Annotated in this window: 56 protein-coding genes (2 of these 56 only partly in view); 11 read left to right on the top strand and 45 right to left on the bottom strand. The window is 42.8% G+C overall.

Annotated features, from left to right (window positions below):
* Nucleotides 1-258, top strand: the 3' portion of a protein-coding gene (locus tag ACOAOT_RS01875; RefSeq protein WP_420215396.1) for an SLC13 family permease. 1,023 nt of this gene lie to the left of the window's left edge; 258 of the gene's 1,281 nt are visible here — the last part of the coding sequence; the start codon falls outside the window, past its left edge; its stop codon occupies nucleotides 256-258.
* Nucleotides 259-294: 36 nt separating this feature from the next.
* Complete coding sequence (locus tag ACOAOT_RS01870) at nucleotides 295-642, top strand: VOC family protein (protein ID WP_420215395.1); 348 nt, start codon at nucleotides 295-297, stop codon at nucleotides 640-642.
* Between the two features lie 65 nt (nucleotides 643-707).
* On the opposite strand, the gene eam is transcribed toward ACOAOT_RS01870, so the two are convergent.
* The 15 genes from eam to ACOAOT_RS01795 all read right to left on the bottom strand — a co-directional run bounded on the left by eam (nucleotide 708) and on the right by ACOAOT_RS01795 (nucleotide 15,410).
* Nucleotides 708-1,964, bottom strand: coding sequence for a glutamate 2,3-aminomutase (gene eam / locus ACOAOT_RS01865; RefSeq protein ID WP_420215394.1), 1,257 nt, complete (start codon nucleotides 1,962-1,964; stop codon nucleotides 708-710).
* Between the two features lie 131 nt (nucleotides 1,965-2,095).
* Complete coding sequence (hypE, locus tag ACOAOT_RS01860) at nucleotides 2,096-3,073, bottom strand: hydrogenase expression/formation protein HypE (protein WP_420215393.1); 978 nt, start codon at nucleotides 3,071-3,073, stop codon at nucleotides 2,096-2,098.
* A 45-nt stretch (nucleotides 3,074-3,118) separates the two neighbouring features.
* Nucleotides 3,119-4,159: a hydrogenase formation protein HypD gene (gene hypD, locus ACOAOT_RS01855; RefSeq protein ID WP_420215392.1), complete on the bottom strand. Its 1,041-nt coding sequence runs from the start codon at nucleotides 4,157-4,159 to the stop codon at nucleotides 3,119-3,121.
* Complete coding sequence (locus ACOAOT_RS01850; RefSeq protein WP_420215391.1) at nucleotides 4,137-4,373, bottom strand: HypC/HybG/HupF family hydrogenase formation chaperone; 237 nt, start codon at nucleotides 4,371-4,373, stop codon at nucleotides 4,137-4,139. The genes hypD and ACOAOT_RS01850 overlap by 23 nt, the downstream gene beginning before the upstream one ends.
* Nucleotides 4,374-4,395: 22 nt before the next feature.
* Nucleotides 4,396-6,684, bottom strand: a complete 2,289-nt coding sequence (gene hypF / locus ACOAOT_RS01845; RefSeq protein WP_420215390.1) for a carbamoyltransferase HypF — start codon at nucleotides 6,682-6,684, stop codon at nucleotides 4,396-4,398.
* Complete coding sequence (gene hypB / locus ACOAOT_RS01840) at nucleotides 6,651-7,310, bottom strand: hydrogenase nickel incorporation protein HypB (RefSeq protein ID WP_420215389.1); 660 nt, start codon at nucleotides 7,308-7,310, stop codon at nucleotides 6,651-6,653. Before hypB ends, hypF begins: the two co-directional genes overlap by 34 nt.
* 34 nt (nucleotides 7,311-7,344) lie before the next feature.
* On the bottom strand, nucleotides 7,345-7,701 hold the full coding sequence (locus ACOAOT_RS01835; protein WP_104434952.1) for a hydrogenase maturation nickel metallochaperone HypA/HybF: 357 nt from the start codon (nucleotides 7,699-7,701) through the stop codon (nucleotides 7,345-7,347).
* Nucleotides 7,668-8,033, bottom strand: coding sequence for a 4Fe-4S binding protein (locus ACOAOT_RS01830; RefSeq protein ID WP_104434950.1), 366 nt, complete (start codon nucleotides 8,031-8,033; stop codon nucleotides 7,668-7,670). The genes ACOAOT_RS01835 and ACOAOT_RS01830 overlap by 34 nt, the downstream gene beginning before the upstream one ends.
* A 74-nt stretch (nucleotides 8,034-8,107) precedes the next feature.
* A complete protein-coding gene (locus ACOAOT_RS01825) occupies nucleotides 8,108-9,187 on the bottom strand; it encodes a hydrogenase large subunit (RefSeq protein WP_420215388.1) in 1,080 nt (359 codons plus the stop codon).
* A 37-nt stretch (nucleotides 9,188-9,224) separates the two neighbouring features.
* Nucleotides 9,225-9,566 carry an NADH-quinone oxidoreductase subunit C gene (locus ACOAOT_RS01820; RefSeq protein ID WP_420215387.1) on the bottom strand — a complete coding sequence of 114 codons (342 nt, stop codon included), beginning with the start codon at nucleotides 9,564-9,566 and terminating at the stop codon, nucleotides 9,225-9,227.
* Nucleotides 9,563-10,015 (bottom strand): NADH-quinone oxidoreductase subunit B family protein, encoded by a 453-nt coding sequence (locus tag ACOAOT_RS01815; RefSeq protein WP_330590467.1) that lies wholly within the window; start codon nucleotides 10,013-10,015, stop codon nucleotides 9,563-9,565. Before ACOAOT_RS01815 ends, ACOAOT_RS01820 begins: the two co-directional genes overlap by 4 nt.
* Nucleotides 10,016-10,043: 28 nt before the next feature.
* Nucleotides 10,044-10,910 carry a respiratory chain complex I subunit 1 family protein gene (locus tag ACOAOT_RS01810; RefSeq protein WP_420215386.1) on the bottom strand — a complete coding sequence of 289 codons (867 nt, stop codon included), beginning with the start codon at nucleotides 10,908-10,910 and terminating at the stop codon, nucleotides 10,044-10,046.
* Complete coding sequence (locus ACOAOT_RS01805; protein WP_420215385.1) at nucleotides 10,907-12,817, bottom strand: proton-conducting transporter transmembrane domain-containing protein; 1,911 nt, start codon at nucleotides 12,815-12,817, stop codon at nucleotides 10,907-10,909. The genes ACOAOT_RS01810 and ACOAOT_RS01805 overlap by 4 nt, the downstream gene beginning before the upstream one ends.
* Before the next feature lie 530 nt (nucleotides 12,818-13,347).
* Nucleotides 13,348-13,647: a hypothetical protein gene (locus ACOAOT_RS01800; RefSeq protein ID WP_420215384.1), complete on the bottom strand. Its 300-nt coding sequence runs from the start codon at nucleotides 13,645-13,647 to the stop codon at nucleotides 13,348-13,350.
* 230 nt (nucleotides 13,648-13,877) lie between these two features.
* Entirely contained in the window at nucleotides 13,878-15,410 is a 1,533-nt protein-coding gene (locus ACOAOT_RS01795) for an SPFH domain-containing protein (RefSeq protein ID WP_420216636.1), read from the bottom strand.
* A gap of 273 nt (nucleotides 15,411-15,683) precedes the next feature.
* Here ACOAOT_RS01795 and ACOAOT_RS01790 point away from each other — a divergent pair, with 273 nt between their 5' ends.
* Together ACOAOT_RS01790 and ACOAOT_RS01785 are read left to right on the top strand one after the other, a co-directional pair.
* On the top strand, nucleotides 15,684-17,225 hold the full coding sequence (locus ACOAOT_RS01790) for a methyltransferase domain-containing protein (RefSeq protein ID WP_420215383.1): 1,542 nt from the start codon (nucleotides 15,684-15,686) through the stop codon (nucleotides 17,223-17,225).
* Nucleotides 17,226-17,331: 106 nt separating this feature from the next.
* Nucleotides 17,332-18,759, top strand: coding sequence for an amino acid permease (locus ACOAOT_RS01785; RefSeq protein WP_420215382.1), 1,428 nt, complete (start codon nucleotides 17,332-17,334; stop codon nucleotides 18,757-18,759).
* 80 nt (nucleotides 18,760-18,839) lie between these two features.
* Here the strand turns inward: ACOAOT_RS01785 and ACOAOT_RS01780 are convergent, their stop codons facing one another.
* The 3 genes from ACOAOT_RS01780 to ACOAOT_RS01770 form a co-directional block, all read right to left on the bottom strand.
* Nucleotides 18,840-19,691 (bottom strand): bifunctional 5,10-methylenetetrahydrofolate dehydrogenase/5,10-methenyltetrahydrofolate cyclohydrolase, encoded by an 852-nt coding sequence (locus tag ACOAOT_RS01780; RefSeq protein WP_420215381.1) that lies wholly within the window; start codon nucleotides 19,689-19,691, stop codon nucleotides 18,840-18,842.
* Nucleotides 19,692-19,712: 21 nt separating this feature from the next.
* A complete protein-coding gene (locus tag ACOAOT_RS01775) occupies nucleotides 19,713-20,339 on the bottom strand; it encodes a cyclodeaminase/cyclohydrolase family protein (RefSeq protein WP_420215380.1) in 627 nt (208 codons plus the stop codon).
* A gap of 109 nt (nucleotides 20,340-20,448) precedes the next feature.
* Nucleotides 20,449-21,453 carry an HD domain-containing protein gene (locus tag ACOAOT_RS01770; protein ID WP_420215379.1) on the bottom strand — a complete coding sequence of 335 codons (1,005 nt, stop codon included), beginning with the start codon at nucleotides 21,451-21,453 and terminating at the stop codon, nucleotides 20,449-20,451.
* Nucleotides 21,454-21,550: 97 nt separating this feature from the next.
* Between ACOAOT_RS01770 and ACOAOT_RS01765 the strand changes: the two genes are divergently transcribed.
* Nucleotides 21,551-22,210: a TetR/AcrR family transcriptional regulator gene (locus ACOAOT_RS01765; RefSeq protein ID WP_420215378.1), complete on the top strand. Its 660-nt coding sequence runs from the start codon at nucleotides 21,551-21,553 to the stop codon at nucleotides 22,208-22,210.
* 35 nt (nucleotides 22,211-22,245) lie between these two features.
* Nucleotides 22,246-23,382: an alpha/beta hydrolase gene (locus tag ACOAOT_RS01760; RefSeq protein WP_420215377.1), complete on the top strand. Its 1,137-nt coding sequence runs from the start codon at nucleotides 22,246-22,248 to the stop codon at nucleotides 23,380-23,382.
* Nucleotides 23,383-23,476: 94 nt separating this feature from the next.
* Here ACOAOT_RS01760 and ACOAOT_RS01755 read toward each other — a convergent pair whose 3' ends face one another.
* The 5 genes from ACOAOT_RS01755 to argC are packed head-to-tail and all read right to left on the bottom strand — an operon-like array spanning nucleotide 23,477 to nucleotide 28,392.
* Nucleotides 23,477-24,676 (bottom strand): aspartate aminotransferase family protein, encoded by a 1,200-nt coding sequence (locus ACOAOT_RS01755; protein WP_420216635.1) that lies wholly within the window; start codon nucleotides 24,674-24,676, stop codon nucleotides 23,477-23,479.
* Nucleotides 24,669-25,565 carry an acetylglutamate kinase gene (gene argB, locus ACOAOT_RS01750; protein WP_420215376.1) on the bottom strand — a complete coding sequence of 299 codons (897 nt, stop codon included), beginning with the start codon at nucleotides 25,563-25,565 and terminating at the stop codon, nucleotides 24,669-24,671. The genes ACOAOT_RS01755 and argB overlap by 8 nt, the downstream gene beginning before the upstream one ends.
* Before the next feature lie 40 nt (nucleotides 25,566-25,605).
* A complete protein-coding gene (gene argJ / locus ACOAOT_RS01745) occupies nucleotides 25,606-26,832 on the bottom strand; it encodes a bifunctional glutamate N-acetyltransferase/amino-acid acetyltransferase ArgJ (protein ID WP_420215375.1) in 1,227 nt (408 codons plus the stop codon).
* A 36-nt stretch (nucleotides 26,833-26,868) separates the two neighbouring features.
* On the bottom strand, nucleotides 26,869-27,315 hold the full coding sequence (locus ACOAOT_RS01740) for a GNAT family N-acetyltransferase (protein WP_420215374.1): 447 nt from the start codon (nucleotides 27,313-27,315) through the stop codon (nucleotides 26,869-26,871).
* A gap of 36 nt (nucleotides 27,316-27,351) precedes the next feature.
* Complete coding sequence (gene argC / locus ACOAOT_RS01735) at nucleotides 27,352-28,392, bottom strand: N-acetyl-gamma-glutamyl-phosphate reductase (protein ID WP_420215373.1); 1,041 nt, start codon at nucleotides 28,390-28,392, stop codon at nucleotides 27,352-27,354.
* A 224-nt stretch (nucleotides 28,393-28,616) separates the two neighbouring features.
* Here argC and ACOAOT_RS01730 point away from each other — a divergent pair, with 224 nt between their 5' ends.
* A complete protein-coding gene (locus ACOAOT_RS01730; RefSeq protein WP_420215372.1) occupies nucleotides 28,617-29,834 on the top strand; it encodes an argininosuccinate synthase in 1,218 nt (405 codons plus the stop codon).
* 9 nt (nucleotides 29,835-29,843) lie between these two features.
* On the opposite strand, the gene ACOAOT_RS01725 is transcribed toward ACOAOT_RS01730, so the two are convergent.
* A complete protein-coding gene (locus tag ACOAOT_RS01725; RefSeq protein WP_420215371.1) occupies nucleotides 29,844-30,005 on the bottom strand; it encodes a hypothetical protein in 162 nt (53 codons plus the stop codon).
* Nucleotides 30,006-30,092: 87 nt separating this feature from the next.
* On the opposite strand from ACOAOT_RS01725, the gene ACOAOT_RS01720 reads away from it, so the two are divergent.
* Entirely contained in the window at nucleotides 30,093-32,201 is a 2,109-nt protein-coding gene (locus ACOAOT_RS01720; protein WP_420215370.1) for a methyl-accepting chemotaxis protein, read from the top strand.
* A gap of 46 nt (nucleotides 32,202-32,247) precedes the next feature.
* Here the strand turns inward: ACOAOT_RS01720 and ACOAOT_RS01715 are convergent, their stop codons facing one another.
* From ACOAOT_RS01715 to nifS, 10 genes are all read right to left on the bottom strand, one after another.
* The gene (locus ACOAOT_RS01715) at nucleotides 32,248-33,633 is read right to left on the bottom strand and encodes a sensor histidine kinase (protein ID WP_420215369.1); all 1,386 of its coding nucleotides are present in this window, start codon (nucleotides 33,631-33,633) and stop codon (nucleotides 32,248-32,250) included.
* A gap of 4 nt (nucleotides 33,634-33,637) precedes the next feature.
* Nucleotides 33,638-34,324 carry a response regulator transcription factor gene (locus ACOAOT_RS01710; protein ID WP_420215368.1) on the bottom strand — a complete coding sequence of 229 codons (687 nt, stop codon included), beginning with the start codon at nucleotides 34,322-34,324 and terminating at the stop codon, nucleotides 33,638-33,640.
* Nucleotides 34,302-35,585, bottom strand: coding sequence for an FG-GAP repeat domain-containing protein (locus ACOAOT_RS01705; protein WP_420215367.1), 1,284 nt, complete (start codon nucleotides 35,583-35,585; stop codon nucleotides 34,302-34,304). Before ACOAOT_RS01705 ends, ACOAOT_RS01710 begins: the two co-directional genes overlap by 23 nt.
* Before the next feature lie 42 nt (nucleotides 35,586-35,627).
* Entirely contained in the window at nucleotides 35,628-36,197 is a 570-nt protein-coding gene (locus tag ACOAOT_RS01700; protein WP_420215366.1) for a hypothetical protein, read from the bottom strand.
* A 158-nt stretch (nucleotides 36,198-36,355) separates the two neighbouring features.
* Nucleotides 36,356-36,841, bottom strand: coding sequence for a GNAT family N-acetyltransferase (locus ACOAOT_RS01695; RefSeq protein ID WP_420215365.1), 486 nt, complete (start codon nucleotides 36,839-36,841; stop codon nucleotides 36,356-36,358).
* A gap of 45 nt (nucleotides 36,842-36,886) precedes the next feature.
* Complete coding sequence (locus tag ACOAOT_RS01690) at nucleotides 36,887-37,777, bottom strand: patatin-like phospholipase family protein (protein ID WP_420215364.1); 891 nt, start codon at nucleotides 37,775-37,777, stop codon at nucleotides 36,887-36,889.
* A 146-nt stretch (nucleotides 37,778-37,923) separates the two neighbouring features.
* Complete coding sequence (locus ACOAOT_RS01685; RefSeq protein WP_420215363.1) at nucleotides 37,924-39,045, bottom strand: N-acetylmuramoyl-L-alanine amidase family protein; 1,122 nt, start codon at nucleotides 39,043-39,045, stop codon at nucleotides 37,924-37,926.
* Nucleotides 39,042-40,121, bottom strand: coding sequence for a tRNA 2-thiouridine(34) synthase MnmA (gene mnmA, locus ACOAOT_RS01680; protein WP_420215362.1), 1,080 nt, complete (start codon nucleotides 40,119-40,121; stop codon nucleotides 39,042-39,044). Before mnmA ends, ACOAOT_RS01685 begins: the two co-directional genes overlap by 4 nt.
* A gap of 15 nt (nucleotides 40,122-40,136) precedes the next feature.
* Entirely contained in the window at nucleotides 40,137-40,574 is a 438-nt protein-coding gene (nifU, locus tag ACOAOT_RS01675) for a Fe-S cluster assembly scaffold protein NifU (protein WP_104434854.1), read from the bottom strand.
* 41 nt (nucleotides 40,575-40,615) lie between these two features.
* Nucleotides 40,616-41,800: a cysteine desulfurase NifS gene (nifS, locus tag ACOAOT_RS01670; protein ID WP_420215361.1), complete on the bottom strand. Its 1,185-nt coding sequence runs from the start codon at nucleotides 41,798-41,800 to the stop codon at nucleotides 40,616-40,618.
* Between the two features lie 169 nt (nucleotides 41,801-41,969).
* On the opposite strand from nifS, the gene ACOAOT_RS01665 reads away from it, so the two are divergent.
* Together ACOAOT_RS01665 and ACOAOT_RS01660 are read left to right on the top strand one after the other, a co-directional pair.
* On the top strand, nucleotides 41,970-43,511 hold the full coding sequence (locus ACOAOT_RS01665; RefSeq protein WP_420215359.1) for an oligosaccharide flippase family protein: 1,542 nt from the start codon (nucleotides 41,970-41,972) through the stop codon (nucleotides 43,509-43,511).
* A 93-nt stretch (nucleotides 43,512-43,604) separates the two neighbouring features.
* The gene (locus ACOAOT_RS01660) at nucleotides 43,605-44,297 is read left to right on the top strand and encodes a Crp/Fnr family transcriptional regulator (RefSeq protein WP_420215358.1); all 693 of its coding nucleotides are present in this window, start codon (nucleotides 43,605-43,607) and stop codon (nucleotides 44,295-44,297) included.
* Here ACOAOT_RS01660 and ACOAOT_RS01655 read toward each other — a convergent pair.
* From ACOAOT_RS01655 to ACOAOT_RS01605, 11 genes are all read right to left on the bottom strand, one after another.
* On the bottom strand, nucleotides 44,287-46,014 hold the full coding sequence (locus ACOAOT_RS01655; protein WP_420215357.1) for a phospho-sugar mutase: 1,728 nt from the start codon (nucleotides 46,012-46,014) through the stop codon (nucleotides 44,287-44,289). The two genes, ACOAOT_RS01660 and ACOAOT_RS01655, sit on opposite strands and share 11 nt — an antisense overlap.
* 29 nt (nucleotides 46,015-46,043) lie before the next feature.
* Nucleotides 46,044-47,240, bottom strand: coding sequence for an SGNH/GDSL hydrolase family protein (locus ACOAOT_RS01650; RefSeq protein WP_420215356.1), 1,197 nt, complete (start codon nucleotides 47,238-47,240; stop codon nucleotides 46,044-46,046).
* Nucleotides 47,237-48,280 carry an SGNH/GDSL hydrolase family protein gene (locus ACOAOT_RS01645; RefSeq protein WP_420215355.1) on the bottom strand — a complete coding sequence of 348 codons (1,044 nt, stop codon included), beginning with the start codon at nucleotides 48,278-48,280 and terminating at the stop codon, nucleotides 47,237-47,239. Before ACOAOT_RS01645 ends, ACOAOT_RS01650 begins: the two co-directional genes overlap by 4 nt.
* On the bottom strand, nucleotides 48,261-49,469 hold the full coding sequence (locus ACOAOT_RS01640) for a glycoside hydrolase family 130 protein (protein WP_420215354.1): 1,209 nt from the start codon (nucleotides 49,467-49,469) through the stop codon (nucleotides 48,261-48,263). The genes ACOAOT_RS01645 and ACOAOT_RS01640 overlap by 20 nt, the downstream gene beginning before the upstream one ends.
* Nucleotides 49,459-50,631 carry an AGE family epimerase/isomerase gene (locus ACOAOT_RS01635; protein WP_420215353.1) on the bottom strand — a complete coding sequence of 391 codons (1,173 nt, stop codon included), beginning with the start codon at nucleotides 50,629-50,631 and terminating at the stop codon, nucleotides 49,459-49,461. The genes ACOAOT_RS01640 and ACOAOT_RS01635 overlap by 11 nt, the downstream gene beginning before the upstream one ends.
* Nucleotides 50,632-50,644: 13 nt before the next feature.
* The gene (locus tag ACOAOT_RS01630; RefSeq protein ID WP_420215352.1) at nucleotides 50,645-51,673 is read right to left on the bottom strand and encodes a glycoside hydrolase family 130 protein; all 1,029 of its coding nucleotides are present in this window, start codon (nucleotides 51,671-51,673) and stop codon (nucleotides 50,645-50,647) included.
* 44 nt (nucleotides 51,674-51,717) lie between these two features.
* Entirely contained in the window at nucleotides 51,718-52,563 is an 846-nt protein-coding gene (locus tag ACOAOT_RS01625; protein WP_420215351.1) for a carbohydrate ABC transporter permease, read from the bottom strand.
* A complete protein-coding gene (locus ACOAOT_RS01620; RefSeq protein ID WP_420215350.1) occupies nucleotides 52,560-53,543 on the bottom strand; it encodes a carbohydrate ABC transporter permease in 984 nt (327 codons plus the stop codon). Before ACOAOT_RS01620 ends, ACOAOT_RS01625 begins: the two co-directional genes overlap by 4 nt.
* 23 nt (nucleotides 53,544-53,566) lie before the next feature.
* Complete coding sequence (locus ACOAOT_RS01615; RefSeq protein WP_420215349.1) at nucleotides 53,567-54,934, bottom strand: ABC transporter substrate-binding protein; 1,368 nt, start codon at nucleotides 54,932-54,934, stop codon at nucleotides 53,567-53,569.
* A 268-nt stretch (nucleotides 54,935-55,202) separates the two neighbouring features.
* The gene (locus ACOAOT_RS01610; protein ID WP_420215348.1) at nucleotides 55,203-56,210 is read right to left on the bottom strand and encodes a LacI family DNA-binding transcriptional regulator; all 1,008 of its coding nucleotides are present in this window, start codon (nucleotides 56,208-56,210) and stop codon (nucleotides 55,203-55,205) included.
* A gap of 4 nt (nucleotides 56,211-56,214) precedes the next feature.
* The gene (locus ACOAOT_RS01605; protein WP_420215347.1) at nucleotides 56,215-57,225 is read right to left on the bottom strand and encodes a LacI family DNA-binding transcriptional regulator; all 1,011 of its coding nucleotides are present in this window, start codon (nucleotides 57,223-57,225) and stop codon (nucleotides 56,215-56,217) included.
* A gap of 189 nt (nucleotides 57,226-57,414) precedes the next feature.
* On the opposite strand from ACOAOT_RS01605, the gene ACOAOT_RS01600 reads away from it, so the two are divergent.
* A protein-coding gene (locus ACOAOT_RS01600; RefSeq protein WP_420215346.1) for a formate/nitrite transporter family protein crosses the window boundary here: on the top strand, nucleotides 57,415-57,671 show its start. The gene runs 511 nt beyond the window's last position; 257 of the gene's 768 nt are visible here — the first part of the coding sequence; its start codon is at nucleotides 57,415-57,417; its stop codon lies beyond the right edge, outside the window.

Raw genomic sequence — 57,671 nt, 5'->3', positions numbered from 1 at the left:
ACAATCGGTACTGTATATGTATTTGCGCCTATGGCGATTGCTACCTGTATGAGTCTTGGACTGAATCCGACAGCTGCCGCTGCTGCAATTGTAATTTCAGGCTGGAATGGCCATTTCTTACCAATTGACGGTATGCCAGCTATGGTAATGGGAATTGGTAAATATAAACTGACAGAGTTTTGGAAATACACGATTCCAATGTACTTTATCCGACTGCTTGCTTTAACTGCCGGAGCTTTGCTATTGTTCCCAATGTAAAATGCTAATCTACTTAAATGAGAAAGAGGTACAGTTATGAATAATAAATATGAACTGGAGCATATTGGCATAAACACTCCAAATGCGGAAGAAGCAGAAAAACTGGCGCAGCTGCTGAGTATGATGTTTAACCTGGAGCCTCGCCACGGGCAAAAGTCTGAGTTTGGAGGTCCTTATTTTGAATGCATGAAAGCTCCTTTCCTGGGTTCAAACGGTCACATTGCCATGCGTACACCGGATTTAACCTCCGCCGTTCAGGAACTGAAAGAGAAAGGTTTTTCCTTTAATATGGAGACAGCCGCATATTTTGAAGATGGAACACTGAAAAATGTCTATTTAGACGGTGAGTTTGGAGGCTTTGCCATTCATATTATGCAAAAATAACGGTTAAAAACCGCTGATCCATTGGCGAATAAAACATCGCATCTGGATCAGCGGTTTTTTATGAATCAGAGAAGCTCATGAATGTCTTTTGTCTCATGATCCTCATATTTGACTACATTGCCTTCCCATGTTCTGAATTTTACATAACCCGGACCTCTGGAAATAATATAATTGGGGAATATGGGAGTTTTGCCCTGCCCCTTGGGCGCATTGACAATAAATGTGGGAATTGCCAAACCGGAGGTGTATCCTCTTAAATATTCCATAATCTCAATGCCATCCTCAATGGATGTGTTGAAATGGGTGGTTCCCTGAACGTGTTTTGCATGAAAAATATAATAAGGCCGCACCCTGCATTTTAACAGTTCATGATTGAGCACACGCATTACAAATTTGTCGTTGTTAATACCATTTAACAAAACTGCCTGATTTCCCAGTACAATTCCTGCATCTGCAAGCCGCTCACAGGCTGCTTTTGATTCGCTTGTAATCTCCATGGGGTGATTAAAATGAGTGTTTAAATAGATGGGATGGTATTTCTTTAACATATCGCAAAGCTCTTTGGTGATTCTCTGTGGCATGGTCACGGGAATTCTGCTGCCAAGCCTTATATAATCCACATGAGGAATCTCTTTTAACTGGCTGATAATCCATTCCAGCTGCTGATCTGACAGAGTGAGCGCATCTCCCCCTGTGATAAGAACATCCCTGATTTCTTCATTCTCTCTGATGTAATGAATGGATTCTGCAATCTTGTCACGGGAATTGTGAACATCCTGTTCTCCAATGTTGCGCCGTCTCTGGCAGTGCCTGCAGTACATGGCACATTCATTGGTTACATTGATAATCAGGCGGTCCGGGTACCGTCTGGTAATACAGCCGGCTGGATTGGTATACTCTTCAGCCATAGGATCTAAATCCGTACAGCTGTCTTCCAGCTCCTTATAATTTGGGACACTCATCAGACGTATGGGATCAAAGCTGTCGTCCGGATCTGCAAGACTTAGGTAATACGGGGAAACTGCCCACCGAAATTTTTCCCCCACTTCCTGTATCAGCTGTTTCTCTTTTTCGCTGACAGGAAGAATCCGGCTTAAGCTCTCAACATCTGTGATTCTGTTTTTCAATTGCCATCTGTAATCATTCCAGTCCTCTTCCGTTGCCGAATAAATATGAAGTATTCTGTTTTTCCGTTCCTTCAGCACATCTTCTTTGCTGATACCAGTGGAAATTGATTTCCTTGCCTCAAGAAAATCTTCAATCCTCCCCTTCAGTTCATCTGCCCGCTGTAGTGATATTTGACGTTTTTTTTCTTTTTCCATATATTTATTCTCCTTTTACTTCATAAGCAACAACTTCATTATATCAAATAAGTTGTTACTACGTCAATAAAATTTATTCTGGCAAAAGAAAAAAGAAGCCTGCTTTTTATAAGCTGACCTCTTTACTTACACTAACAGATTCTTGGAAGACCTTCTCCATATAAAAGATCAATGGTTCGAAGTCCATTAAGCCTGGTTTTCATTCTGACTCCGTTTCCCTCAAGAATTGTTCCAATTATTCTGGCATTAGTTCCGTATTTACTGTTCTGCATTGCTTTTAACGCCTTTTGGGCCTGATTTCCCGGGACAACGGCTATCATCTTTCCCTCATTGGCCATATAAAGAGGATCCAGCCCCAGAATACCGCAGAAGCCTTTCACCTGGGGACTGACAGGAAGAGCCTCCTCCCAGATCTCCACACTGCATGCAGACTGCTCTGCTGCTTCATTTAATACTGTGGCAAGACCGCCTCTGGTGACATCCCGCATGCAGTGAACCCTGATCTGGCTGTCCAATAAGTTCTGGACTATGGAATTAAGCGGCGCACAATCGCTGGCGATCTGATTTTCTATCCCCATGCGGTGGGAAAGAATCGCCGCATGATGCTCTCCTAAGTTTCCCGATAAAATAATGGCATCACCTGGTTTACAGTGAGAGATACTGATACCACCTTTCTTCACTTCCCCGATTCCTGACGTATTAATAAAAACACCGCCATTTCCATCCACTACCTTGGTATCGCCTGCTACAATCCGGACTCCTGCTTCTTTTGCAGTCAAAGCCATGGTGTGGGCGATCTCCTCTATGGTTTCCAGCTCAGTCCCTTCTTCTATAATAAAGCCTGCAGTGAGATATTTGGGAACTGCCCCCATCATGGATAAATCGTTAACGGTCCCGCACACTGCCAGCTTACCAATATTTCCTCCTCTAAAAAACAAAGGAGTAACAACAAAGGAATCTGTTGTGTAGGCAATCTTTCCCTCAACAGACAGCACTGCAGCATCTTCCAGTCGGTTTAACGTTTTGTTATTGAAATGCTTTAAAAAAACCTGATTAATCAGATCACCGGTCTGCTTACCACCGCTACCATAAGACATATCAATTTTCATAGTTTCTGTCCTGCTCCTTTCGTCTGCTATTGTGAAATGGATTTGTTAGGAATTCTGATACCATATCCCGCAGGCTCCTTCCGATGATACCATACAAGGACCAATCGCATGAAGCGGCGTGCAGACCGTCTTAAACAGCGGACATTCTGCTGGATTCTTACGCCCAAGAATTACGTCTGTACATTTGCACCCTTTGGGCATTTCCTCACTAATGCCCTCAATACGGCTGCCCCCGTCAAACATCTCATATTCCTTTTTCAGCCTTAAAGCGGAATTTTCAATGATACCGATCCCCCGCCAGAAATCATCTCCCTGTTCAAAATACTCTGTAAGCAGGGCACGGGCTTTTTCATTGCCTTTTTCCTTTACTGCAGTGGCGTACATATTTTTCACTTCATATCGACCTGTTTTTAACTGCCTCATGATTTCAAAGACAGCTGCCAGAATATGCTCTCCCTCAAAGCCTGCAATGACAAACGGCTTCTTGTATTTTTCTGCAAGTTCCCGGTAGCTGTCAGCCCCCGTAATCACGCTGACATGGCCAGGGCTTAAGAATGCATCGATATTTTTTTCTCTCTCACAGATATAAGAAAGGGCTGGTACGATTGTTTTTACAGAAGTTAAAAGTTTCAGATTGGTAATATTTTTTTGCTTCATTTCCTCCATCATGAGAGCATAGATGGGGGCGGTTGTCTCAAAGCCTACAGCTGCAAACAGATACTGGATATTTTTATGTTCTCTGGCCTCCGTTAAAGCCATTAATGGAGAATACAGGATTTTCACTTTTCCTCCTGCTGCCTTTGCTTCTGTTAAGGACATACTGCTGCCTTTTACTTTCATCATATCGCCAAAGGTCAAAACACAGTGATCTTCTTTTAAGGAAAATTCTGTCAGTCGGTCGATATAAGCAGCTGAGGTAACACAAACCGGACAGCCGGGGCCGGAGATCAGTTTAATTTTAGGAGATATCATACTTCGGATTCCATTTTTAAAAATGCTGGAAGTATGGGTTCCGCATACTTCCATAATTTTCACCGGTTTCCCGTCATAAGATTTCAGTTCATCAATCACTTCCTGGATCTTCATACCTGACCTCCTGAAGTTCTGAAAAAAGGCTCAAGATATCCTCAGCCATTTCCCCGCTTATTACTTCTATGGCACAGCCTGCGTGGATCAGAACATAATCTCCGATTCCAGCATCCACAAGCTTTATATTCACATCGGTGATATTATCCATTACATTCACTCTTGCATAATCTCCCCGTATTTCTATGACTTTTCCTGGTATTGCAACGCACATGAGATTCTCTCCTTTCTTCCAGTTACGTGTTGCCTTCCTTACAATATTCCCTGCCTAAGTAGATCTGTCCAAGACTCAGTCCGCCGTCCCCCGGAGGAACAAGGCGGTTTACGTATACACGAAAACCTCTTTTCTTTAAAAGAGTAATCGTCAGTTCTGTAAGTACCGTGTTCTGAAATACGCCTCCGCTCAGTGCCACATCACTGGTATGGTGACAGCTTCTCAGCATTTCACAGATTTCTGCAATTCCTTCTGCTGCTGCATGGTGAAAGCCCAGAGCCAGCGCGCCGGTTTTCGTTCTGCCTTTGCAGTTTACTGCTGCTTCGAAAAATGGCCTGGGATCCAGTTTTAAAACACCGTCCTCTTTTGTTATCAGAAATGGCAGGGACGGAGGGTTTATATGTTCTCTTCTGGCAATTTCAGCCTCCCGTTCAAGCAGTATGGCGCATTCTCCCTCATACCTGTTCTCATGGGCAATCTGTAGGACAGATGCCGCTGCATCAAAGAGCCTGCCCATACTGGAAGTTAAAACCGTATTAATTTTTTGATCTAATGCAGCCGTTATCAGCTGCTTTCTTTCATCGGGAAAAGAACTGTCCAGACCTGCATGATGGAGATAACAGACTGCAGTCTTTTTCCCATTCCGCATGGACTGATCACCTCCAAGAATCGGGAACGGGCGCAAATGAGCAGCCCGCACAAATTCCGTTCCTTCACAAATCAAAAATTCCCCTCCCCATATGCTCCCATCGGTCCCATAGCCGGTCCCGTCAAATGCCACGCCTATTACAGGCCCTTTCAGCCCATGCTCCGCCATAACAGATGCAATATGGGCATGATGATGCTGAACCTTTATTATAGGGAGCATCAGGCTATGGGCAAAACGGGAAGAGTAATAATTGGGATGTAGGTCACAAACTGCCAGCTTTGGAGCGATGTTTAACAGGCGTGTCAGATCTTTGTAGGATTTTTTGTACTCGTCCATTACACTACATTCTTCCAAATCACCGAAATACTGGGATACAACTGCTTTCGCACCGCGGCTGAGACAGAAAGCCGCTTTCAAATCTCCTCCCGCAGCAAAAGCCTCTGCTTCCCCGGCTTTTTCTTTTTGCAGAATAACCGGATAGGGAACATATCCCCGACTCCTTCTGATGAGCTGAGGACTGCCTGCCACGATTTTAGCTACAGAATCATCTACGGATCTTACAATTCTCCTTTTATGATACAATACTCCATCAAGGTATGGATCCGAAAGAGAACACATACACTCATCTTCACGGATAATTGGCTGTCCTGATGCATTGGCACTTGTCATAATAAGGGGGCCAAGTTCTTCCGTCAGCAGATGCTGGAGGGGAGTATAGGGCAGAAACGCACCGCAGTACAGGCTTTTCTTATTGGTGGATGGAGCCATGAGGTCTTCCTGCATGGGTAGCAGTACGATGGGTCTTGCTTTGGATGTCAGAAGTATCTCTTCTTCTTTTGAAACATCACAGTACCTCTTTATTTCAGAAACAGAATGAAACATAACGGCAAAAGGCTTTTCTTCCCGTCCTTTGCATTGACGAAGCCGGACTACCGATGTCTCGAGAAAAGGCGAACACACAAGGTGATAACCTCCAATTCCCTTTACTGCCACAATTCCGCCATCTCCCAGCACCTTTATGGCTTTTTTTAAGGCCTCCCGGTCGGTAAGTTCTTCTGCCTCCTGCTGCCTGTTATCCTGGTATAAAAGATAGGGTCCGCAGTCATTACAGGAAATTGTCTGCGCATGAAACCGCCTGCTTTCAGGAGAAGTGTATTCCTTATTGCAGGCACTGCACATGGGGAAATCCTTCATAACAGTGTTGTCTCTGTCATAGGGCATTTCTTCTATTATTGTATATCTGGGACCGCACGCCATACAGCTGATAAATGGATTGCCATATCTTCTGTCCGATGGATCAGCAAGTTCTTTTAAGCATTCCGGGCAGACCGGCAAATCTGCAGGTATCATGGAAACTTCTTTTGCTTCACCGCTTGGTATGATAACAAAATTATCAAGAGCAGAGACCGGCAGATCTTCTATCTCCATATTTATAATCTCATATCTTTGATCTTTATTTTCTTTTAAATCAGATAAGAACTGATCCAGTGCTGTTTTTGATGCCTGTGCCACAATTTCCACATCACCGCCAACGTTTCGTACCCAGCCTTTCAACCCCAGTTCCCTGGCTGCACGATAAACAAGGGGTCGGAATCCAACCCCCTGTACAATACCGCAGACTTTAATTTTTACTGCTGTTTCTTTATTTTTTCCATTATCCATTCTGCTGCCTTTTCATAGCCTTCTCCGGTCTTTCCTGAGACCTTAATCACCGGAGCTGTTTTATTTAATGCCCTGACTCCCTTCATGAAAAAGTCTTCATCGAAGTCCACATAGGGCAAAAGATCACATTTGTTTAACAGAATTAAATCTGCCTTTTCAAATGCCAGGGGATATTTATAAGGCTTATCGCTTCCCTCTGTTACAGTGGATATGAGCATTTTCGCATGCTCACCAATCATAAATTCGGCAGGACAAACCAGATTTCCGATATTTTCAATAAACAGCACTCCATCACTGATATGGAGATCCTCTACCGCCTGTCCGATTAACGGAGAATCCAGATGGCAGGCTCCGCCGGTGTTGATCTGAATCGCTTTTACACCCAGGGATTGTAAGGTTTTTGTATCAAAATCCGCCTCAATATCACCTTCTATTACATAAGCGGTCACTTCTTCCAGACGTTTGATCAGCTGAATCAGAGAGGTGGTTTTTCCCGCTCCCGGCGCTCCCATCACATTGACGGCAAAAATTCCGATCTCTGTCAGGGAAGCCTGGATTTTAGCTGCAACCTGGTCATTTTTATCATAGACAGACTGCATGATTTCAATTTCTTTATTTTCTGACATGACAACCTTCCTGCCTTTCGTAAAACAAGCCTCTTTACGGCTCATTTAAATCCTGTACTTCAATGGATTTAATATAAAATTCCTGTCCTATTTCAGTGGGTGTTCCTTCACCCTTACAAAGGGGGCACTCAAAGGTAAAGGGCTTTCTGACAAACAGCTGGCCGCAGCCTGTGCACCGCAGTTTGGGAACTACTCTCTCGATATGAAGCTTTGCATGCTCACATGGAGTTCCCTCCGCAATCAGCTCAAAATAGAGTTCAATGGAGCTGGCCACATAACCACAGTAATCTCCCACAACCAGATTGATCACCTTTACCTCAGATGCACCGTTGTCCTTTGCGTATTCTCCGGCGATTTCTATGATTCGCCTGGTGATTGGATATTCGTGCATTTTACGTATTCATCCCTTACGTTCCCATATGATGGAGCTGTGTACTGATTTTCCATGGTAAGACATTTTTTCGGGCAGACCTCACTGCAGTACCCGCACTGGATACATTTCAGCCGTTCAATGCTCCATGACGTCTTTGCCTTATCTGTCTGAATCGCTCCGGTCGGACATCTTCTTTCACACATACCGCAGAAAATACAGTCATCAATGGAAATTCCAATTTTTCCTCTGGTCCGTTCGTAGGTTTCTTTCTTCTTTACCGGGTATGGCACGGTATAGGGACCATGGAATATATTCTTTAACAGTGTCTTTGACATCTTAAACACAGACATAATACCCTCGATTCTGCTGCTTATGACAGCATTTACATGTTATCCTGTTACCTGTTTGGCTGCACATCTGTTTGTTACCGCTCGGTACAGCTGATACAGGGATCTATGGTAAGAATCAATATGGGTACGTCTGCCAGCGAGCAGTTCTTTAGTGTTTCAAGCAATGCAGGCAAATTGGCAAAGGTAGGAGTCCGGACTCTTACCCGGTCTAAAAACTTGGTTCCGTTTGCTTTGGTATAATAAACAACCTCACCGCGGGGCTGCTCCAGCCGGATAAACTGTTCTCCGTTTGGAGTTCCTTTTACTTTCACATTGATATCACCGCCAGGGATTATATCAATACACTGTCTGATTAAATCGATTGACTGGAACATTTCCTTGATTCTTACTCTGGTTCTGGCATAACAGTCCCCCCCATTATTGGTAATTGGTTTAAAGTCCAGCTTGCCATATGCACTGTATCCCTGTGTTCTCATATCCATTTCGATTCCGCTTGCTCTTGCCATAGGACCTACTGCACCTAAATCAAATGCCATCTGTTTTGTCAGAACTCCCACACCTTTGGTGCGCAGCTTCACTGTGGTATCGTTGATAAAGACACTGGTTGTCTCTTTTAATTCCTTTTCCATCTCAGTTAAAACGGTTTTAATCTTCATTAACGTCTCGGGACTGATGTCTTTTCTTACTCCTCCGATATCACATACGGAGAAAATGACACGTCCGCCTGTAGTCTCTTCAAAAATATCCAGAACCTGTTCCCTTAACTTCCAGGACTGCATAAACAGACTTTCAAATCCAAAGGCATCAGCCAGAAGTCCAAGCCAGAGCAGATGGCTGTGAAGCCTTGAAAGCTCTGCCCAGATTGTGCGCAAAAACTCGCCCCGCTCCGGTACCTCTACATCCATAATACGCTCAATGGACATACAATATCCCATTCCATGCATAAACGAGCAGATTCCGCAGATTCGTTCTGCCACGTAACAATACTGCTGATAATCTCTTTTTTCCACCAGCTTTTCCAAGCCTCTGTGAATGTATCCAATTCTAGGAATTGCTTCTACAACCGTTTCATCCTCCAGCACCAGATCCAGGTGGATCGGCTCCGGAAGAACCGGGTGCTGTGGACCAAACGGAACAATTGTCCTATTTCCCATAAATAACCTCCATACTGATGCAGGCTGCCACAGCCAGCTATTCGTTCACGCCAAATGGTGTCTTCACCGGAATCTTATAAAGATTATCATTGAAATCCGGCATTATGCCTGTTATTTTTACTCCGAACAATTCCTTTATCTCATTCTCATAGAGAAATGAATAGGGATATAGAATGCTGATACTTGGCAGTTCGGTTTCTGTATCTGTGATCAGCCGGATATTCAGCAATTCATAATCCTTATCAAAGGAATAGGTTAATTCCATTCCATTTTTATTGGTGCAGGTAATCGCTACCAGCCGGTAACCATCATTTTTTATTTTCATAATCTCCGTCAGCAGATCATTGGGGGAGATTTCTTTTAATATCTGTTCTTTCATTTTTCTCCAATCCGCTTTTTCGGCATCGCTTTTTTCTTCTCAGCCAGAATATCAAGGGCTTTCACTACGCCATCAATAATGGATTCCGGCCGTGCTGCACATCCAGGCACATATACATCAACAGGTATTACCTTATCAACACCACCTGCTACGTTATAACATTCTGCAAAGATGCCGCCGGAGGTTGCGCAAATTCCAACTGCTACCACTGCTTTGGGTTCCGGCATCTGTTCATAAAGCTGCTTCACAACCGGAATATTCTGTTCATTGACGCTGCCGGTGATAAGTAAGATATCCGCATGCTTGGGATTCCCGGTATTAATAATCCCAAAACGTTCCACGTCATATAATGGTGTCAGACACGCCAGTACTTCGATATCACAGCCATTGCAGCTTGTGCCGTCATAATGCAGAATCCAGGGTGATTTCTTAACCACATTCAAATTCATACGCACTCTCCTTAATTTTCCCGGGATTTCATTTCATAAAAAATGAAAGGATCACCAGATTCACCGTACCCATTACTCCCGTAACAATCCACGCAGAATTAAGTGCATGCTGCCATTTCAGCCTTGCTGCACAGTTATCTACAATTATTTCAAACAGATACACACCGAGACACACAATTGCAGCAACCACATGGCTGCCTGGTGCAGAGGTGGCAAAAAATACATAAACAAGAGATAACGATATGATCACCTCATACCAGTGTGTTACCTCAATCACAGCCAGATCCTTTCCGGAGTACTCGGTGGTAATACCTTTGACGATCTCCTGATGTCCATGATGGGACATGCTTAAATCGAAGGGTGATTTTCTCAGTTTAAATGTCAGAACAAAAACCAGACCGATGAAAACCCCAGGCAGATAAAGAATGGATGGTTTGTCAGTCATGACAATATCTTTGATAAAGAAGCTTTTTTCCGCGTAGTAAAGGCCAATGCAGGTTAGAAGCACCATTGGCTCATAAGCCATAATCTGTAAAAGCTCCCGCTCCGATCCGATGGTGTTATATGGAGAATTTGACGCGTATCCTCCCAGAACAAAGAATACAGATCCAAGTGTCAGTGCAAAGATTGCCAATAAAATATCGCCGCCTGAAAGCATGATGACTGTGGTAAACACAGCAAATACCATTGATACATACACGAAAAAACGGTGCATGGAATTGACTTCGATGGATTCCTTCTGCATCAGCTTCAGCACATCATAAAATGGCTGTAAAACAGGGGGACCCTGCCTGCCCTGCATTCGGGCAGTGATAACACGGTCGATGCCGGTCAGCAGACCGCCCACCACAGGTGCGAGAATTATTATTCCGATAATTCTTAGAACGCTCATCATGATGCAATCCCTCCGATCAGCAGTATCACTCCCCAAACGAGAATGACAAAAGATAAAATGTCACTAAAGAAGGATAACCTCTTTGCTCCAAAATAGCTTTCCATATACCAGTTATGAAGTTCCACCTGCCGTTTAGTCCCGCAGGCTCCGTAAAAGGTCTCATTGTCTCCTGTGTTTTCTCCTGCCATATAAATGGGAACTCTTCTTCGTTTATCATTTTTATAGACTGGTATAAAGCTGATTGGCAGAATAATAAGCATACTTAACATGTAAAGCATCAGCTTGATGTCTCCTGCTCCGATAGGCATCAAAGCCCGACGTAAAAAAACTTCGTTTAAATAAGGTATCAGGGCATATTTGGATACAATGGGAAAAGTGAAGCAGGATACTACCACCAGACAGGCAAGGATTGTAATGGGAATCTCCTCATCTAAGTGATATTCGTTTTCACTTTGCTGCCTCATATTAACTTTTGACACCAGCTTACCCATCCACTTGGTCCAGTAAAACAGCGTGGCTGCGCTGCCATAAGCCAGGATAATAACGATCAGAATATTATTGGAGTCAATAAATGCTTTCATTGCCACCCATTTGGAAATCAGCATACCAAAGGGGGCAAGGAACATACCTGCAATACCAATCATCATACACAGAGCCAGTTTTCTTGAGATTCCAAGAAGAATATCCATGTTTTCCACATTCCTGTTTCCAATCTGATGTTCCGCAGAACCAACAGATATAAAGAGCAGAGACTTTGATACTGCATGAAAGATAATTAAAAGGATTGCTGCCCAGATGGATTCTTCCGTTCCAACGCTGGCGCAGATAACGATAAGTCCCAGGTTTGCCAGTGTGGAATAGGCCAGAATCTTCTTGGCATCGCTTTGGGAAATCGCCATAAAAGAGCATGCTAAAAATGTGACTCCTCCTACAAGCGTGACAGTTTTACCCACTGGAGAAGCACCAAGAAGGGGAGCCAGTCTGATAATTAAATACACGCCTGCCTTAACCATGGTGGCCGAATGGAGCAGAGCCGATGTGGGGGTAGGTGCAACCATGGCGCCAAGCAGCCAGGAAGAAAACGGCAGCTGTGCCGATTTGGTAAGTGCTGCCAGTGACAGCAGAAATACAGGAATCATAAGGTATGCATCTGGCTTTTGTGCTGTAAATACAGATAGTTCCAGTGTATGGCCGTTCATGCCAATGATAATGATTCCGGCAGCAAATGCTGCTCCTCCTAAGAGGTTAATGAAAAGTGCACGAAACGAATTGTTTCTTGCCTCCTTCGTCTTTGTGTACCCAATCAGTAAAAAGGAGCAGAATGTTGTCAGCTCCCAGCAAAAATACATCCAGGTAAGCTGATTACTTAATACAATACCAAACATTGCGGAAAGGAATAGAAATAAAACTGCAAAGAAGAAACCCTTACGATCCTCATACTCGGTATGGTGTATATGATATGTTTTCATATAACCAACCGCATAAATACAGATCAGGCTGCCTACCACTCCCACGATTACAACCATGATTGCAGTAAGTTTATCAAAGACAATCGCATTCTTCACTTCAATCTGGCTCTTTGCGGTCAGTTCAAAGCAGAGTATGGCTGCAGTCTGCAGAAAGGAAAGAAAAGAAATAGCATAATTTTTATAACGGATACCAATTGTAATAATATAAGCGGCAAGTACCACTTCCACCGCTGCCATAACTAAATCGATTACAGTTTCCAAACGGTAGGAATAAGCGATTCCCTTATGGAAAAACAGACAGACAACAACCACCGTCAAAGCAGCTGTTATGCCTGCACTCACCCTGACAATTTTGTTTCTTACTTCGTCCTCTTTCACTAAAAGCACAGCAAGCGCTGCCAAAAGAGGAAATAATACCAATACCGTAATCGCACCCATACATTCATCACCTTACTTTTTATAATTTCTGTCAAGAATCGCGTAAAAATTATTTTTTAGTTATATAAAATGTCGAAACCTAAGATGTCATATTACATAATTGATCAATTCGTGCTCATTATATCACACGAAAAAGGGATGTCAATGTTTTGTTTTGTGTACAATTTATACAGATTTAATGTATAAAAGCAAAATACAGAAAACCGTTCCAGAAGAATATGAAAACTTTATGTTTTGAACAAGTTAAATATTTAACATGCAGAATTTTAACTATTTTTCGACATTCTTTTACGTTTTTTTAACAATTATGCGTAAATATATACGGATTATTAATACGGGATTGATGATGAGACTGAATCTGCCTCGTATTAAGATGCTGTTAAATAAATGCAGTTTGGCTGCATAAATGGGAATTGATAAGAAATTTCATTGGTTTAAATAAGAAAGGACGCTCATACGCAGTGAGCATCCTTTTTTGATCCTGTCTCATATATCCTTATTCTTAAAGCGAATTTTTGACCTTACTCATCTTACTTTACATAATACGTTTCATACGTATCATACATAACAGAACCACTTTCCTTTTTTCTCATAATTTCCTCATTGATCATAAGAAACCTTTCTTTTGTAATTTCTATGTAACTGCCACATATAGGACATTCAATGCAATATACTACCTGGTAAGGAATAATTGGTATGAAAAATAAAGTAAACCAAGTTGTCCTTTTACATAACTCCCATACTAAATCCACATTACAATGTTCACATTTTTTCTTGAATACTCCACCAATTCTATTTCTTGTAACTTTTCCATATCCCCAAATAATCATTTTCCAAGTCACTCCTTTTTCTTAAGTAAGATAGCTTCTTTTCCTGTATGCCATAATGACGGGCTTAATATACTATATAATAAAAAATGACAAAAATGTGCTTAATGTAATAATTAACACGATACATGTAACTTTTGGTAAAATTATATCACTTTTACGTAATAAATTGTAAAAAATCGGGCGTAAAAAAAGCGGTATTAGAGATCCGCTCTCCAATACCGCTTCTTAATTTAAATGGTTGGTTCTGTATCTATTACTTCATCTGTCTTCTGCACCACCGTCTTCTCTTCCGGCTTAATGGTAATCTCCGGCACTCCTGTAATATTAATATTCCGGTTTACCTTTGCATCATAGGTTCCTGCCTTTACAATGTCGCCTAAATCAATTCCGGTGGTTTCCTTCATGGATTCAAACAGCTTTGCCATAACAGCCGGAACATTGCCGGATACGGAATCAAGGCTGCTGCCTTCACCGCCTCCGATGATGGTGATCTTATCAATCTGGGAAAGGGGCTCTGCAATCTTTCCGGCCACTTCCGGTAATACCTTAATGATCATTTCAGCTACAGCCGCATTATTATACTTCTGATAAGCCTGGGCTTTCTTTTCCATGGCTTCCGCTTCCGCAAGACCCTTGGCCTTGATGGCTTCCGCTTCCGCTTCACCCACCATACGGATTCCCTGAGCTTCCTGCTCTTTTGTATAACGTTCTGCCTCTGCACTTGCCTTCTGTGCTTCTGCCTCCTGAACCTTCTCAAACCTCTTTGCTTCCGCGTTTTTCTGGCGCTCATAAAGCTCGGCTTCTGCCTTCTGCTGTCTGGCAAATTTGTCTGCTTCCGCTTTCTTTCTGATTTCCGCATCAAGAGATTTTTCCATAACTTCGGCTTCCCGCTGCTTAATTAAAACTTCTTTTTCCTGCTTGGCAATGTCTGCATCAGCTGAAGTGATCTCAATGGTTTTACGCTGTTCTTCCTGCTGAATCTGGTATGCAGCATCTGCCTCTGCCTTTTTCACATCAGCAATTTTCTTTAAGTCAGATTTCTGAATATCCAGCTCATTGTTTTTGATGGCTATTTCCCGCTCAGAATTGATTCTTGCATCATTGGCCTGTTTATCTGCAGATGCCTTTGCAATGGCGATCTCTTTATCCGCCTCGGCTTTTGCTATGGCTGCCTTCTTCTTAATCTGGGAAATATTATCTATACCCAGGTCATCTATAACACCGTTGGCATCGGAAAAGTTCTGTACGTTAAAGCTTACGATGTCAAGTCCCATGGCTGCAAGATCCGGCATGGCATTTTCCTTCACCAGCTCCGCAAATTTCATACGGTCGCTGACCATCTCTTCCAGTCTCATGCGCCCAACAATTTCACGCATGTTTCCTTCTAAAACCTCTCTCGCCACCGAGCCTATGTATTCGGAATTCTGATTTAAGAAGTTCTGTGCTGCTAAAGACAATTTGTTTGGCTCACTGCTGATTTTTACATTGACAGCCGCATCTACCTGGATATTAATGTAATCCGCAGTAGGAACCGCATTGGATGTCTTAACGTCAATCGGGATCAGCTTTAAACTCAACCGGTCAATCCGCTCAAGAAACGGAATCTTAATGCTGGCTTTGCCGATCACCGTCTTTCTTCTTAAACCGGAAATAATAAATGCCATATCCGGCGGAGCCTTTACATATCCTGACATCAGGATACCCAGGATAACTACAGCCAGAACAACGGTGATAATCGTGGAAATCATACTCATATTGATCATACTCATATATTCTTTTCCCCTTTCTATTGGTGTAATATTTTGAACTGTTCATAAAATACAGCCTTATTTATTATAACAAACAAAACTCTTGGTTTCAATTCAACAATACTTAAGCTTTTCTTAACAAATTATCGGAATTTTGAATTTCCATCCTCCTTTTTTCTATTAACTGTTTGTCCCAACCAGGTTTTATCACACCGGCATGTACCAGCAGAATATACTGATATGAGAGTGCTAATTTGATTCAATCAGGATTTCTTGAAAGGAGTCTTCATGAATATTCAGGATCTACACCTAGAGGCTGCAAAAAACAGCCGCAATCATAAAACTTATGAAGAAATGGGAAATTATTATCACCAGAATGGCAATCTGAAACGGGCCTATCTCTGCTACGCTCACAGCCTGTTCTTGTGCAATAGTGAAGAGGATACGAAACGGCTGACAGAAGTGATAAAAGACTGGGAAGAGTCACATTTTGACGAGTTGCCGAAAGCGGCCCTCATAATCCCTTCTGTCCCTGATTTAAATATGATGAAAGCCATTATTCAAACATGTGTCTTAAGCAGAGAAGACGTTAAAACCATAATAGTTTCAGATGAAGAAGTATCTATGGAAGTTACGGAATGGCTGAAAGATCAAAAGGATATAAAACTTGTTTCTGTAAAGGGACTGACACCGGGTGCAGCATTTAATAAAGCCTGTGAACAGGCAGAAAAACAAGAGGATTTATTAGCCCTTGGCAAAGGATCCGTTTTACTTCCTCACGCACTGTTCCAGCTGCGTATGTCTCTTTATAAGGATGAATCCATAGGTGCAGTCAACGGGGTTACCAACGGGGTTGTTTTTGGACTGACCGATTTTATCACTCCCATTGACCGGGCAAGCGTTTATGCCGATGAGCATAATCTTCCTGGTGACGAGCAAATGGACCCGGTTCTGATCCCCTCCTGCTGTACCGTTCTTATACGCAGAGATGTATTTGATAAAACGGCGGGGTTTGATAAAAATTATCTTACCCAGGAAGTATCACAAAAAGATTTTTCTTTTCAGCTTCTTAAGTTAAAAAAGATCACCTATTTATGCCATCATGGATATGTTTATACCTTTGGTTTAGAACAGAGCAATCAGGCACGCTGGTATGATTACAACCATTTCTATGAAAAATGGAACGTGCGGTTGAATTATTCCCTGTTCCCACGTCCTGATATTCTGGCATTAATCAAAGATCCTGCTGACACGCCTATAAATGTATTGGATGTAGGCTGTGCCTGCGGTGCCTCCCTGCTTGCCATTAAGAATAAATACCCCAAATCAACCCTTCATGGAATTGAGCTGGATGAAGGATCCTGGAGTATTTCTTCCCTTATCTTTCCCGTTACCCAGGGAAATGTGGAAGAAACCCTGGATTATGAGGATGGATATTTTGACTATATTATCTTCGGAGATGTATTAGAGCACCTTCATCAACCTGCTGCTGTGCTGGAGAATATGAAACGGTATTTAAAACCGGGGGGCGCTATACTTGCAAGTATTCCAAACATTATGCATATCTCAATTGTCAGCAATCTGCTAAACGGATACTGGACTTATGAAGACAGCGGGATTCTGGATAAAACCCATCTTCGTTTCTTTACCAAGAATGAGATTGTACGAATGTTTTCCCAGACTGGTTACCAGATTGAAGACATTGGTGTCACCCGGATCTATATTACTCCGGAGCAGCAAAAGCTTATTGAACAGCTGTGCTCCATTAGTTCCAGCGGTATGGACGCATTTACCACTTACCAGTATTTAATCAGGGCAAGGAAAAAATAAGATTTTCAGAAAAACAGGCTGTGTATTGTACAGCTTGTTTTTTTATTTCGAATAACTTTTACAATAACAGAAATAATAAGACTAAAAGCAAAAAGTGAGGCTTCCTATGAAACAGAAAACAAATGGTCTGACTGCAGGCCACTTAACAATGATGGCTTTGGGAACTGTGATTGGCGGTTCCTTTTTCCTCGGATCTTCCGTTGCCATAAAGGCCGCTGGTCCCGGGATTATACTTTCTTACCTGATATGCGGAGTTATGGTCTATTTCATCCTGTTTGCACTTTCAGAAATGACGGTCTCCAATCCTGCCTCCAGCTCCTTCCGGACATTTGCAGCAGAATATCTAGGTAAAGGTGCCGGATTTGTAGTGGGCTGGGTTTACTGGACCGGTATGGTAATCTCTATGTCAAGTGAAGCGACAGCAGTTTCCCTGCTGTTTCGAACCTGGTTTCCCACTGTTTCCATACCGGTTTTGGGAACAATTCTGATTTTAGGAGTGACCCTTATTAATCTTCTGGGAGCCAGCCAGCTCAGCAGTCTGGAAAGTCTTCTGGCAGGAGTAAAAGTTGTTGCTATCCTGGGATTTATTCTTTTTGGTGCTCTCTTTGTGTTTGGACTGGTTCCTGGTTATAAACCGCTGGGGTTCCAGGTATTAAGGTCAGAACCATTTCTGCCCGGCGGCATTAAAAGTCTGGCAGGCAGCATGCTGATTGTCCTGTTCACCTATGCAGGATTTGAAATTATAGGACTTGCTGCCAGTGAAACAAAGGATAAGGAAAAAAACGTTCCCCGGGCAATTCATATGACTGTAGGATGGTTGGTTACACTTTATATTCTCTGTATTTCCATGCTTCTGCTTCTGGTTCCTACCTCATCTTTAAGTGAAGAGGTAAGCCCCATGGTTACGGCATTAAACAGTTTTCGGATGTCATGGGCGGGCACGGTCATGACAATCATCTTAATCAGTGCCATTTTATCCACAATGGTAGCCGCCATGTTTGGAATTGGAAGAATGCTCCGCTCTCTGGTAGAGGATGGCCTGGGACCCGCTTTTCTAAGAGACAGAACCGACGTTCCTTATCGTGGAATCCTTTTTTCCGGTTGTTCCATGCTGCTGTTTCTTTATATTGGTCTGATTTTTCCTGAAGTTTATTTGTTTTTAATCAGTTCCGGAGGATTTGCACTTCTTTTCACTTATATTATGCTTATGGCAACTCATATCCGTTTCCGGAAAAAGAACGGAAAACCGGAAGGAAACTGCAGACTGTGCGGTTTCCCATACAGTTCCTTATTTACTTTGGCAGGTCTAGTAATCGCTATGTTCAGCATGCCATTTATAAAAGGACAGACTCTGGGATTTATTGCTGGTCTGGCTTTGGTTGCATTTTTCACAGCCTGCTATCCATTTGTGCGTGCCTCGGTAAAGCGAAAGGCCCCCACTCCAAAACGTGTACAGGAAGAAACTGCAAAACGGCGCCGTTTATTAACAGAATTTTCGGAAGAAATTCATCATTCCGATATTCCGAAGAAATAGATGGAATAGATATAAGAAAAGCGTCATAAACCGGTTAAATACAGTCCGGTCTATGACGCTTTTAAATTTATCTGATTTACTTATGCCCTGCTGCCTCTGCGTTTTTCTGCTGCCATTACCAGATGCTTTGCAAGAACCGCTGTGGTCACGGCTCCCACACCTCCCGGCACTGGGGTTGCCATAGAGGCAATGCCGTTTAATGATTCAAAATCCACATCTCCGCAAAGATTCCCTTCGTTATCCACATTAATTCCTACGTCAATCACAACCGCATCTGCCCCAACATAAGAAGAATCTATCATCTTTGCCTGTCCGGCAGCGGCAATTAAGATTTCCGCATTCTGACAGGTTTTTTCAATTTCCTTTGTCCGTGTATGACAGATGGTAACTGTTGCGTTCTCCTTTAGCAAAAGCATGGAAAGAGGACGGCCTACTACCATGCTTCTTCCAACCACAGATACCCGCTTTCCAGACAGGGAAATATCGTTGGCCTTAAACACCTCAATAACCGCTTCTGCAGTACAGGGTGCAAACCCCTCATTCTCTCCTGCAAATACCCGGGCTATATTCTCAGGGGAAATTCCATCCAGGTCTTTTTGAGGGTCAATCATATGCTCGATGTCCCGTTCATTAATCTGTTTAGGCAGTGGGCGCAGGAGGAGAATTCCGTCAATATCCGGGTTCTCGTTAATCTTTTTAAATTCCGCCTGGAAATCTTCATTTGATATATCCGCCGGATAGGAAAAGCTTTCTGCCTGCAAACCAAAGTTTTCCATTTTCTTTAATGCACCACGCTCATATGCCATGTCATCGGGCCGTTCTCCCACCCTGACAATCGCCAGTTTCGGAACCGCTCCCTCAAGTTCACGTAAAAGTTCAGTTACCTCTTCCTTGATTTTAGCAGACACCGCTGCTCCTTTTAATGTTATCACGATACCGAAACTCCTTTATCTTTACTTTAACGCAGCTTCCACATTTGCATAGATCTCATCAGACAGCTTCCTGCCTGTTTCGGCAAGCACACTGGCTTCCTGATCCAGCTGCTTGGCTGTTTCTCTCTGTTTCATAAATTTAGTATTGATGGAAACGTTCATCTTTGCGCCTAAAAGTGCTGTCCGTAAAAATGACACACCCACACCCACATCACTGACAGCCAGCCTGCTGCCCTTGTGTGCCAGAATATCCATAATTTTAATTGCTTCTACCGCCTGTTCCATTACAGTTTTAGGAACCAGGCTGGCCGCAAGAAGGTGGGTTTCCAATACTTCCTCCTTATGCTTTTTTTCCTCTTCCGTTCCGGAAGGGAGACCATAGGCTGCCGCAAGAGGTGCAAATACTCTGGCATCTTCATCAGCCAGTCTTAAAAATTCGGCTCTTATTTCCTCCAGTTTGACCAGAAGAAGCTGCATCTCCTCTTCCACATCTGCATACTTCTTTTTTCCCAGAGTCAGGTTAATTACCATCTCTCCTAATGCCACTCCCTGGGCACCACCAAGGGCTGCAGCACCTCCGCCTCCTGGTGTTGGTTTTTTTGAGGACAGCTCTTCCAGAAATGTGGAAACTGTAAGATCCTTTATCATTGATGTGTTCCTCTCTTTTCGGCTTTATTTTTTACCATTATATCGGCCTTTTATAAAAAGTACAAGGTGATTTATGACTTTTTTCTCCTGTTTTTGACAGAGTATTACGTTAAAGAAACTTTATGGAAAGCTCATCAAGCTCAGAGCGCAGTCTGAAATCGGCACATTTTGAAGCAATGGGGGAAAACAGCCGTAAAGTATCTTCTGCACGGGTTTTCCATGTTGCCGGATCTACAAATTCAATTGTTCTCATGTTATGAAGACGGTCTGAAAGTGCTACTAAAGCTCCCCGATCATCAGGACTTTCATGGGTACGCTCAAATTCTTCGTAAGATAATAAAATCTCACCGATTGCAGAACCTGCCTCCTGAACGATTCTCTCCTTATATTCTTCCCTCCACACGTCATGGAGAAGTCCGGCACTGACAGTATTTTCATCGGTACCCATATCCGCCAGAATGATTGCCACATTTAACGGATGGGTAATATATTCCTCCCCGGATTTTCTTTTCTCTCCTTGATGTAATGTCTTCGCCAATTCATAGATTCTATTTAATTTTTCGTTGTCATACTCTGTTTTGTTTTCTTTTAATGTGTGGCAAAGAATCTGCCATAACTCCTGGGGTTCTTTATATGCCTGTGTTGTTTTTATATATGTTTCCATTATTTGTCTGTCTCCTTTCACAGAGGCATCACGAACGTAGAAGGCCCGCAGCAAAACGGGGGAATATCCAAACACAGAGGTAAAGGATTTGGTAAATCCACTGTGGGTTTCCCAGCCGTAGTCCAACGCTGAATCAAGAATCCGCCTCCCATTTGCAATCTCCTTTGCAGCGGTTAAAAGCTTTCTCTGTTTTACATATTCCATGGGAGAAATCCCGAATTTTTGTTTGAAACATCTGGTAAAATAGCCGGGGGAATAGCCCGCCCAGGCAGACAGCTGCAGGATGGTCAGATCCTCTTTTATGTGCTTATCGATGAAAACGGCAACCATGGATATTCTGTCATTTACTTCCACTTTCGTCTGCTTCCTTTCTTTTTTTCCACGTGGTAGATTCATTATAACGGAAAAAGGTGAAACCTGCTGTTCCAAAAATGATTTTTTTATCTGCATTTTAATATCACTTGACACGAGAATATATTACTGATATAGTGTGAATCAATTCACATTAACATTTACCACTGGTTTTCACATAAAGGAGGAGGATCCTATGCCTAAAAATTCTTTTTTTCGTTTAACGGAAGCAAGGCAAGAAGAAATATCAAATAGCGCTATGCATCTTTTTGTTGATTATCTATACGAAGATATAACCATGAAGATGGTCTTGGATTGTTTGTCCATGCATCCTGGCACATTTTATCGGTATTTTGAAGACAAAGATGACCTTTATTGTCTCTTAATACGGAATGTGACCAGGAAAAGAACTGCGTATTTTAATAATGGTAATGAAGATTTCCTTTTCCAGTTTTTTCTCACTGGCTTATTTGGTAACGTTAACGGCATCGTGACCGAACCACTAAATGAGTTGGAAATCAAACTCACTGAAACATTTTTTAACATTCCTGAGGATACTCTGCTTAAAGTTTATACAAATGTTCTAAAGGGCGAGTCATTTCCCTTAATCAAAGATATTTTACGGCGTATGAGGGTTGATGGATATCTCCGACCCGATATTGACGACGATCTGATTTCTTTTATGTTTGAGTCAATGCAGTTTAATTTGATTATGTTCTTCAGGGAATTCGATATTAAGGACTCTGAGCTGCAGTATAAGATTAGCAGGTACTTTACTGACTTTATGGGCCACGGACTGCTTGAAGATCAAAAATACTCTGAAATTGTTGGTGAGTTCAAAAAAAACAGAGAGTAAATATGATTTATGAAAGGTTGGAGGAGAAATAAAATATGAAGACTTACGACGTATTTCCGGAACCAATTGGCAGCTATACAGTGGGGCGGTCTCAGATGGATCTTGAGTACACGGCATCGGATCACTGTAAAAGAGAACTGACGGCGTTTGTGTACTATCCGTCCGACAGTAACGAAGGTAAGACCACATCAACATATATGTTTCCTGAAGTTTACAAGATGTTTAACGAACGACCACTTGTCACTGCCTTAAAGGATGTTTTCTCTATTGATATCAAGACCTGGTGTTACGACGATCTTGCTCTCTCCGGAAAGGAAAAACGCTACCCCGTGTTATTCTATGTCTGCGGCGGGGGCGGTTCTCCAGAATGGGGGACAGTGCTCTGTTCAGACCTGGCAAGCATGGGATATGTTGTGGTAAGCATCGGACATCTGAATAGTACGATGTATAAACGTAAAGATGGGCGCCTGTTCAATATATCAAAGGATTTCTCAGATGTCATAATATCATTTTCTGAGGATCCCAAAATGCAGGAATTGACTGGTAAAATGGTAATGCGCCCTGATGATGAGACTGCCATTGAGATGTGTCATAACGTGCTTACACTGCCAATCCTTTCCAGGCTAACGGAGTTTAGTGAATTACAGGCAGAGGATGTAAGGTATGTAGCCGATTATCTTTACAGACTGGATTCTGGAGAAGTGAATTCTATTTTTAAGGACAGATTGGAGCTGGACATCGGCATGGGTATCGTCGGACATTCTTATGGCGGACCTACTACTGCAATAGTCTGCCGGGATGACCACCGGTTCGTCTGCGGGATTGGCCTGGACAGCGGTGCGTTCGGACTTCTCGACAGCAACCTTACGAAACCATTCTTACTACTGTTTAGTGAACCTAACTATAATATGAATGCGATTATTGGCTCTAATAACAGCAGGGAGACTTATTATTTCTCCGTTAACCGTGTTGCTCATCTGGATTACTGCGACATCGTGTTTACCTGTGTTAATGAGGAAGTCAGAGGACAACGGGATGCTATGGAGATGCGGAATATTGTTACAGACTATACAAAGAACTTTTTTGATCATTATATACTGCACAAGGCTTTAAGTCTGGAAAGTCTGAAATACGATGGAGTGGACCTGATTAAAAAGACCAGCAGCAAGTGACATAACTGAGAGGTCTGACAGTCTCCTCTCAATGAATCAACCCCACTATTATAAAGCCGATAACTTTATCTTGCAGTTATCGGCTTCTCTTAATTCAATATTTTTGCTGATCCAACACTGCAGACAGTTTTTCCACCATCTCGTCCACATGTTCTTTTTCAATCACCAGAGGGGGGACAAACCGTATTATATTGGTGCCTGCACTGATTATAACCAGCTTCTGCTCCATGAGCGCCTGACTGATAATAGGGGAAACCGGTACTTTAAATTCCAACCCCTGAATGAGGCCCAGTCCTCTTCTAGCTATAATAATGTCATATTTATCTTTCAGCTTTTCAAGCTTTTTGGTCAGGTAATCTCCCATTTCCTTTACATGATTCACAATATCCCGTTTCTCAAACAATTCCAAAACCTTATATGCAGCAGCAGTCACAAACGGATTTCCTCCGTATGTAGTTCCATGATCCCCCGGAACCATAGCCGTTGCTGCTTTCCCAGATGCCAGAAATGCCCCAATGGGAACTCCGTTCCCCAGTGCCTTTGCAACCGTCATTACATCGGGTTTCACCCCGTATTGCTGCCAGGCAAACATAGAGCCTGTGCGCCCCATTCCGCACTGAATCTCATCAAGGATTAACAGAATATCATTTTTATCGCAAAGCTCTCTCACTCCGGATAAAAATTCCTGGGTTGCCGGATAAATCCCGCCTTCTCCCTGAACAGTTTCCATAATGATAGCGCAGGTTTTTTCATTTACAACAGCCTTTACACTTTCCAGATCATTAAAATTGGCAAACTTTATTCCGGGAATTAAGGGTTTAAACGGCTCCTGATAATGATCATTTCCAGTTACAGAAAGTGCACCAAGGCTTCTTCCGTGAAAGGAATGATTCATGGCAATGATTTCATGGTCATGACCGCCGTCTTTGTTATAAGCGTATCTTCTGGCGATTTTTAAAGCTCCCTCAATGGCTTCCGTTCCGCTGTTGGTGAAAAACACTTTGTCCATCTGAGATGCCTTTAAAAGCAGTTCTGCTGCCTCTACAGACGGTACATTATAATAGAGATTGGAAATGTGAAGCAGTTTATCCACCTGAGCTTTTACTGCCTCATTAAATTCCGCATCATTATAGCCCAGACCATTTACTGCAATCCCGGCATAGAAATCCAGGTACTCATTTCCATCTGTATCATAAAGCCTTACTCCATCCCCATGGTCAAAGACAACTGGAAAACGGTTATAGGTCTTATAGATCTCTGATTCCGCCTTATCGATATATTCCTGTTTATTCAGCATGATAAAAACGCTCCTCTCCCGGGCTTACGATCGCAGTTCCGATTCCTTTATTGGTGAAGATCTCAAGCAGCAGACAGTGGGGAATTCTTCCGTCCATAATATGTACTCTGGACACCCCGTGATTCATGGCATCAATACAGTTTTGAAGTTTGGGGAGCATTCCGCCTCCAAGAGTTCCTCCGCTGACGAACTCCTGAGCTTCTTCAATAGACATTTCAGAGATTAAAGAATCCTTATCCTGAAAGTCCCGGTAAACGCCCTCCACATCAGTCAAAAAAGCCAGTTTCTCTGCCTCCATGGCTGTTGCAATGGCACAGGCCGCATCGTCTGCATTGATGTTATAGGTTTTAAAGTCCTCATCAAATCCTACCGGACAGATGATGGGAAGAAAATCCTTTTCCAAAAGATCGTTAATGATCTGGGTATCTACCGCTGTGATGTCGCCTACAAAACCGATGTCTTCTCCGTTTGAATAACGCTTCTGGCATTTTAACATCATACCGTCTTTTCCGCTGATTCCCACAGCCTTAACTCCAAGCTCATTGACAAGCTGAACCAGGCTTTTGTTCACCCGGTTTAATACCATTTCTGCAATCTCCATAGTGGCATCATCCGTTACCCGTAAACCATTGACAAAATGTGGCTCCATACCGGTTTTCTCCACCCATCTGCTGATCTCTTTTCCGCCCCCGTGAACAATAATAGGCTTAAATCCTACCAGCTTTAAAAGAACTACATCCTGAATTACCTGTTTTTTCAGTTCCTCATCTACCATGGCGCTTCCGCCGTATTTTACCACAATCGTTTTACGGTTAAACCTCTGTATATAAGGAAGTGCCTCAATTAACACTTCGGCTTTTTGCATAATGCTCTGATCCAGTATCATTTTTTGTTTCCTCTCCTTCTTATGATCTGCCCTGAAATAGTTATGAACGGTAATCTGCGTTGATTTTCACATAGTCAAAGGTCAGGTCACAGCCCCAGGCCGTTGCAGATGCATTTCCCATTTTGATGTCAGCAATGGCAGTCACTTCCGGCTCCGATAATATCTTAGTCGCCTCTTCCTCACTGTAGGGAAGTGCCACGCCATTTTCAATGATCTGAAGCTTTCCTGCCGCGCTTTCAAAATACAGATCTACTTTTTCCGGATCAAAGGTGGCTTTGGAATATCCCATGGCACAAAGAATCCGTCCCCAGTTGGCATCATGACCAAAAATGGCTGCTTTTGTCAGACTGGAGGTAATTATCGATTTTGATAATGTTACAGCCTGCGCCTTTGTTTCTGCACCAATAATTTTTACTTCAAATAAAGCAGTACAGCCTTCTCCGTCCCCTGCCATCTTTTTGGCCAGAGTTTCATTGATGAAGTTAAGTGCTTTGATAAATAACTGATAATCTTCATTTTTTTCCGTAATTTCTTTATTTCCGGCCATGCCATTTGCCAGAAGGAGAACCGTATCGTTGGTGGATGTGTCTCCGTCAACGGAAATCATGTTGTACGTATCTTTAATATCTTCCCTTAATGCTTCCTGAAGCAGTTCTTTGGATATGGCTGCATCTGTAGTAACAAAACTTAACATGGTACACATATCAGGGTGAATCATTCCGGAGCCCTTGCACATGCCTCCGATGGTGATGGTAGCACCTCCTGCCTCAAACTGAACGGCCACTTCCTTTTTTACTGTATCGGTAGTCATAATTGCCTGTGCTGCAGCGGTTCCGCTCTCCTCACTGCCGTCCAGAATCACGGACATTGCCTTTACTCCCGCTGTGATGCGGTCAATGGGAAGCTGCATTCCGATGACACCGGTAGAAGCTACCAGAACGGAATCTTCCGGGATTGAAAGGCACTGGGAAACAGCTTTTGCCGTCTGACTGCAGTAGGAAAATCCTTCTTCTCCGGTACATGCATTGGCAATTCCCGCATTTACTACAACTGCCTGTGCAAAGGGAGAAGTGGTCACGATCTCTTTATCCCATTTGACAGGAGCTGCTTTTACGATATTGGTAGTAAATGTACCTGCTGCCTTGCATGGAACCTCACTGTAAATCATCGCCATATCTTTCCGGTTATTTTTATATTTAATGCCTGCCGCTGTTGATGCAGCTTTAAATCCCTTTGCTGCTGTTACTCCTCCGCTTATCTGCTTCATAATATCTTTCCTCCCTGTTCCTGTCATGGTGTCCGGTCAGCTTACAAAATCAGTATTGTTTTCCTCACTGATGGCTAAATCATAGTAATTTAAATCATCACGAAACGTGAATTTTTCCTTCTTCCAGAAATTATTTCCCAAAAGGTTATTACAAAAAGCAATTAAATTGACTTTATTAATTCCCTCTTTTTTTAATCGGCTGACTGCTTCCGAGACCATTTCACGACCGACTCCATGCTTTCTGTATTTTTCTGCTACGCACACATGGTATAACGTTCCCCTGCGCCCGTCATGACCGCATAAAATAGTACCTATAATCGCTTTTTCATCTTCTGCAACTACACTCAGACCTGGATTTCTCTGAAGAAAACGGCTGATCCCTTCCTGCGAATCATCAACAGCCCGGATACCGAATCCCTTAATTCCTGACCATAGTGCATATACCTGTTCATAATCATCGATTGTCATTGATCGTATTATCATTGTTTTTTCCTTTACGGTTATTCGTTCTTTCAACATCTAGGGAAACATGGGAATCAGCTTCAGTCCCTTGTTTTCCTCCAGTCCGAATAAAAGATTCATGTTCTGGACTGCCTGCCCGGCGGCTCCCTTAACCAGATTATCCATGGCTCCCATCATCACAATGCGGTTGGTCCTTGGATCGATCTTGAAATTCACATCAACAAAATTGCTTCCTTCCACCCATTTTGTCTGAGGTGTCACATCTTTTTCCAGCACACGTACAAAGAATTCTTTGCGATAATATTTATCGTAAACGGACTTTACTTCTTCATAAGAAACCTTACTGGTTAAGGATGCATAAGCAGTTATGAGAATTCCTCTGTTCATGGGAACCAGGTGTGGTGTGAAACTGATGGTTACCGGTTTTCCTGCCCCGTAAGAAAGCTGCTCTTCTATCTCAGGCGTGTGTCTGTGTACACCGACGCCGTAAGCTTTGATGTTCTCATTTACTTCACAGTAAAGATTATCAACCTTTGCTCCTCTTCCTGCTCCGGACGTTCCTGATTTTGCATCAATAATAATTGTATCAGGATCAATCAGGCCTTCTTTTACCAGAGGATAAATGGAAAGCTCTGAACAGGTGGGGTAACAGCCCGGATTGGCTATCAGCCTTGCATTTTTAATCTTTTCCCGGTTGATTTCCGGAAGTCCATATACCGCTTCCTTTATATATTGAGGAGATTGATGTTTTATCTGATACCACTCTTCATAGATATTCACATCCTGAATGCGGAAATCCGCACTTAAATCAATGACTTTAGTCTGTGATAAAATACGGTCATTTAAAGCAGATGCCAGAAAACCCTGAGGTGTTGCTGTGAAGATCACGTCCACCATCTCTGCTAATGCTTCTATATTATCATCCATGCAGGAAGCGCTGACGATTTCAAACATATTCTGATAAATGGAAGCGTATTTCTGGTCCACATAGCTTTTCGACCCGTACCACTTAATCTCCACGTCATCTCTCTGGAGTAAAAGTCTTGCCAGCTCACCACCTGCATATCCAGTTGATCCTATAATTCCTGCTTTAATCATTGTCATCGCTCCTTTGCATTCTCTATTTTGTATCGGCTCTGCGCTCTCCATTCATGAGCGTTTTACCATTCCCTTCAGGATTTTCATAATTATACATCTCTTTTGTATATTATGCAAGATGTTTTTATATTTTTCATTTTACCCTTGCATTTTCCCTGGTTTTGTTGTATATTTATGTAAGTTCAAAAAGAAAATATACAAAAACCATAGAGGAGGAATCATATATGAAAGAGAAAGTAATTTTAGCCTATTCCGGCGGACTTGACACCACTGCCATTATTCCATGGTTAAAGGAAAATTTTGATTATGATGTAGTTTGCTGCTGCATCGACTGCGGACAGGGCAATGAGCTTGATGGTCTTGAGGAGAGAGCCAAATTATCCGGCGCTTCCAAATTATATATAGAAGATCTGGTAGATGACTTCTGCGATAACTACATTATCCCATGTGTACAGGCCAATGCCGTTTATGAGAATAAGTATCTTCTGGGTACTTCCATGGCTCGTCCTGCCATCGCGAAAAGACTGGTTGAGATCGCAAGGAAGGAAGGCGCTACTGCCATCTGCCACGGAGCAACCGGTAAGGGCAACGACCAGATCCGTTTCGAACTTGGTATCAAGGCTCTTGCTCCTGATTTAAAAATCATCGCACCATGGCGTATGACTGATGTATGGACCATGCAGTCTCGTGAAGATGAAATTGAATACTGCAAACAGCATGGAATCGACCTCCCATTTTCAGCAAACAACAGCTACAGCCGTGACCGCAATTTATGGCACATCAGCCATGAGGGCTTAGAGCTGGAAGATCCGGCAAATGAGCCAAATTACGATCACCTTCTGGTGCTTGGCGTTTCTCCTGAAAAGGCTCCTGATGAAGGGGAGTACGTAACCATGACCTTTGAAAAAGGCATTCCTGTCAGCGTAAACGGAGAAGCCATGAAGGTTTCCGATATTATCACAAAGTTAAATGAGCTTGGCGGTAAGCACGGCATCGGCATTGTGGATATTGTAGAAAACCGTGTAGTAGGCATGAAATCCAGAGGCGTTTATGAAACACCAGGCGGAACCATTCTCTTAGAAGCACATCAGCAGCTGGAAGAGCTGGTATTAGACCGTGCTACCATAGAAGTAAAAAAAGACATGGGTAATAAATTTGCACAGATCGTATACGAAGGTAAATGGTTCACACCCCTTCGTGAGGCAGTTCAGGCATTTGTTACTTCCACACAGGAATATGTGACCGGAGAAGTGAAGTTCAAACTTTATAAGGGCAACATCATTAAAGCAGGAACCACTTCCCCTTACTCCTTATACAGCGAATCTCTTGCTTCCTTTACTACTGGTGATCTCTATGATCATCACGATGCGGAAGGCTTCATCACTCTGTTCGGTCTTCCGTTAAAGGTTCGTGCTATGAAGATGCAGGAACAAAAAAAATAATCAGCCATTTCAATTACAGGCATTGTCAGCCGGTCTCTCTGATCCGGCAGCAATGCCTGCTTTCTTTTTTACTACAAAATCCAGAACAAAATTCACAATATTTTTACGCAAATCCATTAAAAATCCCGCAAATCGTTTAATCTTGTTTTTCTTCTCCAGTGCAATTGACATTTTATTGACGGCTGATTTATAATTGCCAAGGTTACAAATTCTATAATTTTACATATTTTTGATAAAATCCAATACAGGAGAGAAAAAATGAAAACCCCACGAAAAAAAAAGCTGATAGGTAAATTCCTCGGCAGCAATTCCATCAAACGTAAACTGCAAGTCAACATTGCCTCACTGGCAATCGTCATTACCATTCTTTTTGGTACGGTCAATTCCTTTCTCATCTATAATGACTCTATGATAAATATGGATTTAAGAATCAATGAATCCACAAATGCATACAGCCATTCTGTTGAAAATGCCATCCTTATATTTAAAACTAAAATTGAAGCAATTGCCAATGATAAGGGAATTGAACAATCTGCCGGCACACTGGGACAAACACAGAAGTTATTACCAGAGCTGGCCAAGAAATATGGATTTGACTCCGTGATTCTTGCCAACACAAATGGCTTAACATCAGACGGAGTAAATATCAGCGACCGGGATTATTTCAAACGGTCCATAGCAGGGGAAACCTATATATCCTCCCCTATCGTAAGTAAAGCAACTGGCGATATGCAGATCATCTTATCCGCTCCAATTGGGGGCGACCAAAACAAGGGGATTGTATATGCCAGATTATCCAGTGATTCCTTCAGCAAGATGATTCAGGATATTTCACTGGGTAAATCCGGTTATGGATTTATGGTAGATAAAACCGGAACTGTGGTTGCACATAAGAATACGGACAATGTGAAACAGCAGCTAAACTATATAGAAGCTGCAAAAACAGATTCCTCCTTTTCAGAAGTTGCAGGCTTGGTAAATGATATGATATCCGGAAATAAGGGGATTGATACCGTTCATTACAAAGGAGAGAAACTTACCGTAGGTTACGCCCCCATCCCAAATACAGATGGCTGGTCCATTGGTGTGTCAGCTAAAACAGCAGAACTTATGAAAGGTTTTTATATTTCTGTAGGTATTACTCTGATTTTCACACTGATATTTTTACTGCTTGCTCTGATATCCGCAGTAAAGATAGCCTCTCCTATTGTAAATCCCATCATTAAAATGGTGGAGCGTCTGGAACTTCTTACCAAAGGAGATTTGCATTCTGAGGTTCCCATTTATGAGAGAGACGACGAGATCGGCACACTTTCTGCTTCCCTGAAATATACCGTATACTCTCTCCGTTCCATTATCAATGATGCTACAACCGTGTTAGATGGTGTGGAGAAAGGAGATTGTACGTTAACCATAGAATCTGAGTACCAGGCAGATTTTATTTTGCTTAAAACTTCAATTAACGGAATTATTTTAAATTTAAATAAGATTTTTGGAAATTTCAGAAATTCAATCAACCAGATTTCAAACGGTGCAGACCAGATCTCTTCAGGAGCCCAGCTTTTGGCATCAGGAACCACAGAACAGGCAGCTACGGTGGAAGAATTAAATGCCGCAGTTACAAGCGTGGCACATCATGCAGAGGAAAATGTAGTCACTGTTTCCCAGGTCAGCGAATACGTCAGACAGACTGGTATCGAACTCACAAAAGGCAATTCCTATATTCAGGATTTAAACCAGGCAATGAGTGAAATCGGAGAATCCTCAAAGAAAATCACCAATATTACGAAAGTGATTGAAGATATTGCATTCCAAACCAACATTCTTGCTCTGAATGCTGCCATCGAAGCAGCACGGGCCGGGGAAGCCGGAAAAGGCTTTGCTGTGGTTGCAGATGAAGTACGTAATCTGGCTGTAAAGGTATCGGAAGCTGCTGGTGAAACTGCTTCTTTACTGGCTCAGTCGGCTACCCTGGTCGAAAATGGAGAAAGCTTATCAAAAGAAACGGTGGAAATCCTAAAGGGGCTGGCTGATAAAGCAGACTTTCTGGGACAATCCATGGACAAAATCAGCAATTCTTCTGCAGAACAGGTAAGTGCCATTCAGCAGATTAATACCGGTTTAACCCAGGTATCCTCCGTGGTACAGACCAATGCAGCCACTGCCGAAGAAAGCTCTGCTTCCAGCGAAGAACTGGCAGCCCAGGCTCAGGCGATGAAAGATGAAATCAGCTGGATTTCCCTGATGGATGACACTGGATCTTCCAAGCAAAAGGCCAGTGAACCAGTAAATGAAAAAATTGATATAACAGAATCGTCAGAAAATACAGGCATTACAGAAACTCCTATTTTTACAGATAAATATTAATAGAAAAGATACCGCAGCCCAATAAAAAGGGCTGCGGTATCTTATTTTATGAGTGGTCGACGCAGTGGTTTTTGGGTATGAGAATGGTAACCGTCGTCCCCTTTCCATATTCGCTTTCTATTTCAAGTTTTCCTCCATGCAACTCGATTATTTTCTGGGAGATGGATAAACCGATCCCTTCCCCAGCTGATTGATCCTCTCCTTTATAAAAGGATCTGGTCACATAAGAAAGATCTTCGGGCTTAATGCCTGTACCAGAATCCCGGATTGTAATTTTAACCCAATCGGGTTCCTTTTTCTGATCCACAAAAATGATACTGTGCTTATTTGAGAATTTAATACTATTATCTATTACATTTAGCAGTACCTGTTTCAGTTTATCCCCATCTCCGTAAACTTCTAAAAAATCAGTGCTGGTCTCAAGCTGTATGTCCTTCTTTTCTGCTTTTTTCTGTAATTGAAACACCACTTCCAAAACCAGTTCTTCTATATTAACCTGCCCAAATGAAACTGTCACCCGGTCCGACTGGTATCTGGAAAAGTCAAGCAGGGTTTCTACCATAGTGATTAACCGCTCAGTTTCATGTTCGATTATCTTAAGACCAAACTCCATCTCCTCTTCCTGTAGCCCCTCAGGCCCTCTCATGGTTTCCACCCACCCCTTAATTCCGGTCAGAGGAGTGCGAAGTTCATGGGATATGGAAGAGATGAAATCATTTTTTAACTGATCCGCTTTTCCAATTTCATCTCCCATATGGTTTAATATGGTTACCAGTTCTCCCGCTTCATAAGGATACTGCTTATTGATTTTCTCCCGGTAATTACCCTCAGCCATTTTTCTTGTTAAAGAGATAATATCTTCCAGTGGTTTTACAATGGAATTTCCAAGATGTAGGCTGACAAAAAAAGTGATGGCTGCAATTACAGTACAGGTAAGCAGTGCATAAGAAAAAAACCTTAAAATAGTGCTGTCCGCCGGCTTTAAGGAGGTGGTATATCTTAATATCCCCACCACCTGCTCTTCATACAAAAGAGGCGTGTATACAGCCATAATCCGTTCTTTTGCCTGGCCGTTTTTTTCCACCCTGTAAACAGTTTTTCCGTCAGGCACCTGGGGATCTATCCAGTAACTTCGGTCTTTGTAAAATCCGGTTGAAGACTGAATCATCTGTCCGCTCCTGCTTAACAGCTCTAAATCTGCACCCTGAAACGTATAGTCTTTAATGATCTGGTCACTGAAGTCCGACAGCCGGAACGATCGGGAATCAGACTGCCCATCCCAAACGGGAATAACCGCCTGGGCATAGTGTTCGAAGGTATCTGATATCTGCTGATATAAATATTTTTTTACTCCAATACCAAAACTAGCCAGTACAAGACCCAGTGTAAGAAGGATGATTATCATAAAATAGGCCATTACTTTCCGTTTCAATCAATCACTCCTTCCAAATATATCCATATCCCCATTCCGTACACAGGTACGCTGGATTTGCCGGGTCATCTTCAATCTTCCTTCGGATCCGCCTGATGTTCACATCAACCACCTTTAGATCTCCCACATAATTTTCTCCCCATACCTGATCTAAAATCTGGTTTCTGGTAAAAACCCTGTTTTTGTTTCTGATAAAGAACTGAATGAGGCTGAACTCCGTAGGCGTCACCTTTACGGCAAACCCCTTTCGTATTAACCGGTTCTTTTCAAAATCCAGCTCAAATGGCCCGGAACAAAGCCTTGTCCCATTCTGGTCAAAGGATCTTAAATCCATACGGCGCAGAAGAGAAATGATTCTGGCCTCCAGTTCTGTCATACTGAATGGTTTTGTGATATAATCATCGGCTCCCTGAATCAGTCCCTTGATTTTATCCTCTTCCTGGGAACGTGCTGTCAACATAATAATCCCCGCCTGAGGACTTAAATCTCTCATTTTCTCACAGACAGCAAATCCATTGATACCTGGAAGCATGAGGTCAAGCAGCACCACATCCACCGGGTTGGACGCAAACAGTTCAAGTGCTTTCTCACCGGTTTCTGCTTCCAGAACCTCATACTTCTTTCTCCTTAAATTCAGGCAGATAAAGCTTCTGATGGAAAGCTCATCCTCAACTACCAGTATTGCTTTCATTTTCCTCCCCCATCAGGTGAAACTGGTCTCTGGATATAGGCAGTTCATCTTTTGACTCAGTATAATAGATGGTATCGTTTGTCTTGCCCAAAATGGTGCCATGCTGGCCAGCATCATCGTTCTTTGCCCATTTCACTTCAAACACGGTTTCTCCCCCTGAAACGGTTACAAGCTGTACACCCTGTTCCAATCGTTTTACCGTGATCTTACCGTTTAAATCCGATGGAATGGAAATATAAAAATGCTGCCCTTCTTCTGTATAACGTTCCTCAACAGCCGTTTTCGATCCATCCAGCTTATAGTCATAATAAACCTGGATAAATGGAATCTCAGCCATAGCAGCATCTTCATACCCGTTTGGTATATACATTCCTCCTGCCTCAATGACACCGTCTCCGTTTATATCTCTGCTGTAAAGAGGATATTCCTTCATCAGAGTACTGTCGTTGTCATCTCCCACTTTTATCAGTTTTCCGTCTTTCACTCCAAGAATTTCCGTTAACATGGAATGGGCACCCAGTCCGCTGTCAACAAAGACGCCATCTGCCCCATCTGCCAGAAGTCCGGCTGTGATTTGTTCCGGGACTGCCTGGGGATTTAACTCCACGCTGGAACGGGATATCAACTGACCTGTCTCATAGGAAAACAGTTCTGCTTTCTGTTCTTCCTCTATTTTTCCGTCCAATAAAAATATAGAAGGGGTCTGGCTGTTTCCAAACTGCCTGATTAAAAGCTTTTCATAACTGCGGTTTTCCTTTTGCACTAATTGCCCCTGATTAAGCTCATAGATGAACAACTGCTTTGGGCTTTCCGGACCGGAAATCTGTCCGCCTGCCATGATCTCCTTTTTTCCGTCTCCATCTAGATCCACCACTTCAAATGAATCAAACGAGGAAAATCCGGTCTCCTGATCCCATATTTTTTCGTAACTTCCGTCCTTTTCCTGTAACATCAGGAAATGTGCCTGCTTATTATCCCTGGTATCCCGATATAAAACCAGCACTTCCTGTTTCCCGTCCTGATTGATGTCATCAAGAACGATGCTTTGTTTCTTATCTGAATGATCAGCCGTTAAATATTCGGCACCTGCAGGCAGGATACTTTTTATTTTCTGTGTAAGATCCTCTTCTTTTGAATTTTCCGCTTTGGGCTGCTGTATGAACCCCGCCTGATTGCCGGAATAACTGCATCCGGTTAAGTATGCGGTCATTGCAGCTGCGACCGCTGCCTGCAACAGGATCTTTTTATTTTTTCTTTTCATGTTTGTGTCTCCGTCTCTTTTCAAGCTGCTGTGATTCTGCCATTAAAAATCATTCTTCAACAGATACAATCCATAGGTGACCTGGGTATTTGTATCGTAGTTAATGGACAGATAGATATCGTTATATTTAAAATGAGCATCCCCGTTCCGGTCGCTGACCGGATCTTTTAACACTTCTTTAAATTTGTCAATTTTTTCACCCAATTTCACACCATGAATGTCAAAATCCGGATCCATTACAAAAATCTGCTCTGCTGTCTTGTAATTCGTCTGATCGAACCAGATGCGGATTCCGGCTTTTTTAAATTCCAGACCTCCCTCGTCAATCTTCTCCGGCTCCTCGCCTAAGTTTTTCACCAGCTCCTCTTTTGTAAGGCCCAACAGAGCGATATAGCGGTCTAACAGGGCTGACTCATTTTCTGCTGCCGTAGAACTTTCCTTTGCAGCCTCAGTCTGGATTATGGAAGGGGCAATGGATTCTTTCGTGCTACCAGCTGTCCTGTCTGTTTCTTTTATACTGCATCCGCTTATTTCCAACATACTGAAAAGCAGTAATGCAGCCAGCAGCCTCCTGCTGTATTTTTTATTATTTTTTCCCATGATACGTCTCATGATATCCTCCTTGGAATTTATTTCTTACAATAGCAGTATAACCCGTAATGAAATAAAATTGGTTACAAAGACATTACAATTTCATGATTCTTTTCCAAATAAAGAAGGGAGCGTTTTCATAACGCCCCCCCCTGTCTGTTTCCTGTATTCTGATCCCTTTATTTTTCACCACCATCTGCCAGTTGGTTCAGGCCCTCGCCGGCAATGCGGTATACGGTCCATTCATCCATTGCCTCTGCTCCCATGGAGCGATAAAAATCGATGCTGGGCTGATTCCAGTTCAGGCACCACCACTCCAGTCTTCCGCAGCCACGTTCTCTTGCAATGGCACCTAATTTCTTGAAAATGGCTTTTCCAATTCCCTTACCTCTGTATTCAGGCTTTACAAACAGGTCTTCCAGATAGATCCCGCCTCTGCCCAGGAATGTGGAGAAATTATGGAAAAACAATGCAAATCCTACTTCTTTCCCGTCTGCAAGTGCAAAAATCACTTCTGCTTTTTTCTGCATAAACAGCCATTCTTTTAAAAGTTCTTCTGTAGCAACCACATCATCTGACATTTTCTCGTAATCTGCCAGTGCTTTAATGAATTCCAGAATCAGAGCAGTATCTGATTCCTGTGCATATCGAAAGGTCTGTTCCATTATATTTCTCCTCATGTAAATGTATTTTTATACAGTATACCGTATTTATTTTATTTTTTCCAGAACATGCTTAATCCGCGGCATCATTTTTTTCGTATACAGATATCCGCTTTCCATGCATTCCTCCATATATTCAAAGGTTAAAAGCCCTGACCCTTTGGGAATCGGTGGCTTTAACAGAAGAATCTCACCGCTGGAACGGCAGTCCTTTAACTCCCTGCTCATAATGGAAAATGAATGGAACGCAATCTCCATGATGGAATGATCCTTTGGCATTTCATATGCTTCCCCAATATCAACTGCAATGACGTTTGATACTCCCGTTGAAATCAGTAAGTCTACCGGAAGATTGTTGGTCACTCCCCCATCCACCAGCAAAAAGCCATTAATCTGCCTTGGGCAGAATACTGCTGGAACAGAAGAGCTTGCCATCATAATGTCACATAAAAGCCCATTTTTCTGCCATCTCACATTTTCTTCCCGAAGTGCTGACATAGGAACCTTTTCCTGAAAAAGATTTGTAAATACAACCGTATTTCCGCTGTTAATATCCACTGCCGGGATTAACAGCCCCGTCTTACAATCCTGTATTTCTATCCCTTCGGTTAAATCGCAGAGAAAATCAGAAAGCCGGTTACCTTTAATTAAGCCCATTAAAGATGTCTTTCTATGAAGCAGCACCTGGGGCAGAAATAAAATGACACCGATTATATTGGGATCAATATAATTTTCTCCGTGGGCTGCCAGCCATCTCACTGTATCTCTCATCTTTCCAATATCCATTCCGGATGCGTATAATCCAGCCACAATACTTCCTGCACTGGCTCCTGCTACCTGGGTGGGCAAAAGACCATTTTCTTCTAACGCCGTAAGAACGCCTACATGAACCGCTCCTCTGGTTCCTCCTCCTGCTAACGCAAGCCCATAATCCGCCATGTTTTTTTCTCCTTGCCTGGAAGAAACGTTTCAGGAAAATGTATGCTTTTTTCTGTTCATTTATAACCTGACGGGATGAAGGAGGACAGCAAAAAGCCGGAAAGCAACAGGGTCTTCCCTTTCACTTTCCGGCGTCTTATATGGTTTTAATTCCCGCCTGCATAATAGGCATCGATTCCATCTGCAATTCCTTTTACAATCTTGTCGCGATATTCATCGGTGGCCATCTTTTTATCTTCTTCTGCATTACTCATAAAGCCCATCTCCACGATGGTTACCGGTATTTTACACCAGTTAATTCCGCTCATGGAATCAGTCTCCTGTACCCCACGGTTTTTAAATCCGGTCTGGCTGCTGATTCCGTTTACCACTGTTTTAGAAAGAGCGGAACTTTTACCGTACAGATTGGCGTTATAAGGATTCTTAGAAGTCTGACACATGGTCAGGACTCCGGCTACAGAGCTGTCGTTTAATGAATTAGCATGAACCCTTACAAAAATATCCGCTCCGCTTTCGTTTGCCATATTGGCACGCTCTGCATTGCTGATATTCACATCATGGGTCTCGCGGATCATATAAACACGATACCCCCGGTTCAGCAGCTCCTGCTTTAATTTAAGGGAGACATCCAGAGTCAGCTTATATTCTGGTATACCCGTAGACACACCCTGGGTTCCGGAAGCCACCTTTGGTTTCATCTGAGAGGATCCTGGTCCGATGGGTTCCTTTTGTGAGTTCCCCTTTGCCTGGTGTCCCGGATCAATGGCAATAAGCTTTCCGTTACCGCTTCCTGAAACGGAAGGAGTGACTGCTGCCTTATCCGCCGGCTTGTCCTTGGATAAATAACGGGAAGACACATAGCATTCTTTGTTCTCATAGATAACGCGGCTCCAGCTCTGGCTGTATCCGGTTCGCTTCAGTGCCGCTCCCTGATTAAGAGTGGCTGCTATCTGTCCGGAAGAAGATGGCTGTGTCCTGACATTCACTCCGCTGCCAGTCACATAAACCGTCTCATCTGCTTTTTGAAACTCAGGAGCTGTCTCCTTCGTCACAGAAGCTTCGTGAGAGCTTTTTTCCGCCGTCTTTTCCGTATCGTCTTCAATGGTTACAGGAGCACTTTCAGCCTCCTGGGATAATTCTCCTTTTGCTTCTTCTACTGCAGGAGTCTGTATGGCTTCATATTTTTTCCCGCAGCCAGAAAGCAGAAACAGACAAAAAAGCAGGACGGCAGGAACCATCCATCTGCTTGATTTTTTTCTGATTATCACAGTATGGTTCCTCCTCCCACTACATACTCGCCCTGGTAAAATACCACAGCCTGTCCGGGAGTGATCGCTCTTTGCGGCTCCTCAAATCTGCATTCCACCACGCCGTCCTCCACCTCTTTTATGGTACAGGGGGCGCCTTTGTGGCTGTAACGGATCTTTGCCATTACCTCCATCTCTTCTCCATAAATACCGTCAACTGCCATCCAGTTTAAATGACCGGCACGAAGGGTGTCAGAATAGACATCCTCTCCTGTTCCAATCACCACTTCGTTTGTATCAGGGCGTATCTCCACAACAAAAACCGGGTAGCCAAGGGATAAATTAAGTCCCTTTCTCTGGCCTACGGTGTAATGAGTGATTCCTTTATGGCGTCCAATGACCTGGCCGTCCAGATCCACAAAATTACCTTCCGGGGCCCGCTCTCCTGCGCTCTCTTCAATAAAACCGGCATAATCATGATCTGGAATAAAGCAGATCTCCTGGCTGTCCGGTTTATGAGCAACGTTTAGATTGATCTGGTCAGCAATAGCCCTGATCTGATCTTTGGAATAAGCACCTACCGGCATCAGGGTGCAGGCCAGCTGGTCCTGTGTTAAGTTATAAAGAGCATAGGTCTGGTCTTTCGCAGCAGTCACTGACTTTTTAAGGGCATATCTGCCGTTTGGAAGCCGGTCGATCTGGGCGTAATGACCTGTGGCAATATAATCCGCTCCAATATCTAAACTCCGCTTTAAAAGAGACTCCCACTTGACATAGCGGTTACAGGCGATACAGGGATTGGGAGTCCGTCCTCTCTGGTATTCCTCTACAAAGTAATCGATAACCTGTGATTTAAATTCTTCTTTAAAATTCATAACATAATAAGGAACTCCAAGATCCCAGGCAACTCTTCTGGCATCGTCCACGGCACTGAGCCCGCAGCAGCCTCCGTTTTCTTCCTGGGTCACGTTATCCTCGTCCTGCCAGATCTGCATGGTCACCCCGATTACGTCATAGCCCTGTTCCTTTAACAGCCAGGCTGCAACGGAAGAATCCACGCCGCCTGACATTCCAACTACTACTTTCGCTTTACTCATAGTATTCCATTTCCATTAATATTCTTCTTCTACTTCTTCCTCGCCGATATCAGACTTTGGCTTCTCCAAGCCTTCAATCTTAATGTCATGCTTGGTTGCATAATCCCACAACGCAGCATGGATTGCTTCTTCGGCCAGCAAGGAGCAGTGGACTTTTACAGGGGGCAACCCATCAAGTGCCTCACATACGGCCTTATTGGTAACCTCCATAGCTTCCTGAACTGATTTTCCTTTTACCATCTCTGTTGCCATACTGCTGGTAGCAACTGCTGCACCGCAGCCAAATGTTTTAAACTTCACATCCTGAATAATCTGATTGTCATCAATATCCAGATAAATTCTCATAATATCGCCGCATTTTGCATTACCAACTGTACCCATGCCGCTGGCGTTCTCTATTTCACCCACATTTCTCGGGTGTTCAAAATGATCCATAACTTTCTCTGTATACATATTCTATATTCTCCATTTTCTGGTAATTCATCTACCCTGTACTAGTTTCCCTGATGTCTGATATAATCCTCATAAAGAGGGGACATACTGCGCAGTTTTGCTACGATCTCCTTAATTGCTTCCACCACATAATCCATCTCTTCTCTGGTATTTACCTCATCGAGGGTCAGACGGAGAGAACCGTGTGCGATCTCATGAGGAAGGCCGATTGCCAGAAGCACATGAGACGGATCTAAGGAACCGGAAGTACATGCTGAACCGCTGGATCCGCAGATTCCTTTCATATCCAGCATGATCAGTAAGGATTCACCCTCAATAAACTGGAAGGCAAAATTTACGTTATTGGAAAGGCGGCTCTTTCTGCTGCCGTTAATTCTGGTGTATGGAACTTCTTTCATGACACGTTCCATTAAATATTCACGAAGCTCGGTCTCTTTGCGGGTTCTCTCTTCCATTCCTGCGACTGCAAGCTCTACCGCTTTTCCGAAACCTACGATTCCTGTTACATTCTCTGTACCTGCACGGCGCTTTCTTTCCTGACCGCCGCCATGAACAAAGGAACGAGACTTAACGCCTGTTCTGATATATAAAAATCCAATTCCCTTTGGTCCGTTAATCTTATGACCGCTGGCACTTAACATATCAATGTGGTATTCATCTACGTTAATGGGCACATGACCGAATGCCTGAACTGCATCCGTATGGAATAAGATCTTATGCTCTTTTGCTATCTCACCAATTTCCTTAATGGGTTCAATGGTGCCGATCTCGTTATTGGCAAACATGATAGAAATGAGGATGGTGTCTGGACGAATGGCTTTTTTCAGCTCGTCTAACTTTATGGAACCATTCTCATCTACATTCAGATAAGTGATATCAAAACCGCGTTTCTCCAGATATTCACAGGTGTGAAGCACGGCATGATGCTCGATTTTACTGGTAATGATGTGTTTTCCTTTGTCTGCATAGGCTTCTGCTGTTGCAATGAGAGCCCAGTTATCGGATTCAGAACCGCCGGCTGTGAAATAAATTTCGTTCGTCTTGGCGCCGAGAGAACTCGCAATGATCTCTCTGGAATCCTGAACCGCTTTCTTTGAGATACCGGAAAATTCGTATACGGAAGAAGGATTACCATAATATTCCGTAAAGTAAGGCAGCATGGCTTCTACGACCTCTGGTCTGGTTTTGGTCGTCGCTGCGTTGTCTAAATAAATCAGTTGCTTCATATTTGTTAGTTCCGCCTTTCTGTAGTTCTAAAGTTAAAAGCTTCATCTACATTTCCTATTATACACACATTTCCTAGAAATTCAATAGGAATGATTCTCATTATGATTGTGTCATGAAGAAAGAACAATTTCCATATATTTATAATAATTCTCATTTTCAGGAGATTTCATGAATGATTCTCTAAAGATCCCCAGAAAACTTTCAAAAAGAAAATATGCGCTTCTGACCGGCACCCTTCTTCTGACATCAGCCGGGCTCATCACCCGGGTGCTGGGCTTTTTTTACCGGATCTTTCTCTCCCGTACCATTGGAGCTGAGGGTCTGGGTATTTTTAATCTGATTCATCCGGTTTTTGGAATCTGCTTTGCCCTTTGTGCAGGATCCATTCAGACCGCCATCTCCCAGTCCGTAGCCGCTAATGTGAAGAAGGGCCGTTCTGTTTTTCGCAGCGGTCTTATCATTTCAGTGGCTATTTCCATGATCCTTGCTTATCTTATTATTCAGTTTAAGGATTTTATCGCCAGTTCTATTTTAATGGAACCTCGCTGCGCGCCATTACTTACGTTTCTTGCCGTATCTGTTCCCTGCGCGGCGATTCATGCCTGTATCAACGGTTACTATTATGGTATGCAGCGTCCCTCCGTTCCGGCATTGGCACAGATCATGGAGCAGATTATAAGAATCGGCGCTGTTTTCCTCATTGCTGACATTATGATCCAGTCGGGAATTACCATTACTGTCCAGCTGGCAGTTATGGGACATTTAATCGGGGAGATTGCATCTTCTCTCTTTACGGTTTTTGCCTACCGCTTTTTCCCGCCAAAAATGGCCAAAGATTTTGCTTATGATTCCTCCCATTTTGGCGAAACGGCTCCGGGACTTCTTCACCTGGCAGTTCCTCTTATGGGAAACCGGCTGGTATTAAATATTCTTGCCAGTGCAGAGGCCATACTGATTCCCAGCAGACTGCAGATGTCCGGTCTTTCGGATTCGGCCGCATTTTCTGTATACGGTGTTTTAACCGGAATGGCACTGCCCTTTATTTTGTTCCCTTCCACTGTATTTAATTCCCTTGCAGTACTATTACTTCCTACTGTGGCAGAGGCCCAGTCAGAGGGAAATGAGAAACGGATCGGAACAGCGATTTCCATGTCTCTTCGTTACTGTATGTATGTGGGAATTCTTTGCATTGGTATATTTACTTTATTCGGCAATGATTTGGGAGTCAGTGTGTTTAAAGACAGTTCTGCCGGACAATATATGACAGTGCTGGCATGGCTCTGCCCGTTTCTTTACATGGCTACCACCATGGGAAGTATCTTAAACGGGCTGGGCAAAACCTCCATCACGTTTACCCAGAACGTCATTGCCATGACTCTCCGGTTATTATTTGTGCTTTTTGGTATCCCCCGTCTGGGAATATTTGCATACCTGGTGGGAGCTCTGGCAAGTGAACTGCTGCTTGCTTTCATGCATGTGCTGACTTTGAAGAAAATGGTGGAGTTTGTGTGGAATGCATGGGATATGATTGCAAAACCATCGGCACTCATGATACTGGCTATTGGAATCTATTACGCAGCTTTTTCCTTTATTGATCCATTTGGAGGCCTTCCTTTGTTTATTAAAACGGCATTACATATCTTGATTTTAAGTATCTTTTATCTGGTACTGCTGTTTGGAGCTCACATTATTAAGCACGGGGAAGAGTAAAGGTATAAAGCGCTGTTTTCCTACTCCTTGCGTTGAATTTCATGGTATAGTATAATATTTGTATATCACTTACAAAAGGAGAATCCGGTTCCCATGAATATAAAAGAAGCCTGTTCCTGTACCCAGCTTTTTCAAAACATATCTGAAAAATCAGCGGCGGCACTGATGGCCTGTGGCAGCCTGAGGCGTTTTCCAAAAGGATCACACCTGTTTTGGGATAAAGAAATGAACCAGACGCTTTATATAGTAGTAACCGGTTTCGTATCCCTTTATAAGATTAATTCCCAGGGGGAGAGAAAAACCATTTTTCTATTGGGAAAAGGGGAAATGGTGAATGAAGAAGTTTTGCAGAATATGCCCGCCTCCATTAACTGCGAAGCCTTTGAACCATCTGTAGTTCTGTGCTTTGGAAAGATGGATTTTTTAGAGGTCATGCGTCATGATTTTGAACTGACAAAACTGATTCTTGATTCCCTTGCTTTAAAAAACCGCCGCTTATACCGACAGTTAAAAAATACTTCCAACTCCATACATGGGGAAAAGAAGATCGCAGCAAAGCTGTGGCGGCTTTCCAAGGATTACGGCATTCCCGATGAGGAAGGGACCTTAATCAATATGGAATTAAGCATTACTTATCTGGCTGATATGCTGGGATCCAGACGGGAAACCGTATCCCGTCAGTTAAAGCATTTAACCGATCAGGGGCTGGTCCGTGTTCTAAGAGGTAAAATCATCATTCCTGACAGAGATGCCCTGTCTGCATTTTTTAAGGGAATTAATTGCTGATTAAGACTTTTACCGCAGCTGTAAGACCAGCTAGCTTTTCCGCTGCATCACAGCTTTCAGAGCCTTTTACGCCGATATAGCATTTTATCTTCGGTTCAGTTCCTGACGGACGGATACAACACCATGCTTCGTCAGCCAAATCAAAATACAAAACATTGGAAAGCGGAAGGTATGTAGGAAACTCTGCCCTGCTTTCCAAATCTTTTACCACACCGGTTTCGTAATCACGGAATTTTATCACTGGAAAAGTTCCGATGCAGGACGGAGGATTTTTTCTGATCGATTGCATTATTCCATTTATTTTTTCTGATCCATCCATTCCCTTAAAAATGATGGTGCTGAGATTTTCCCGATAATAACCATATTTCTTGTATAAATACTCCATTTGCTGACAAAGACTTCTTCCCATTGTGTGATAATAAGCTGCCGCTTCACATAGTACCATTGCTGCGACTACCGCATCCTTATCCCTGGCATGCGTTCCCTCAAGGCAGCCATAGCTTTCCTCATAGCCAAATAAAAAGTTATGGCTGCCGCTTTGCTCAAAGAGTTTTATCTGCTCTCCGATGTATTTAAAGCCAGTCAGCGTTTCTATTAATTCCACTCCATAAGCTTGTGTAATTACCTTGGACATCTTGCCGGATACTATCGTTGTTACTACTGCACCATTCTTAAGAAGCTCATAATTTTCTTTTTTCTGTGATAAGATATACTCTAGGATAAGCATTCCCGACATATTTCCAGTAAAGGATACATATTCCCCGCTTTCGTCGTTCTTTGCATAGACTCCCAGGCGGTCTGCATCCGGATCCGTAGCAAGAATAATATCTGCATCCACCTCTTTTGCCTGCTTAATGGCCAGGGAAAAAGCGTTACTGTCTTCCGGGTTGGGATAATTTACCGTTGGGAAATTTCCATCCGGAATTTCCTGCTCAGGCACTACATAAACCTGCTCAAAGCCAAGTTCTTTTAAGATACGGCGCACCGGTAAATTACCGGCTCCATGAAGAGGGGTATATACAATTTTCAACTTCTTTTGCTGTTTAAGAATTATTTCCGGGTGAATTACCAGCTTTTTTAATTCCTCTATATAGCAGTCTTCTAATTCCTTTTCAATTACGTGGTAAAAACCCTTTTTTATTGCTTCTTCCAATTTCATGGTCCTGACCTGTGCGTAATTCGTAACTTTCTTTACCTCTCCGATTATTTCCTTGTCTTTTGGAGCAGTAATTTGTGCACCATCTTCCCAATACACCTTATAACCATTGTATTCAGGTGGATTATGGCTGGCTGTAATCACAACTCCGGCAATGCACCCCAGCCTTCGAACTGCAAAGGAAAGCATTGGTGTGGGTTTCAATGAATCAAATATGTAAGTGCCGATTCCGTTTGCTGCCAGGCAAAGAGCCACCTCCTGAGCAAACTCTGGGGAATGATTCCTGGAATCATAGGCAATGGCTACACCTCTTTTTTCTCCCTTTTCCCTGATAATGTAATTAGCCAGCCCCTGGGTTGCCCTGCGCACCGTATAGATATTCATTCGGTTTGTTCCTGCTCCCATTATTCCTCTTAGTCCTCCGGTCCCAAATTCCAGTTCTTTATAAAAACGGTCCTGAATCTCCGTCTCATTATCCTTAATGGCAAGCAGTTCCTTTTTAATCCTCTCATCAAAAAATGGATTTTTACACCATGATTCATATTCGTTTCTGGCTTCCATCTTATTTTCTCACATTCTCTTTCTGGCGCTTATTCATAACAGCTCCTTGATACGGTAAATCCCAAAATGATAAATTTATTTCCCTGGCTATACTCATTTTTCATGATACGTACCGTATGTTGACCTGTGGTTCCATTTGTCAGAAGCAGCTTGTAATCCGCATGGCTTCCCCAGCTTCCATAAAAATATGTATCGATCGTATCGATATACCGGTCATCCACATACACATCAAAAATCCCATAGCTCTTTTCCATTCCTCCATAATAAATCAGTCCAATGTTGGTGGCATTTTCAATTGTAACTGTAATATCTGCCCCCGTGTCAGTCTGCCACCCATATGGGAACTGAGCATTTTCTACCGTGACCCTGGACACATTGCTGCCTGATATGGAAATGCCAGCCTTGCTGCCGGAACGATGATCCAGAATTTCACCATTTTCATATCTGGATTCAGTCAGAGTATCTTCCGGCATCTCATAGATACCGAAATCGCCGTCACTTTGACTCTTCATCTCCTCCAGTACCTTTTGGTAGAAGCAGTTCAAACACCGTGATATGATCTTATGTCCAGCATTATTGGGATGTGTGAAGTCATTGGAAGGACCTAACTGGTTCCACTGTAACGTTCCATTTTCAAGCCTTGGCCCCACTACGTCTCCATAGCTGATTACGGAGACGTTATAATGATCTGCGATTATTTTATGGTACTGGCTGTAATTAATGCATTGGCCTTCCTGTGAAAACTGGGTCAGGCACAAGGCCACTACTGCAGGCTTTGTCTTGTACTTAAGTATTCTCCGCAATAAACTTTCATAGCTCTCCTGATTATGGCTGCGATAGTCGTTTACACTAAATTCGACAACCACCAGATCAGGATTCTTAAAAAGTACATCTTGCGCAACGCGATGGACACCAAGATAGGAATCCGTGGCTCCAATACCGGCATTGACATAGTTAATCTTTGCATTAGGAAACGTTTTCTTCCACCACTGAGTAGTTCGGTATGCGAAACAATTGGTCTCTTTGGGATCTGCGCTGGAACCATTGGTAATAGAACCGCCCAGATAAGAAATTGTCACTGACTCCCCTCTATATGCTTTCTTAAAAACATTTATGAGACGCGACAGATTTCCCTTACTGTACACACTGTTATCTGCTATTTCCTGATCCGTCACAGCCTCCATGCCGGATATTAGCGTTCCATCATCAATTAATTTTCCATTCATTCCCAGACACCCTCCGATACACTTTCTATAAATGCACATAGCTCATCTGCCATCTGCTCCGCCTCCATGATACGTATGTGACCAGGAGTCCCCACACCATTTTTTGAGTATAGAAAATGAACAATTTTGTCATCCTTAAGTTCACGGCACACCCTGCCAATAGAAGTATCCCAATTCCCATTATGCTCCAATATGGTAGTTGAAAGAATAATGAGCGCCTTCGGATACTTTTCCCGGATTTTCTGTATCCAGGTTTTATAAGTTAACCGCCAGAGCTGAGCTTTTTCCCCTTCTATATCCGCCTTCATGTAATCTTCAGGATTATTGTCATTTTGTCCAATTGCCACAATTACCACATGGGGAATATACTTATGGAAATCCCAATCCATGACGGATCCAAGCTGAGGATTATAATGTACTTTATCCCAGACGTTTTCCATCCCCAGATACTGAGGTGCTAAGAACCAGCCGGTTCCGTTTTTCAGGGCGATTCCTCCCTGTGCTATAATATGGATTTCAGCCTTTAATTTTCTGGCTGCTATCCAGCCAAATGAATACCAGCTGTTAGAGTACTCTCCGCTGTGCCAGGGGTCTGCCTTTCCGGCATACGCGGTTGCCTCTGACACCTCTCCTGCAGAAACGGAATCTCCGTAGACTTCAATCCTGCGCACTGGTCTTACCAGACTATCCGTCAAATTTCCTGTTCCGGTCAGAGTCAGTTCCTGGATTGTAAATATATGGCAGGAATCCTGACGTTTGAATATCATAATACGGTGTTCCTTCTCCTCCAGGTTCTCAGCCAGAACGATTTTTCTGCTTCCTGTATCCGCAAGCCGTTCTTTTCTTTGTACTCCATCCACAATGATTCCTATATAGTTATCCCAATAGGCTCTTTGATTATCTATGACAACTGATGCCCCTGTTCCTAGAAAGGTAAAGGAGAGAGAGCTGGCTGGAAAGATAAATACCGGGCGACTGGGGTCCGTATTGTCGATTCGTCCGCTGTAGCGGAGCTTACGATCATCCAAATTGATTTTCATAAACAGCTCCCTTTTCACCTTTATCTTTTAATAATTTTAAATTGTCATGTATAATCCGGTATCTTTGTAATACGCAATCTGAGGAGCGAAGGGGATCCTCTGGCGTATGAAATGCATAATCCTCTAATTGATCTATTGTAGTAGTTGCCACATGCATACGTGTGTCGCAGGAAGCATAATACAGGTAAACTTCACCATTTTCCCTGGCAATTGCACCATTGGTAAACACTACATTTGATACATCCCCCACCCGTTCCATTCCTAACGGCGCCAGAAACAGACCAGATGGTTGGGCAATCACTTTGGATGGGTCATTTAGATCCGTTGCAAAAACATAAAGTACATAGCGAAGTCCTGCTGCTGTATTGCGCACTCCATGAGCAATATGAATCCAGCTTTTCTTTCCCTTAATAGGAACTGCACCAGCGCCGTTTTTCACTTCTGTCAACGTATGGTAGACCCGATGGCTGATAATTTTCTCCTCCTCAATCACGGCATGTGCTATATTTTCACAGAGTCCGAACCCGATTCCTCCACCGCTGCCCGTCTCAATAAAGCCATCCATTGGCCTGGTATAAAATGCATACTTTCCATTTACAAATTCTGGATGCAAAACTACATTTCTCTGCTGTGGCGAATGCAGAGTGGTCAGGTTATCAAGGCGTTCCCAGGTTTTTAGATCTTTTGTTCTTACAATTCCTGCCACGGCGACTGCCGCAGACAAATCACTGCTTTTTGTGTCCTTACTTTCAGAGCAGAAGACGCCGTAAATAAAACCATCCTGGTGCTTTGTCAGCCGCATATCGTAAACATTGGTTTCTTCCGGGCAGGTATCGGGAAGTAAAACGGGATAATCCCAAAATTGGAATTCATCAATTCCGCTGATGCTTTCTGCCACAGCAAAAAAAGATTTTCTGTCATTTCCCTCAACCCTTGCTACCAGATAAAATTTATTATTTATTTCAATTGCACCAGAATTCATCACTGCATTTATGCCAAGACGTTCCATAAAAAAAGGATTTCTTTCTGCATCAAGATCGTATCTCCAGATAAGTGGTGCATGATTTCTCGTCAGTACCGGATTTTCATATCGGTCAATAATACCATTATAAAATCCGCTTTTTTTGTTTTTTTTCTTTATCAGCTGGTTGTATTTGTCAAGCTCTGTATAATATCTGCTATGAATCATGCTTTGCCCTCCTTATTACCTCAAAACACATTCTTCCATTATGGTACGGACATTTCCACGGCTCCACAATGGGCCTGCTTAACGGAATTCTATCCTGATCAAGTGCCCAGTACCATTCCGATCCGGTGCGTCGATCAATCAAGTACGTTTTTATGTAGTTCCATACAGAGTTTGCAGCTTCCAAATACTGGTGTTCCTTATGGTTCTTTTCATATCCATTTAAAAAACCAACTACAGCCTCCGCCTGAACCCACCAGACTCTTGTGGTATCATTTATCCCGTTTAAGCACTCGTTCATAAGCGAGGAGTCCACATAGGCTCTGTTATAAATATTTGCAGTTATTTCTTTTGTGATTACCCCCAGCTTATTCTTGTAATTGTTATCTCCCAGAATCTCACAGCCCCTGTCAATTAGCCATGCGGTCTCAATATCATGACCGTATGAATATAGGTCAATTAAAGAATTCCACTTCCGGTCAAAAAATACCTCCTGATGTCCAGTCTCCCGATTATAGACACGTTCTGCAAATGTATCGAGAATAAAACGCATCCGCTCTGCTACATATAGATCTTTGCTCACCCGAAAAAGCTCCGTGTAAGCTTCAAATACATGAAGCAAAGTATTCATTGTCTTATCTGCAACAATTCCATTTTCCGAAAGTTTTTCGTTATCAATGATATGAAATGCTTCATCAAAGGCTTCCTGATAACCGTATTCATCGGCACATTTTGTCTCTACCAATTTAAAGAGAGCCTTTGCAAGATCCAGCGCTTCTTCGTCTCCCGAAGCATCATAATAGGACGACAGTGCATAAATCGCAAATGCCTGATTATATGTGTGCTTAACTTTTTCTTCCGGATGTCCGTCAAATGTCACGGACCAGTACACCCCTCCGTTTTCTTTATCCAGACATTGATCTTTGAGAAATGAATAGGCATGGCTGGCATAAAAAAGGAGACTGTCTTCTTGTAAAAGCAGATACGCATTTGAAAAGAACCAGAGGATACGGCTGTTTAGTATACATCCCTTTACCGCCTTCTTATGGACCTTTAAATCATATCCCATATATCCGTAAAAGCCACCAAACTCCTTATCCTCAAGTTTCTCCCAGAAGGGAATGATATCCCTTGTGAGATGCTGTTTCATTTCCTCCGCTAACATATGCTTATCTCCTCTAGCGCAATCCTATTTCTGTATCACTTTCCGTAACCCAACTATGTTCTTTTATATAGGCCGCCACTTCCTGAACGGTTGTAAATGCCAGGCCTACGTAGCTGTCAGCCGCTCCGTAATAAATTGCAATCCTGCCGGTTTCTGAATCATGTATTGTTGCGCAGGGAAAGGTCACATTGGGTACAAATCCCCGCTCCTCATACCATTCTTCCGGTGTGAGAAGAAAATTCCTGCAGCGGTATTTCACGATGGAGGGATTGTCAATATCCAGGATTGCTCCGCCTATGCTGTACACAAAACCATTGCAGGTCCCTGTTACTCCATGGTAAAACAATAACCAGCCCTCTGTGGTTTCAATCGGAGCCGCTCCGCCCCCGATCTTCACATTCTCCCACCAGCTGTCTCCTGTTTTCCCCATTACATGCCTGTGTTTTCCCCAATAGATCAGATCGGGACTCTCCGAAATGTAAATATCACCAAAGGGCGTATGGCCGCTGTCACTGGGTCTGGAAAACATCATGAAGTTTCCTCTGATCTTTCTGGGGAAAAGGACTGCATTTCTGTTAAAAGGCAAAAAAGGATTTTCAATTCTTGTAAATGTCTTAAAATCCCTGGTCCGTGCCATCCCAATGGAAGCGCCGTAACAGTCCTGACACCACATGAGATAATAAGTTTCTTCTACTTTTACAAGCCGTGGGTCATATGCGTAAACAGGCATGAACGGTTCTCCATTCTCATCCACAAACTGTATTTTTTCACGTTCAAACTCCCAGGAAATCCCATCTGCGCTGTGTCCCAGATATATAAAAGGAACTCCATTTGTCTGTTCTCCCCTGAACACTCCCATAAATTCATTCTCATAAGGAATCACAGCACTGTTGAAAATACGGGCTACCCCCTCCAGTGGATTCCGCTTAATGATGGGATTTTTATCATATCTCCACACAGGCATCCACTTTTTTGCTCCCTCCTGTCTTTCCTGCCACGGCATATTCGGAACGTGTGATCCAATTATTCTTACTTCACTCATGATCGTTTCCTCCATTTATGTATTACAATGATTCCAGTTCCTGTTTATGCCTTGACGGCTCCCTGCGTCAGGCCACTGTAAATCTGTTTTTGACACAGGATAAAGACAGTCAAGGCAGGGATCATCGTTATAATGACTCCTGCACAAATATAATTGTACTGGTTTCCAAGAGGTCCCGTGAATTTAAACAGAGACGTCGCCACTGTCACCAGCCTGTTTTTATCCTGAAGATAAAGATTTGCTGCATAGTATTCATTATAAGTTCCCACTCCTTTTAAAATCATCACGGTAATGATCGCCGGTTTCAGAAGGGGCAGGAGCACCCGAAAAAACACTCCAAAATAGGTGCAGCCATCCATAATAGCCGATTCATCCAGGGATACGGGTATATTTTCAAAGTACTGAATGAAAATATAAATGGACATGACATCAGTACCGCACATCAGGATCATGTATCCCGCCAGGCTGTTAATCCAGCCCAGGCTATACATAATCTGATATACGGACACCTGCATGGCAATTCCGGGAAGCAGGGAAGCAAACAAAAAAAGGCTGCGGATTAAACCATTCCCGGGAAACTTGAACCGGCTTAAAATATAAGCCAGCATAGATCCTGTCAGCACAGAACCAGCCAGCACGCACACCAGAATGATTAGCGAATTCCGAAAAGCCACTCCCATATTTGCTTTCTGCCATGCCTCTATGAAATTATTTAGATAGAACCAGCTGTCCGGAAGAGTCATAACACTGGTAGTCGCATATTCTTCCGGCGTTTTGAAAGCGGTGATTACACAAACAATAACCGGAAGCACGGAAATGACAGAACCTAGGATCAATGTTGTATATTTTACAATTGTCCAAAGAATTTTCTTTAAATTGAGCTTCCTCATCTGCCGCCCTCCTCTGCCTGCTTCACGATCCGCTTCTGCCTTCTTATGGTCCGTATTGGCTCCCGATCACCAACTCCCAGAAAATACCACTCTCCCGCTTTCTGAAGCAGCGTGGCCACCAGAATTAATACAAAGAGTACGATTGCCATAGCGGAAGCCAGACCTACCTTCTGGCTTTCATGGGCCAGCTTATTCATAATGACAAAATAGGTTCCAGTTCCAAACTCACCGCCTGTTATAACATAAGGCGGCTCAAAAACGCTGAGTGAACCGGTAATGGACAGTATCATATTCAGAACAATAATTGTTTTTATACTGGGCAAAATAATATATCGGAACTTATTCCACCCAGTTGCTCCATCAATCGCCGCCGCCTCGTAAAGTGTACTGTCAACAGACATTATGGCACCGATAAACAGAACCATGTTCTGCCCCGTGTACCGCCACACGGAGGTGGCGGTGATTGAAATGTTATTGATTTTCTTATCTTTCAGCCAATAAGGCAGAGATTGCAGATCAAATCCGATCCACTGAAGAACTGTGTCCAGCACAAATCCCCTGGTATAGAAGAATTTGAATATAAAACCTACTGCGATTCCGCAAACAAGGTATGGAAAAAACAAGAACCCTTTATACAGACTGCCGCCTTTTACCCGGAAGCTTAAAACAGAGGCGAACCACAAAGCAATTCCCAACTGTACGAAGGAGGCAGCGATATAGTAACCGCTCAGCTTTAATGCCTGAAAGCAATCCTTTCTGGAAAATACTTCTGAATAATTTTTAAGACCTACGAATTTCCGTTCTCCGATGTATTTCATATCATAAAAGCTGAATTGAAACATCTTTACAAAAGGAATATATGTAAAAACCAGAAGTAATAAGAGCGGTGTGAGCATGAACGTAACCATACACAGCCTGCGGTTTACTTTTCCCGACTGAATCCACTTAAAAAAATTAAATGGTGCTCTTTTTGTGTTCATATCGTCTCCCCTTTTGCTGTCTGTCAATGAGTAATTCCGCATTTCTCCTGTGCAGCCGTCCATTTTTCATCCCACTCCGCAGCCAGCTCTTTCATTCCTGGCTGACCATTAATTGCTGCTTCTACCACAGCTTTAGCCAGACCGCCGGATACATTCACTCCCAGCTCTGATTCATTGTTCACATCATTCCCAAGGGTTTCTTCACCTGCTGGTGTGGGTAAATCATATAGAAGCCCCACTCCGTCAAAGTCTTTCAAAAAGTCCGGCAACTGGGCATTTACTTTAATCGGAATTCCACCCTGGCTCACTTCAAAGCCTGACTTATCTATGAGCCATTTGACATACAGCATTGCGGCAAGCTGATTGTCTGCTGAGCTGTTGCAGTTGATCCCGTAATTATAATCGGGTGATACGGATGTATACTGTTTTCCGTTAACAGAAATAGGGAATGGCATATATGCCACATCATCCCCATGCTCTGCCGCAGCCTTCATCTGGGCGATAGACCATGAACCAAGTGCCATACAGGCAATTTCTCCCTTGTTTAAACGGGCCTTGCTTCCTTCCCAGTCTGTAGTGGTGGGGTCTTCCTCTGTTAGCCCTCTTGAAACTGCCTCGTAAAGCAAATTATATACGGCGTAAGGTCCGGTCTGGTCCCCCCTGTCGGCAAATGGATTTTTTCCCTTAACACGTCCTTCATGTGCAAAATCCGCCTGCCCGGTAGCACATGCATCTATGTAAGCATCCCAGGCTGTCATGGTCCAACCGGCTGCAAAATTTGTATACAGCGGAATTGCATCTGTATGCTCTTTTATCTTCGAAAGAGCGTCCAAAAATTCATCCGGGGTTTTAGGAATCTCTTTCACCCCAGCCTCTTCAAATATCCTCTTGTTGTAAACAATCCCCTGAGTATTACCCATGGATGGAAGTCCATATACCTTGTTGTCATAGCTGTAATTAAACAGCATGGTATATTCTTTTGACATCTCATCTAAATTCCCAAAGGTAACAAAATAATTCTTAAGTTCATTCTTATCTACCGTGACCGGAATCATACAGATATCTCCCCAGTCTCCCGTAGTCAGCCGGGTGGTGATATCATTGGCATAATTGGTTATCCCCTCATATTCAATACTAATGTTTGGATACATTTTTTGAAACTCTGAAACATACTCTTTAAACGTCGTGTCAACAATGTCTGTTTTATGGGTCAGAAATTTTAAATTTGCCTTTAAGTCTTTATGCTCTCCCAGCTTAATCTGATCAAATGTAACTGCTATGTCTGCCTTATCTGCTCTGCTTTCCACTTTTTTATTGCAGGCCGCCAGTGAAGCGGTTAATGTTCCGGCAAGAACAATTGCCAGAAGTCGTTTCCCATATCTTACCCTCATGATAAAACCTCCCAATTATTTAATCTTTTTTAACTTAAATTAATCTTAGCATATTTGTATTTTAACCACAAGTTTATTTTGATTTTTCATATATTTTTGTTTAAATATCACATTTTTATATATTATTTCTATACACAATACATATTACCATTATCTACATTCCCACTATTTTGTATATAAATTAACTTAAATTTAAGTATTTTTAATTTAAGTTAATTTTATTATTGGGAAATAAAAAAAGAGCGGCACACTGCCACCCTTTTTAGAATTATACTATTATGCTTTTTACACTATCCCTTTCCACAATTTGACTGTCCAAATATACTATTTTATAATAATCCGACTTTCCATTTGCCTTTTTTAAAAGCATTTTTACTGCAGCAGAGGCCATCTCTTTCATATCAACATTATAAGTTGTAAGCTTCTTTGCCAGGGAATGCCCGTACAGGTAATTATCGTATCCTACCAGCGATATATCTTCCGGAACGCGATATCCCAACTGGGAAAGTCTGTCATAGAGAAACCCTGCGACGTAATCATTGCAGCACACAAATGCTGTGGGCAGGGTTTTGGGCAGCGATATCGCTGCCTTTTGGCTGACAACCTGCGGATCTGCAATCACCCACTCCTGATTCACTTGTACTCCCCACTCTTCCATTACTTTTCGATAGCCGAAATAACGGTCACATAGGTTTTCGTTTGTTTCTACTTCCCCCACATATCCGATGCTGCGATGTCCCTTCTTTAACAGATACCGCGTCATTTTATACATTCCTATATAATTGTTGGACATAACAGAGGAACAGCCGGATTCCTCACATCTGAAATCCAATAGAACCACGGGAACCTTCAGCACTTTAAGTATACAATCCAGATATATTTTTTCCAGTTTTCCGATCACAATAAGACCGTCAATTGCTTCGTCTGCAGCCAGGCGAGGCGGTTCAAGCTTCTTTTCCTGGTCAGTACTGATAATTTCAAGCGTTGTAAGCGCTTTGTGTGTGGAGGCAGCCCAGACAGCCTGCTGATACATTGTCCAATAAAAAGAGGTTCCAATACCAATATACTGCTCTGATACAATCACACCTATTGTAACTTTTCCTTGTGGGATTTTATTCTGCTTTGTATTGTCATAGCCCAGCTCTCTTGCCTTTTCAATAACCTGAGCTCTAACTGCTTCGCTGACTCCCTTCTTGCCGGAAAGAGCATTTGATGCCGTCACAATACTTGTCCCTAATTCGTTTGCAATATCTTTTAACGTCACTATTCTTGCCAAAGACTTACCTACCCCTTCTTTTTACGGTATTTCCTTCTTTTATAACCCCATCCACCATTCGGATACCAAAGCTCTTGCCTTTTCCTTTGATTCTTTTTAAAAGTGTGTTAACACTGATCCGTGCCAATACTTTCTCATCAATTTCATACGTTGTCACTTTCAGCCCATCCGGATATTCATCCAAAAAACGGTCAAATGCTACGATTGATACATCCTCCGGAATTCTCACGCCTTTTTCCCTCAGTTTCTCAATTAGTAAGGCAGTACTTCTTTCACAATTACAAACAAATGCGGCTGGCAGCTGTGAAGGTAGATCAAAATCGATTAAAGAGCCATATTCATCCACGCTGCGGTCACAGATCAGGCTGGTATGATCAATATGGTTCAGTAACATTGCTTTACAATAACCCATATACCGGTCCATAATACTGTTTGTCGCCCTGGGTGTTCCAAGAAATACAATATCCTTATGACCGCATTCAATTAATCTTTCCGTTGCCTTCTGCATTCCCCTGAAACTGTCCGCAATGATAAAATCCATATCTTTATCCACATCATAAAAATCCACACCCACTACAGGCACCTTTGAATTTTCCCTGACTAAATCCACGAACAAAGAGGCCATCTCACCAATAATCAAAAGTCCATCTATTTCAGCATCTGGAAATAGATAAACCGGATCTGCAATGCGTTCACAGGTTTCATCAATTACATCCAAAATTGTGATACAGTCCCGTTTGGCCGCCTCCTGCGCAATTTCTTTGTATATATGCATATAAAACGAAGGATATTCTTTTACATAGCGTTCAGCAATCAAAACTCCGAAGCGATATGTCTGCCCATCATCCTGTGGTTTCGGTGCACTTTTACGATATCCGGTTTCCTCTGCCAAAGCAAAGATCAGATTGCGCACCTGATCACTTGCCCCTTTCTTTCCAGAGAGCACATTTGATACAGTTACCACACTAACACCAGCCCGTTGAGCAATCATTTGCATTGTAACTTTTTTTTCCATTTAATTACCTGCTTCTATGCTTAATTTTAATTAAAATCAGATTAATTTTAACATTAAGTTTGCCTAAGGTCAACGAGACTTGTATTAAAATAACCTGCAACCGTGATTTAGATCACGGAATTTATTTTAATTATTGATTATACTTGTTTTGTGGGTAGTTTGATAAAAAATAAACAAAGGAGGTTGTTTATGTTTCAGGAAGAATATTCAATGTTAGCAAAAGCGGCGGAAAACAAATCAAAGTTTCTGAAAAAGAATCCTGTTGGATACTGGGTTGCGGCCATGCTGGCAGGTATTTATGTGGGTTTTGGAATTCTATTGATCTTCTCCGCCGGAGGGATGATTTCCAGTCAGCCTTACGTCAAGATTATTATGGGTGCATCCTTTGGCATCGCCCTCAGCCTTGTTGTTATGGCAGGAGCAGAACTGTTTACCGGCAATAATTT

The sequence above is a fragment of the Lacrimispora struthionigena genome, from assembly GCF_048627165.1.
Taxonomy (GTDB): domain Bacteria; phylum Bacillota; class Clostridia; order Lachnospirales; family Lachnospiraceae; genus Lacrimispora.
The sequence above is the reverse complement of the archived record's forward strand: the minus strand, read 5'-3'. Positions and strand labels throughout refer to the sequence as shown.

Excerpts from the sequence above, each read along its gene's own strand:
- ACOAOT_RS01835 (WP_104434952.1), bottom strand. The coding sequence starts at position 7,701 with ATGCACGAATATCCAATCACCAGGCGAATCATAGAAATCGCCGGAGAA.
- ACOAOT_RS01655 (WP_420215357.1), bottom strand. The coding sequence starts at position 46,014 with ATGGAAGCCAGAAACGAATATGAATCATGGTGTAAAAATCCATTTTTT.
- ACOAOT_RS01630 (WP_420215352.1), bottom strand. The coding sequence starts at position 51,673 with ATGAGTGAAGTAAGAATAATTGGATCACACGTTCCGAATATGCCGTGG.
- ACOAOT_RS01730 (WP_420215372.1), top strand. The coding sequence starts at position 28,617 with ATGAAAGAGAAAGTAATTTTAGCCTATTCCGGCGGACTTGACACCACT.
- hypE (WP_420215393.1), bottom strand. The coding sequence starts at position 3,073 with ATGAAAATTGATATGTCTTATGGTAGCGGTGGTAAGCAGACCGGTGAT.
- ACOAOT_RS01640 (WP_420215354.1), bottom strand. The coding sequence starts at position 49,469 with ATGATTCATAGCAGATATTATACAGAGCTTGACAAATACAACCAGCTG.
- ACOAOT_RS01815 (WP_330590467.1), bottom strand. The coding sequence starts at position 10,015 with ATGAATTTGAATGTGGTTAAGAAATCACCCTGGATTCTGCATTATGAC.
- hypB (WP_420215389.1), bottom strand. The coding sequence starts at position 7,310 with ATGTCAGAAAATAAAGAAATTGAAATCATGCAGTCTGTCTATGATAAA.
- ACOAOT_RS01850 (WP_420215391.1), bottom strand. The coding sequence starts at position 4,373 with ATGTGCGTTGCAATACCAGGAAAAGTCATAGAAATACGGGGAGATTAT.
- ACOAOT_RS01660 (WP_420215358.1), top strand. The coding sequence starts at position 43,605 with ATGAATATAAAAGAAGCCTGTTCCTGTACCCAGCTTTTTCAAAACATA.
- eam (WP_420215394.1), bottom strand. The coding sequence starts at position 1,964 with ATGGAAAAAGAAAAAAAACGTCAAATATCACTACAGCGGGCAGATGAA.
- ACOAOT_RS01820 (WP_420215387.1), bottom strand. The coding sequence starts at position 9,566 with ATGAAAGAACAGATATTAAAAGAAATCTCCCCCAATGATCTGCTGACG.
- ACOAOT_RS01800 (WP_420215384.1), bottom strand. The coding sequence starts at position 13,647 with ATGATTATTTGGGGATATGGAAAAGTTACAAGAAATAGAATTGGTGGA.
- ACOAOT_RS01665 (WP_420215359.1), top strand. The coding sequence starts at position 41,970 with ATGAATGATTCTCTAAAGATCCCCAGAAAACTTTCAAAAAGAAAATAT.
- ACOAOT_RS01700 (WP_420215366.1), bottom strand. The coding sequence starts at position 36,197 with ATGAGACGTATCATGGGAAAAAATAATAAAAAATACAGCAGGAGGCTG.
- hypD (WP_420215392.1), bottom strand. The coding sequence starts at position 4,159 with ATGAAGATCCAGGAAGTGATTGATGAACTGAAATCTTATGACGGGAAA.
- ACOAOT_RS01790 (WP_420215383.1), top strand. The coding sequence starts at position 15,684 with ATGAATATTCAGGATCTACACCTAGAGGCTGCAAAAAACAGCCGCAAT.
- hypF (WP_420215390.1), bottom strand. The coding sequence starts at position 6,684 with ATGGATAATGGAAAAAATAAAGAAACAGCAGTAAAAATTAAAGTCTGC.
- ACOAOT_RS01615 (WP_420215349.1), bottom strand. The coding sequence starts at position 54,934 with ATGAGGGTAAGATATGGGAAACGACTTCTGGCAATTGTTCTTGCCGGA.
- ACOAOT_RS01690 (WP_420215364.1), bottom strand. The coding sequence starts at position 37,777 with ATGGCGGATTATGGGCTTGCGTTAGCAGGAGGAGGAACCAGAGGAGCG.
- nifU (WP_104434854.1), bottom strand. The coding sequence starts at position 40,574 with ATGTATACAGAGAAAGTTATGGATCATTTTGAACACCCGAGAAATGTG.
- ACOAOT_RS01775 (WP_420215380.1), bottom strand. The coding sequence starts at position 20,339 with ATGATAAAGGATCTTACAGTTTCCACATTTCTGGAAGAGCTGTCCTCA.
- ACOAOT_RS01785 (WP_420215382.1), top strand. The coding sequence starts at position 17,332 with ATGAAACAGAAAACAAATGGTCTGACTGCAGGCCACTTAACAATGATG.
- nifS (WP_420215361.1), bottom strand. The coding sequence starts at position 41,800 with ATGAAGCAACTGATTTATTTAGACAACGCAGCGACGACCAAAACCAGA.
- ACOAOT_RS01830 (WP_104434950.1), bottom strand. The coding sequence starts at position 8,033 with ATGTCTGTGTTTAAGATGTCAAAGACACTGTTAAAGAATATATTCCAT.
- ACOAOT_RS01810 (WP_420215386.1), bottom strand. The coding sequence starts at position 10,910 with ATGATGAGCGTTCTAAGAATTATCGGAATAATAATTCTCGCACCTGTG.
- ACOAOT_RS01645 (WP_420215355.1), bottom strand. The coding sequence starts at position 48,280 with ATGAAAATCAATTTGGATGATCGTAAGCTCCGCTACAGCGGACGAATC.
- ACOAOT_RS01760 (WP_420215377.1), top strand. The coding sequence starts at position 22,246 with ATGAAGACTTACGACGTATTTCCGGAACCAATTGGCAGCTATACAGTG.
- argC (WP_420215373.1), bottom strand. The coding sequence starts at position 28,392 with ATGATTAAAGCAGGAATTATAGGATCAACTGGATATGCAGGTGGTGAG.
- ACOAOT_RS01870 (WP_420215395.1), top strand. The coding sequence starts at position 295 with ATGAATAATAAATATGAACTGGAGCATATTGGCATAAACACTCCAAAT.
- ACOAOT_RS01695 (WP_420215365.1), bottom strand. The coding sequence starts at position 36,841 with ATGGAACAGACCTTTCGATATGCACAGGAATCAGATACTGCTCTGATT.
- argJ (WP_420215375.1), bottom strand. The coding sequence starts at position 26,832 with ATGAAGCAGATAAGCGGAGGAGTAACAGCAGCAAAGGGATTTAAAGCT.
- ACOAOT_RS01770 (WP_420215379.1), bottom strand. The coding sequence starts at position 21,453 with ATGCAGATAAAAAAATCATTTTTGGAACAGCAGGTTTCACCTTTTTCC.
- argB (WP_420215376.1), bottom strand. The coding sequence starts at position 25,565 with ATGATACTGGATCAGAGCATTATGCAAAAAGCCGAAGTGTTAATTGAG.
- ACOAOT_RS01705 (WP_420215367.1), bottom strand. The coding sequence starts at position 35,585 with ATGAAAAGAAAAAATAAAAAGATCCTGTTGCAGGCAGCGGTCGCAGCT.
- ACOAOT_RS01635 (WP_420215353.1), bottom strand. The coding sequence starts at position 50,631 with ATGTTAGCGGAGGAAATGAAACAGCATCTCACAAGGGATATCATTCCC.
- ACOAOT_RS01620 (WP_420215350.1), bottom strand. The coding sequence starts at position 53,543 with ATGAACACAAAAAGAGCACCATTTAATTTTTTTAAGTGGATTCAGTCG.
- ACOAOT_RS01710 (WP_420215368.1), bottom strand. The coding sequence starts at position 34,324 with ATGAAAGCAATACTGGTAGTTGAGGATGAGCTTTCCATCAGAAGCTTT.
- ACOAOT_RS01805 (WP_420215385.1), bottom strand. The coding sequence starts at position 12,817 with ATGGGTGCGATTACGGTATTGGTATTATTTCCTCTTTTGGCAGCGCTT.
- ACOAOT_RS01650 (WP_420215356.1), bottom strand. The coding sequence starts at position 47,240 with ATGAATGGAAAATTAATTGATGATGGAACGCTAATATCCGGCATGGAG.
- ACOAOT_RS01740 (WP_420215374.1), bottom strand. The coding sequence starts at position 27,315 with ATGATAATACGATCAATGACAATCGATGATTATGAACAGGTATATGCA.
- ACOAOT_RS01625 (WP_420215351.1), bottom strand. The coding sequence starts at position 52,563 with ATGAGGAAGCTCAATTTAAAGAAAATTCTTTGGACAATTGTAAAATAT.
- ACOAOT_RS01825 (WP_420215388.1), bottom strand. The coding sequence starts at position 9,187 with ATGGGAAATAGGACAATTGTTCCGTTTGGTCCACAGCACCCGGTTCTT.
- mnmA (WP_420215362.1), bottom strand. The coding sequence starts at position 40,121 with ATGAGTAAAGCGAAAGTAGTAGTTGGAATGTCAGGCGGCGTGGATTCT.
- ACOAOT_RS01795 (WP_420216636.1), bottom strand. The coding sequence starts at position 15,410 with ATGATCAATATGAGTATGATTTCCACGATTATCACCGTTGTTCTGGCT.
- ACOAOT_RS01605 (WP_420215347.1), bottom strand. The coding sequence starts at position 57,225 with ATGGAAAAAAAAGTTACAATGCAAATGATTGCTCAACGGGCTGGTGTT.
- ACOAOT_RS01720 (WP_420215370.1), top strand. The coding sequence starts at position 30,093 with ATGAAAACCCCACGAAAAAAAAAGCTGATAGGTAAATTCCTCGGCAGC.
- ACOAOT_RS01725 (WP_420215371.1), bottom strand. The coding sequence starts at position 30,005 with ATGTCAATTGCACTGGAGAAGAAAAACAAGATTAAACGATTTGCGGGA.
- ACOAOT_RS01765 (WP_420215378.1), top strand. The coding sequence starts at position 21,551 with ATGCCTAAAAATTCTTTTTTTCGTTTAACGGAAGCAAGGCAAGAAGAA.